Annotated in this window: 52 protein-coding genes, 3 tRNA genes and 1 pseudogene (1 of these 56 running past the window's edge); 20 read left to right on the forward strand and 36 right to left on the reverse strand. The window is 61.4% G+C overall.

The genetic code is table 11. From position 1 onward, the window contains the following. Positions 1-398: 398 nt before the first annotated feature. The 8 genes from F753_RS44335 to F753_RS44370 all read left to right on the forward strand — a co-directional run bounded on the left by F753_RS44335 (position 399) and on the right by F753_RS44370 (position 8,343). Positions 399-995 (forward strand): DUF6088 family protein, encoded by a 597-nt coding sequence (locus F753_RS44335; RefSeq protein WP_031298263.1) that lies wholly within the window; start codon positions 399-401, stop codon positions 993-995. Positions 996-1,162: 167 nt separating this feature from the next. Then, a complete protein-coding gene (locus F753_RS44340) occupies positions 1,163-2,800 on the forward strand; it encodes a VRR-NUC domain-containing protein (protein ID WP_023446598.1) in 1,638 nt (545 codons plus the stop codon). Continuing rightward, positions 2,797-5,076, forward strand: a complete 2,280-nt coding sequence (locus tag F753_RS44345) for an ATP-dependent DNA helicase (protein WP_023446599.1) — start codon at positions 2,797-2,799, stop codon at positions 5,074-5,076. Before F753_RS44340 ends, F753_RS44345 begins: the two co-directional genes overlap by 4 nt. A gap of 97 nt (positions 5,077-5,173) precedes the next feature. Then, positions 5,174-5,260, forward strand: a tRNA-Leu gene (locus tag F753_RS44350). A gap of 273 nt (positions 5,261-5,533) precedes the next feature. Beyond that, positions 5,534-5,938, forward strand: a complete 405-nt coding sequence (locus F753_RS44355) for a hypothetical protein (protein ID WP_023446600.1) — start codon at positions 5,534-5,536, stop codon at positions 5,936-5,938. Next, complete coding sequence (locus F753_RS44360; RefSeq protein ID WP_023446601.1) at positions 5,938-6,624, forward strand: RES family NAD+ phosphorylase; 687 nt, start codon at positions 5,938-5,940, stop codon at positions 6,622-6,624. Before F753_RS44355 ends, F753_RS44360 begins: the two co-directional genes overlap by 1 nt. Positions 6,625-6,776: 152 nt before the next feature. Then, complete coding sequence (locus F753_RS44365; protein ID WP_014820245.1) at positions 6,777-6,956, forward strand: hypothetical protein; 180 nt, start codon at positions 6,777-6,779, stop codon at positions 6,954-6,956. A 133-nt stretch (positions 6,957-7,089) separates the two neighbouring features. Beyond that, the gene (locus F753_RS44370) at positions 7,090-8,343 is read left to right on the forward strand and encodes an alginate export family protein (protein ID WP_023446602.1); all 1,254 of its coding nucleotides are present in this window, start codon (positions 7,090-7,092) and stop codon (positions 8,341-8,343) included. 42 nt (positions 8,344-8,385) lie between these two features. Here the strand turns inward: F753_RS44370 and arsJ are convergent, their stop codons facing one another. From arsJ to F753_RS44410, 8 genes are all read right to left on the reverse strand, one after another. Continuing rightward, positions 8,386-9,600, reverse strand: a complete 1,215-nt coding sequence (arsJ, locus tag F753_RS44375; protein WP_023446603.1) for an organoarsenical effux MFS transporter ArsJ — start codon at positions 9,598-9,600, stop codon at positions 8,386-8,388. 180 nt (positions 9,601-9,780) lie between these two features. Further along, a complete protein-coding gene (locus F753_RS44380) occupies positions 9,781-10,785 on the reverse strand; it encodes an ArsJ-associated glyceraldehyde-3-phosphate dehydrogenase (RefSeq protein ID WP_023446604.1) in 1,005 nt (334 codons plus the stop codon). Between the two features lie 25 nt (positions 10,786-10,810). After that, positions 10,811-11,137 carry a YnfA family protein gene (locus F753_RS44385; protein WP_003284967.1) on the reverse strand — a complete coding sequence of 109 codons (327 nt, stop codon included), beginning with the start codon at positions 11,135-11,137 and terminating at the stop codon, positions 10,811-10,813. 10 nt (positions 11,138-11,147) lie between these two features. Beyond that, positions 11,148-11,642: a cyclin-dependent kinase inhibitor 3 family protein gene (locus F753_RS44390; RefSeq protein WP_023446605.1), complete on the reverse strand. Its 495-nt coding sequence runs from the start codon at positions 11,640-11,642 to the stop codon at positions 11,148-11,150. A gap of 18 nt (positions 11,643-11,660) precedes the next feature. Further along, the gene (gene arsH, locus F753_RS44395; RefSeq protein WP_014820250.1) at positions 11,661-12,374 is read right to left on the reverse strand and encodes an arsenical resistance protein ArsH; all 714 of its coding nucleotides are present in this window, start codon (positions 12,372-12,374) and stop codon (positions 11,661-11,663) included. A gap of 19 nt (positions 12,375-12,393) precedes the next feature. Further along, positions 12,394-12,864 (reverse strand): arsenate reductase ArsC, encoded by a 471-nt coding sequence (locus F753_RS44400; protein WP_023446606.1) that lies wholly within the window; start codon positions 12,862-12,864, stop codon positions 12,394-12,396. Positions 12,865-12,877: 13 nt separating this feature from the next. Further along, complete coding sequence (locus F753_RS44405; protein ID WP_014820252.1) at positions 12,878-13,234, reverse strand: metalloregulator ArsR/SmtB family transcription factor; 357 nt, start codon at positions 13,232-13,234, stop codon at positions 12,878-12,880. A gap of 10 nt (positions 13,235-13,244) precedes the next feature. Beyond that, on the reverse strand, positions 13,245-13,658 hold the full coding sequence (locus tag F753_RS44410; protein WP_014820253.1) for an arsenate reductase ArsC: 414 nt from the start codon (positions 13,656-13,658) through the stop codon (positions 13,245-13,247). Between the two features lie 192 nt (positions 13,659-13,850). Between F753_RS44410 and F753_RS44415 the strand changes: the two genes are divergently transcribed. The 5 genes from F753_RS44415 (at position 13,851) to F753_RS44435 (ending at position 18,062) form a co-directional block, all read left to right on the forward strand. After that, positions 13,851-14,933 carry an ArsO family NAD(P)H-dependent flavin-containing monooxygenase gene (locus tag F753_RS44415; protein ID WP_023446608.1) on the forward strand — a complete coding sequence of 361 codons (1,083 nt, stop codon included), beginning with the start codon at positions 13,851-13,853 and terminating at the stop codon, positions 14,931-14,933. 48 nt (positions 14,934-14,981) lie between these two features. Next, entirely contained in the window at positions 14,982-16,061 is a 1,080-nt protein-coding gene (arsB, locus tag F753_RS44420; RefSeq protein WP_014820255.1) for an ACR3 family arsenite efflux transporter, read from the forward strand. Between the two features lie 157 nt (positions 16,062-16,218). Beyond that, positions 16,219-17,529, forward strand: coding sequence for a permease (locus tag F753_RS44425; protein ID WP_023446609.1), 1,311 nt, complete (start codon positions 16,219-16,221; stop codon positions 17,527-17,529). An 8-nt stretch (positions 17,530-17,537) separates the two neighbouring features. Continuing rightward, positions 17,538-17,768 (forward strand): thioredoxin family protein, encoded by a 231-nt coding sequence (locus F753_RS44430; RefSeq protein WP_023446610.1) that lies wholly within the window; start codon positions 17,538-17,540, stop codon positions 17,766-17,768. Between the two features lie 111 nt (positions 17,769-17,879). Beyond that, positions 17,880-18,062, forward strand: a complete 183-nt coding sequence (locus F753_RS44435) for a PLDc N-terminal domain-containing protein (protein ID WP_023446611.1) — start codon at positions 17,880-17,882, stop codon at positions 18,060-18,062. Here the strand turns inward: F753_RS44435 and F753_RS44440 are convergent, their stop codons facing one another. The 6 genes from F753_RS44440 to gacA form a co-directional block, all read right to left on the reverse strand. Next, a complete protein-coding gene (locus tag F753_RS44440; RefSeq protein ID WP_014820259.1) occupies positions 18,063-18,308 on the reverse strand; it encodes a hypothetical protein in 246 nt (81 codons plus the stop codon). Positions 18,309-18,460: 152 nt separating this feature from the next. Then, positions 18,461-18,534, reverse strand: a tRNA-Cys gene (locus F753_RS44445). 46 nt (positions 18,535-18,580) lie between these two features. Next, positions 18,581-18,656 (reverse strand) — tRNA-Gly (locus tag F753_RS44450). 69 nt (positions 18,657-18,725) lie between these two features. Next, positions 18,726-19,283 carry a CDP-diacylglycerol--glycerol-3-phosphate 3-phosphatidyltransferase gene (gene pgsA, locus F753_RS44455; RefSeq protein ID WP_003300236.1) on the reverse strand — a complete coding sequence of 186 codons (558 nt, stop codon included), beginning with the start codon at positions 19,281-19,283 and terminating at the stop codon, positions 18,726-18,728. Between the two features lie 33 nt (positions 19,284-19,316). Further along, positions 19,317-21,140 (reverse strand): excinuclease ABC subunit UvrC, encoded by a 1,824-nt coding sequence (gene uvrC / locus F753_RS44460; RefSeq protein WP_014820261.1) that lies wholly within the window; start codon positions 21,138-21,140, stop codon positions 19,317-19,319. Continuing rightward, complete coding sequence (gacA, locus tag F753_RS44465; protein WP_003284948.1) at positions 21,140-21,784, reverse strand: response regulator transcription factor GacA; 645 nt, start codon at positions 21,782-21,784, stop codon at positions 21,140-21,142. The genes uvrC and gacA overlap by 1 nt, the downstream gene beginning before the upstream one ends. Positions 21,785-21,991: 207 nt before the next feature. Between gacA and F753_RS44470 the strand changes: the two genes are divergently transcribed. Further along, positions 21,992-22,708: a membrane protein gene (locus F753_RS44470; protein WP_023446612.1), complete on the forward strand. Its 717-nt coding sequence runs from the start codon at positions 21,992-21,994 to the stop codon at positions 22,706-22,708. Between the two features lie 6 nt (positions 22,709-22,714). Here F753_RS44470 and F753_RS44475 read toward each other — a convergent pair whose 3' ends face one another. The 14 genes and pseudogenes from F753_RS44475 to exaC form a co-directional block, all read right to left on the reverse strand. Beyond that, positions 22,715-25,852 carry an efflux RND transporter permease subunit gene (locus tag F753_RS44475; protein WP_023446613.1) on the reverse strand — a complete coding sequence of 1,046 codons (3,138 nt, stop codon included), beginning with the start codon at positions 25,850-25,852 and terminating at the stop codon, positions 22,715-22,717. Then, positions 25,849-27,342, reverse strand: coding sequence for an efflux RND transporter periplasmic adaptor subunit (locus tag F753_RS44480; protein ID WP_023446614.1), 1,494 nt, complete (start codon positions 27,340-27,342; stop codon positions 25,849-25,851). The genes F753_RS44475 and F753_RS44480 overlap by 4 nt, the downstream gene beginning before the upstream one ends. Then, positions 27,339-28,592, reverse strand: a complete 1,254-nt coding sequence (locus tag F753_RS44485; RefSeq protein WP_023446615.1) for a TolC family protein — start codon at positions 28,590-28,592, stop codon at positions 27,339-27,341. Before F753_RS44485 ends, F753_RS44480 begins: the two co-directional genes overlap by 4 nt. Positions 28,593-28,683: 91 nt before the next feature. Then, the gene (locus tag F753_RS44490) at positions 28,684-29,028 is read right to left on the reverse strand and encodes a hypothetical protein (RefSeq protein ID WP_014820266.1); all 345 of its coding nucleotides are present in this window, start codon (positions 29,026-29,028) and stop codon (positions 28,684-28,686) included. Between the two features lie 1,536 nt (positions 29,029-30,564). Continuing rightward, a pseudogene (locus tag F753_RS0125240) lies at positions 30,565-32,250 on the reverse strand (hybrid sensor histidine kinase/response regulator); the annotation flags it as partial. Further along, on the reverse strand, positions 32,234-33,397 hold the full coding sequence (gene ercA, locus F753_RS44495) for an alcohol dehydrogenase-like regulatory protein ErcA (protein WP_023446617.1): 1,164 nt from the start codon (positions 33,395-33,397) through the stop codon (positions 32,234-32,236). The pseudogene F753_RS0125240 and the gene ercA, both read right to left, overlap by 17 nt. Positions 33,398-33,506: 109 nt before the next feature. Next, positions 33,507-35,444, reverse strand: a complete 1,938-nt coding sequence (locus F753_RS44500) for an alpha/beta hydrolase family protein (RefSeq protein ID WP_023446618.1) — start codon at positions 35,442-35,444, stop codon at positions 33,507-33,509. Continuing rightward, positions 35,441-36,595: a pyrroloquinoline quinone biosynthesis protein PqqE gene (gene pqqE, locus F753_RS44505; RefSeq protein ID WP_023446619.1), complete on the reverse strand. Its 1,155-nt coding sequence runs from the start codon at positions 36,593-36,595 to the stop codon at positions 35,441-35,443. The genes F753_RS44500 and pqqE (F753_RS44505) overlap by 4 nt, the downstream gene beginning before the upstream one ends. Further along, positions 36,567-36,845 carry a pyrroloquinoline quinone biosynthesis peptide chaperone PqqD gene (gene pqqD, locus F753_RS44510; RefSeq protein ID WP_031298274.1) on the reverse strand — a complete coding sequence of 93 codons (279 nt, stop codon included), beginning with the start codon at positions 36,843-36,845 and terminating at the stop codon, positions 36,567-36,569. The genes pqqE (F753_RS44505) and pqqD (F753_RS44510) overlap by 29 nt, the downstream gene beginning before the upstream one ends. Before the next feature lie 117 nt (positions 36,846-36,962). After that, positions 36,963-37,715: a pyrroloquinoline-quinone synthase PqqC gene (pqqC, locus tag F753_RS44515; protein WP_014820272.1), complete on the reverse strand. Its 753-nt coding sequence runs from the start codon at positions 37,713-37,715 to the stop codon at positions 36,963-36,965. A gap of 76 nt (positions 37,716-37,791) precedes the next feature. Continuing rightward, entirely contained in the window at positions 37,792-38,703 is a 912-nt protein-coding gene (gene pqqB, locus F753_RS44520; RefSeq protein ID WP_023446621.1) for a pyrroloquinoline quinone biosynthesis protein PqqB, read from the reverse strand. 47 nt (positions 38,704-38,750) lie between these two features. Further along, on the reverse strand, positions 38,751-38,822 hold the full coding sequence (gene pqqA / locus F753_RS49305) for a pyrroloquinoline quinone precursor peptide PqqA (protein WP_003284930.1): 72 nt from the start codon (positions 38,820-38,822) through the stop codon (positions 38,751-38,753). Positions 38,823-38,998: 176 nt separating this feature from the next. Then, the gene (locus tag F753_RS44525; protein ID WP_023446622.1) at positions 38,999-40,117 is read right to left on the reverse strand and encodes an oxidoreductase; all 1,119 of its coding nucleotides are present in this window, start codon (positions 40,115-40,117) and stop codon (positions 38,999-39,001) included. A gap of 240 nt (positions 40,118-40,357) precedes the next feature. Further along, complete coding sequence (exaC, locus tag F753_RS44530; protein ID WP_014820275.1) at positions 40,358-41,878, reverse strand: acetaldehyde dehydrogenase ExaC; 1,521 nt, start codon at positions 41,876-41,878, stop codon at positions 40,358-40,360. Positions 41,879-42,274: 396 nt separating this feature from the next. Here exaC and pqqA (F753_RS49310) point away from each other — a divergent pair, with 396 nt between their 5' ends. From pqqA (F753_RS49310) to F753_RS44555, 6 genes are all read left to right on the forward strand, one after another. Then, complete coding sequence (gene pqqA / locus F753_RS49310) at positions 42,275-42,364, forward strand: pyrroloquinoline quinone precursor peptide PqqA (RefSeq protein WP_194291615.1); 90 nt, start codon at positions 42,275-42,277, stop codon at positions 42,362-42,364. A 57-nt stretch (positions 42,365-42,421) separates the two neighbouring features. Next, on the forward strand, positions 42,422-42,715 hold the full coding sequence (pqqD, locus tag F753_RS44535; RefSeq protein ID WP_031298283.1) for a pyrroloquinoline quinone biosynthesis peptide chaperone PqqD: 294 nt from the start codon (positions 42,422-42,424) through the stop codon (positions 42,713-42,715). Continuing rightward, positions 42,684-43,829, forward strand: coding sequence for a pyrroloquinoline quinone biosynthesis protein PqqE (pqqE, locus tag F753_RS44540; protein ID WP_031298275.1), 1,146 nt, complete (start codon positions 42,684-42,686; stop codon positions 43,827-43,829). The genes pqqD (F753_RS44535) and pqqE (F753_RS44540) overlap by 32 nt, the downstream gene beginning before the upstream one ends. Positions 43,830-43,913: 84 nt before the next feature. Continuing rightward, on the forward strand, positions 43,914-44,417 hold the full coding sequence (locus F753_RS44545) for a urate hydroxylase PuuD (protein WP_023446626.1): 504 nt from the start codon (positions 43,914-43,916) through the stop codon (positions 44,415-44,417). Next, positions 44,398-45,498: a 3-phosphoserine/phosphohydroxythreonine transaminase gene (gene serC, locus F753_RS44550; protein ID WP_023446627.1), complete on the forward strand. Its 1,101-nt coding sequence runs from the start codon at positions 44,398-44,400 to the stop codon at positions 45,496-45,498. The genes F753_RS44545 and serC overlap by 20 nt, the downstream gene beginning before the upstream one ends. Before the next feature lie 4 nt (positions 45,499-45,502). Further along, a complete protein-coding gene (locus F753_RS44555; RefSeq protein WP_041207313.1) occupies positions 45,503-46,321 on the forward strand; it encodes a beta/alpha barrel domain-containing protein in 819 nt (272 codons plus the stop codon). A 95-nt stretch (positions 46,322-46,416) separates the two neighbouring features. On the opposite strand, the gene F753_RS44560 is transcribed toward F753_RS44555, so the two are convergent. The 8 genes from F753_RS44560 to F753_RS44595 all read right to left on the reverse strand — a co-directional run. Further along, positions 46,417-48,276, reverse strand: a complete 1,860-nt coding sequence (locus F753_RS44560; protein WP_023446629.1) for a SurA N-terminal domain-containing protein — start codon at positions 48,274-48,276, stop codon at positions 46,417-46,419. Positions 48,277-48,481: 205 nt separating this feature from the next. Continuing rightward, the gene (gene hupB / locus F753_RS44565) at positions 48,482-48,754 is read right to left on the reverse strand and encodes a nucleoid-associated protein HU-beta (RefSeq protein ID WP_003282502.1); all 273 of its coding nucleotides are present in this window, start codon (positions 48,752-48,754) and stop codon (positions 48,482-48,484) included. Between the two features lie 130 nt (positions 48,755-48,884). Next, positions 48,885-51,281, reverse strand: a complete 2,397-nt coding sequence (gene lon / locus F753_RS44570) for an endopeptidase La (protein ID WP_023446630.1) — start codon at positions 51,279-51,281, stop codon at positions 48,885-48,887. A 131-nt stretch (positions 51,282-51,412) separates the two neighbouring features. Then, positions 51,413-52,693 carry an ATP-dependent Clp protease ATP-binding subunit ClpX gene (clpX, locus tag F753_RS44575; protein ID WP_014820283.1) on the reverse strand — a complete coding sequence of 427 codons (1,281 nt, stop codon included), beginning with the start codon at positions 52,691-52,693 and terminating at the stop codon, positions 51,413-51,415. Between the two features lie 97 nt (positions 52,694-52,790). Beyond that, a complete protein-coding gene (clpP, locus tag F753_RS44580) occupies positions 52,791-53,429 on the reverse strand; it encodes an ATP-dependent Clp endopeptidase proteolytic subunit ClpP (RefSeq protein WP_031298278.1) in 639 nt (212 codons plus the stop codon). Positions 53,430-53,518: 89 nt separating this feature from the next. After that, on the reverse strand, positions 53,519-54,829 hold the full coding sequence (tig, locus tag F753_RS44585; protein WP_031298279.1) for a trigger factor: 1,311 nt from the start codon (positions 54,827-54,829) through the stop codon (positions 53,519-53,521). 178 nt (positions 54,830-55,007) lie between these two features. Next, on the reverse strand, positions 55,008-57,026 hold the full coding sequence (locus tag F753_RS44590) for a nitric oxide reductase activation protein NorD (RefSeq protein ID WP_023446633.1): 2,019 nt from the start codon (positions 57,024-57,026) through the stop codon (positions 55,008-55,010). A gap of 3 nt (positions 57,027-57,029) precedes the next feature. Continuing rightward, positions 57,030-57,671 carry the 3' portion of a CbbQ/NirQ/NorQ/GpvN family protein gene (locus tag F753_RS44595; protein ID WP_031298281.1) on the reverse strand. Its footprint extends 174 nt past the window's final position, so the window shows 642 of its 816 coding nt (coding positions 175-816); its start codon lies beyond the right edge, outside the window; it ends in the stop codon at positions 57,030-57,032.

Genomic DNA, 57,671 nt, shown 5'->3' on the forward strand with positions numbered 1-57,671 from the left:
TGTCCTGTCTTCCCAACCCCGCCATTACGCCGCCACGCAGGGCGTGAAGACGGGCTATTCAGAGCCCGTGCCTGTCGGCTAGCTGACAGTCTCCGCAGGCCCTCTAACTCGCCTTTTTTCCCAATTTTTCGATCTCGAGCCGGCCACGGATTGCGGGAATTATCTGCAATTATCTCGACATAGATAATTGATCAATTATTAGCCGCCGCAGGCAGGTTGCGAATCGTGTTGAGGCTCTTCTGCGAGTGCAACCAAACGGCTGATCCATCCTTTCTCTCTAGATGGCTGTAGCGATTGGGCGCGAATCCTATTCCGACTGCCGATTGCCGCGCCGCAGTTCGTTGATCAGTGTCAGGATTGTTGCTAGGTTTCTGACATATTTCAAAAACTAGCCATCCATGAAATCCCTTCCCGCGGCAATCATCGAACACAGCAGGCTTCTTCCTGAAGGAGGCATTCTTGCACCAAACGAATTCCTTCATTTGGCTAGCCGTGCTGCGGTGGACAAAGCATTCTCTCGATTAGCCAAGGGCGGGGAGTTGATGCGGATTTCACGTGGCCTCTATGTCGCGCCGGTCACTGGGCGCTTCGGCAAACGCGCGCCGGCGACGGAGAAGGTCGTCAGTGCGATAGCTTCGAAAAGCCATCAGGTAATCGCGTTAAGCGGTGCCCGCGCAGCGAACCTTCTAGGGCTGACGCAGCAGGTGTCGATTAAGGAAGTATTTATCACCGGCGGACGGCCGAGAACCCTGCAATTTGGCAAAATTCAGGTGAGAATCGAACATGCGCCACAGTGGCAGGTCGCCCTCGGAGCGACCATTACTGGCGACGCTGTACGTGCACTTGCCTGGTTGGGCAAACCCCACGCCCAAGAGGCAGTCGCGAAGCTGCGCACGTGCCTGTCGAATAGCGATTGGCAGGTCTTGAAATCGCATAGATCCAAGCTTCCTGCGTGGATGGCTGAAGCGATTGAGCACGAAGCAGCTTTTGCTTGAGCAAGGCTTCTAATCTATTCGTTTAAATACAGTAGGTTAGAGAACGAATGTCCTAATTTTTGCCTTATCTCGGCATGACTCAGTTGCGCCCTGAAAAAGTCTATATAAAACATGCGGATAGGAGGGAAGTGAGTGAATTTTCCCTTTATCTCGGCATGACCCCTGCAATGCGTCAGGCCCTGGAAAATCCCTTCTACTACCTCGAAAACTTCCGACAGGTTCTGGCCTGGGTGAGCCGTCACCACAGTGATCTGCTGGATGAAACCGAGCTGGCATTTATCGAGCGTTTCGCCCTGTTGCCGCAGCCTTCCCAGGCGCTGCTGGTGCGCATGGTGATGCGCAAGGGCATGCTGTTTCGAGCAAGCAAGCTGCGTTATCCGGAGATTGGCTGCTCACGTCGCGCGCTAGAGCCATTGATCGATCAGGGGTGGGTCGATGCGTCTTCGGCCCTGACGCTCGAGCAGCTGTTCGCTTTGCTGACCAAAGGCGAGCTGCTGCAGGTGTTCGGGTCGTCTGCATCAGCCAGCCTGCGCAAGGCCGAGCTGCTGGATAAGCTGCGCGCCGACCACCAGATGGCCAAGCCGTTTCAGGCGTGGTGCAGCCAGATCGAAGACGCGGTATTTGCGTTATGCATCGACGAGCTCTGTGAGCGCCTGCGTTTGCTGTTCTTCGGCAACATCCATCAGGACTGGTCCGAGTTCGTTCTGGCCGACCTCGGCATCTACCGTTACGAGCAGGTCGTCTTCTCGCCCAGCTCCCGCGCCTTCAACTGCCGCGCCGAGCTGGATGCCTATCTGCATCTGCATCGTTGCCGCGAGCGTTTCGATACCGGCGAGCCATTGAGCGACGTGCTGGCCGACGTTCCCGATGAGTCCTATGCCAACGCCTGGCTGGAAAGCCGCCGCGGCAAGCTGCTGCTGAGCATCGGCCAGCAGTTCGAACGCATCGGTGACCTGCCGGAAGCCCTGCGCCTGCATGCCTCCAATAGCTATCCCGGTGCCCGCGAGCGCGCGATTCGCGTGCTCGAACGCTGTGGCCAGCCTGCAGCAGCGCTGGAGCTGCTGGATCAGGCGCAGGCTGCGTCGCAGAGTGAGCACGAACTGCAGCAACTGCAGCGAATCAAGCCGCGCCTGCAGCGCAGCCTGGGTATTCCTGCGCTGCGCTCACTCAACCGCAAGCCGGAGCAGCTCGACCTGATCCTGCCCCGGGCCGGCTGTAGCGTCGAGCATGCGGTGCGCGAGCACCTGTCGATACCAGACGCGCCGGTCTACTACGTCGAGAATGCCCTGGTCGGCTCGTTGTTCGGCTTGCTTTGCTGGGACGCGATCTTCGCACCGTTGCCCGGTGCGTTCTTCCACCCTTTCCACTGGGCGCCGGCCGATCTGAATCGTGCGGATTTTCATCAACGGCGTGCCGACCTGTTTGCCGCATGCCTGGCCTGTCTCGACAGTGACGACTACCGCGACTGCATCTGGCGCACCTTCCAGGCAAAGCTCGGCATTCATAACGCGTTCGTTGCCTGGGGGCTGCTCGACGAGGAGCTGTTGACCCATGCCCTGACGTGCATTCCCGCCGCGCATCTGAAGCTGATGTTCCAGCGCATCCTCGCCGATGTTTGCGGCAATCGCACTGGCCTACCGGACCTCATCCAGCTGTGGCCCGAAGAACGCCGCTACCGGATGATCGAGGTGAAAGGCCCGGGCGACCGCCTGCAGGACAACCAGAAGCGCTGGATCGATTACGCCCATCAGCACGGTCTGCCGATTGCGGTCTGCCATGTGCAATGGGCTGAGGTCATGGCGTGAGCTATCGGGTCGCGGTGCGCGCGCTCTGCGAATTCACCGCCAAGGTCGGCGATCTGGACCTGCGCTTCACACCCTCGCCCACCGCGCTGGAAGGCATCGCCGGCCACGCCCAGGTCAGCGCCAGGCGCGGCGAGGGCTACGAACGTGAAGTGGCTCTGGAGGGCCAATACGGAAAACTCATGGTGCGCGGCCGCGCCGATGGCTACGACCCGGCGCGGAACCGCCTGGAAGAAATCAAAACCTTCCGCGGGGATCTGGAACGTCAGCCGGCCAACCATCGGCAATTGCACTGGGCGCAGGCGAAGATCTACGGCTGGCTGATGTGTCAGACGCGCCAGCTCGACGAGGTCGAGCTGGCACTGGTCTATTTCGACGTCGCCAGCCACAAGGAAACCCTCTTCGTCGAACGCCACGGAGCACGGAGCCTGCGCCTTTTTTTCGAAACCCAGTGTCAGGCGTTTCTCGACTGGGCCGAACAGGAACTGGCCCATCGCGACGCGCGCAATCAGGCGCTCACCGCGCTGGGTTTTCCTCATGCCGATTTCCGCACCGGCCAGCGGCAACTCGCCGAGGCGGTGTACAAGGCAGCCTGTACCGGCACCACGCTCATGGCGCAAGCGCCGACCGGTATCGGCAAGACCCTGGGCACGCTGTTTCCGCAGCTCAAGGCGTTTCCCGGCCAGCAGCTCGACAAGCTGTTCTTTCTCGCTGCCAAGACCTCCGGCCGCCGCCTGGCGCTGGATGCACTGCAAACGCTACAGCGCAACGGCGCGGGTGAATTGCGTGTGCTCGAGTTGATCGCACGTGACAAGGCCTGCGAGCACCCGGACAAGGCCTGTCACGGCGAATCCTGCCCGTTGGCGAAGGGTTTCTATGATCGTTTGCCCGCGGCCCGAGCAGCGGCATTGCAGCACAGCATGCTCGACCAAGCGGCCCTGCGAGAGGTCGCCCTCGCCCATCAGGTCTGCCCCTATTACCTCAGCCAGGAGCTGGCGCGCTGGGCGGACGCCGTGGTCGGCGACTACAACTACTATTTCGACATCAGCGCCCAGCTCTACGGCCTGACGCTCAACAATGACTGGCGTATCAGCGTGCTGGTGGACGAAGCGCACAACCTGCTCGAACGCGCGCGCGGCATGTACAGCGCCGAGCTCGATCAGCGGGTCTTTGCCGGTCTCGGCGGCAAGGCGCCGGCGCCCTTGAAACGCCCGCTGGGTCGGGTACAGCGCTGCTGGAACGACCTGCATCGCGAGCAGCTGGCGAATTATCAGGTGCAGCCCGAGCTGCCGCTCAAGCTGCTCGGCGCGCTGCAACAGGCCGTCAGCGCCGTCACCGATTACCTTGGCGAACAGCCCGGCGGGCTGGATGCAGAGCTGCAACGGGCCTATTTCGATGCCATGCATTTCTGCCGGATCGCCGAACTGTTCGGCGAGCATTCGTTGTTCGATATCAGCCTGTTACCCGCAACTGGCCGCGGCAAGACCAAGCGTTCGATGCTGTGCCTGCGCAATGTGGTTCCAGCGCCCTTCCTCGCGCCACGGTTAGAACAGGCTCGTTCGACGGTGCTGTTCTCGGCCACGCTGAACCCGCGCCGGTTCCATGCCGATATGTTGGGCCTGCCCACGGGTAGCGCCTGGATCGAGGTCGAATCGCCATTCCAGGCCGATCAGCTGCGGGTATGCCTGGCCGAGCATGTCTCGACCCGCTATCAGCACCGCCAGGCCTCGCTGGGTGCCGTGGTCGCGCTCATCGCCCAGCAATATCGCGAGCGCGCCGGCAACTACCTGGCGTTCTTCAGCAGCTTTGATTACCTGCAACAGGTGACCGCCCTGCTGCGCGAGCAGTATCCGGACGTGCCCTTCTGGGAGCAGACTCGCGGCATGCAGGAAGCGGCCCGCAGTGCATTTCTCGACCGATTCACCGAACACAGCAAGGGCGTCGGTTTTGCGGTGCTCGGCGGCGCATTCGCCGAAGGCATCGACCTGCCAGGCAACCGCTTGATTGGCGCTTTTATCGCCACCCTCGGCCTGCCACAGGTCAATCCGGTCAACGAGCAGTTCAAGGCACGCCTTGAGCAGCTATTCGGCCGCGGCCTGGGTTACGACTACACCTACCTCTACCCCGGGCTGCAGAAAGTCGTGCAGGCTGCGGGGCGGGTTATCCGCACACAGAGCGATGAAGGAGTCGTGCACCTGATCGACGACCGTTTCGGCCGGTCGCAGATACGCCGCCTGCTGCCGAGCTGGTGGCAGCTTTCGCCAGTTTCCAGCGACTGAGGCCACGCAACGGCGCCGTTCGGGTTGCGTGGTGTCCGGAGGCTCGCTATAGTCCTGCGCCGCCGATTCCCCATCGGCGCACTGCTACGCAGCCTCCGCCCGGATGGCGAAATTGGTATACGCAAGAGACTTAAAATCTCTCATCCGAAAGGGTATGCGGGTTCGACCCCCGCTCCGGGCACCAGTCTTTACGCGGCTTTCAGCCTTCCAGCTTTCGCCCTGTCATTTGCGCATTGCTGTGCAATTGACCCGAGCACTCCCGTCACCACTGTAACGCCTGGCAAACTCCTTACCCACCGAACGCAATGACCAGCCTGGTTGTTGGCTAAGTTCATATCGAACTTACCGGCACTCACTGTTGCCGTTATCAATGTCCAGAAAGATAGCGTGTGCGTAATTGTGTCTACAGACACATAAGATGCTATCCTGAGTCCATGGAATTAATCGAGCAATTGCCATGACTGCGACTCTTCAGGCACCCGCGTTTACCAAAGACCAGTGCGCCGCCGGCCTTCGAACCGCGGTGAACGTTCTCGAAAAATGGCAGGCGTCTACCGAACAGGCCTGTCGGATACTGCGTATCTCCCGCAGTACTCACGCACGGGCCAAACTCCGCAATGCAGATTGGTCGGTCAGTCTGGACCCCGACCAGATGCAGCGCGTCAGTTTTATTCTCAACATCCACGCAGCACTGCGGCTGATCTTCGATAACCCGGAAAACACTTGCGGCTTTGCGGCAATGCCCAATCACAACGAATTCTTCAACGGGCGATCGCCACTGGAGGTAATGGCTCAGGGGGACATGATTTCCCTGTACGAGTCGTTCCGCCGTATCGACAGCCTGCGAGGCGCGCAGTGGTAGTGCCGAAAGGGCTTCCCGTGCGGGCCGATGCCCGTTGTCAGGCCTATCGGCTGGTGAACTCCAAGTATCCCCCCATCGACCTGTTCGATGACGTAGCCGACGCCGAGGAATTTGAAATCCTCTATCAGTTACAGGCGCTGACAAACCCGAGATTGCACAACGAAACTGGCCGCCTTGAGCTGATTCCTCGGTCAGAAATACCATTCGGCATTCCGGGCTGCTCCTACGCTACGGCGCCGTTCACCCACGTGAATCCAGCCGGCTCTCGTTTCAGCGATGGCAGCTACGGCGTGTTGTATCTGGCCGACAGCATGGAAACGGCACTGGCCGAGGTGCGGTATCACCAGGAGCACTACTGGTCGAATGTCGTAGGCTTGAACTTCGAGCGGTTCGTTTTCCGCGGGTTGTCATGTCAGTTCAACGAGGCCGGGCTGCTGGATGCCACGAGCGTGTCGATGTCGGATCCGATCTACGACGCGGATGATTACTTCCAGTCCCGCCAGTTCGGTCGCCTCGCCAGGCAAGAGGGATTCCCCGGGTTGCGGTATCACTCGGTACGTAGCCCAGGCCGGCACTGCTGGGCACTCATGACGCCGCGGCGCGTACTGTCCATCGTTCAGACCGCACACTACGAGATGATCTGGAACGCTGGCATCACCAGCGTCAGCGCGATCACCGAAGTCTGATGCTGGCGCGTTAGCCGTCTTCTCCTCCCTGCACCGGCCATCCGATTGCGCCGTGCTGCCAAACCGCTGTAACAATCATCGCGCATCGTCTGCTCATGGACTCCCCATGGCGCAAGGACGCTCCACCGAACTCACGACGTGAGGACGCGAACATGAGCAAGCGATCACTCGAAGAACTGGTTACCCGATCGGATATCAGTGCACTCCAGCCCATGGTGCATTGGCGCCGCGGGCGTCGTAACGGTCATGACAAGGCCGGGCCGAACGCTGCCGCACTGATTCAGCGCGCCGCACATGATATCGGCATGCTGAGAACCGCTGTACACAGCTGAGCTCGACTCCTGTCAGGCCTCGCGAACGGGTCGCAAGGCCTGTTCCAGAGCTTTTCTGTGGCCTTGACGGCTGTCAATGGCAAAAATAGTAAGCAGCCTATCTTTCGCTCCGATGTCAACCAAGGAGCGGCACATGAAGAACCTGCATCCCCATCATCTGACCCCCTACCTGCTGAGCGCTGGGCTGTTATGCAGTCCGGCGGTTTTCGCTCAGGAAACCTTCAGCAGCTTGTTCACCGACGCGAAACCGATTCTGGATGTGCGCTATCGCTACGAGCACGTCGATCAGGACAACGCACTTGAGCACGCCAACGCCCAGACGCTGCGCACCCGCGTCGGCTTTCAGACCGGCAAGTGGTACGGCCTGTCGGCTCTGGTCGAGGCAGACAACGTAAGCCGCCTGGGTGATGCGGCCTACAACAGCACACGCAACGGCCAGACCGATTACTCCGTGGTAGCCGACCCCGAGGGCAGCGAAATCAACCAGGCGCTGTTGCGCTACGACCACGAACTCGGCAGCGCCATTGTCGGCCGTCAGCGCATCAATCTGGACAACCAGCGCTTCGTCGGTGGCGTCGGTTGGCGGCAGAACGAACAAACCTACGACGGCGTGCTGGGCCAGCTGCAACCGCTCGACAAGCTGACCCTGACTTACGCCTACATCAACAACATCAACACGATCTTCGGCCCGGGCGACAACCGTTTCGACAATCGCGCCAACCCGGCCAATATCGAAGGCCACAGCCATCTGTTCAACGCCCGCTACGCTCACTCACCGGCGCTGACGGCCACCGCCTACAGCTATCTGCTGGGACTGGACAACATCGCCGCTGCCCCCGCCGCTGCGCTCGGCACCCTGTCCAGCAAGACCACAGGTCTGCGTCTGAACGGTGCCCTCCACGGCATCAGCTATGCGCTTGAATATGCACGCCAGCAGGACTACGCCGACAATCCACAGGAGCTGAGCAGCGAGTACTACCTGGCCGAACTTGGCTACGCCCTCAAGGGTGCGACTCTTAAAGCGGGCGTGGAAGTACTGGGCGGCGACTCGGGGCCGGGCAATCGCGCCTTCCAGACGCCGTTGGCCACCAAGCACGCCTTTCAGGGCTGGGCCGATACCTTCCTCTTGACGCCGGCGGACGGTGTGCAGGACGTTTACCTGGGGGGCACACTATCGCTCTTCGGCGGCACGCTGCAGGCCTGGTACCACGATTTCCGCGCCGAACGCGGCGGCGAGCAGTACGGGGAAGAGATCAACATCGGTTACAGCCGCGCCATCCCGCTGGTCAAAGGGCTGGTCGCAACGGTCAAGTACGCCGGCTATGACGCGGACGACTATTCGGTGGACACCGAGAAACTCTGGGCACAACTGCAGTACACCTACTAAGCGATACGGGTCGGGCGTGCGCGCCCGACCTTCCCTAATCAGCTATTGCGTGTGACGAGGCAGACGCAGCGAGATAATCGCGGCGAGCAGCACGAAGAGTGACGAAACCCACAGGCAAGCCTGCAACCCATAGGCCTGGAACACCCAGCCGGAGAGCAGGGTACCGATCAACCGCCCCATGGCGTTGGACATGTAGTAGAAGCCCACGTCCAGCGAAACGCCGTCTTCCTTGGCATAGCTGACAATCAGGTAGCTATGCAACGAGGAGTTCACCGCGAACAGCGCACCGAATAGCAGCAGCCCACCGATCAGCACCCATTGGGGCGATGCATCAGTTGTCAGGCCCACAGCGATTGCCGCGGGTAGCGCCGCCAGCAGCGCGGCCCAGATGAAGGCCGCACGCCCATCCGGTACCTTGCCGCTGCGCTTGCCGGTAATGGCCGGCGCCATCGACTGGACGATGCCGTAGCCGATGATCCAGCAGGCCAGAAAGCCACCGACCATCCAGAAATTCCAGCCGAAGACGGTGCTCAGGTACACCGGTAGCGCGATGACGAACCAGACATCACGAGCCCCGAAGAGAAATAGCCGCGCGGCCGACAGCACGTTGATTGCCTGGCTTTTGGAGAGGATGTCCTTGAACTTCGGTTTGGCCTTCGCCTTGCCAAGATCCTTTTTCAACAGCACCAGGCTGCCGATCCAGATCACGGCTAGCACCGCAGCCATCGCCAGGACCGCGCCGCCGAATCCCAGCAGCGTCAGCAGTGCGCCACCGAGGAAAAACCCCACGCCCTTGAGGGCGTTCTTCGAGCCGGTGAGGATGGCCACCCACTTGTACAGCGTGCCCTGCTGGCTGTCGGGTACCAGGAGCTTGATCGAGCTCTTGGCCGACATCTTGTTCAGGTCCTTGGCGATACCGGACAACGCCTGCGCACCCATCACCCAAGGCACCGTCAGCCACGCCGCTGGCACGGTGAGCATCAGCAGCGCCACCACCTGCATCGCCAGGCCAAGGTTCATCGTCCGGTTCAGGCCGAGTCGAGCGCCGAGATAGCCGCCAACCAGATTGGTGACAACACCAAACACCTCGTAGAACAGGAACAGCGCCGCGATCTGCAGTGGCGTGTAGCCCAACGAATGGAAATGCAGCACCACCAGCATGCGCAGCGCGCCGTCGGTGAGCGTGAACGCCCAGTAGTTACCTGTGACGATCAGGTACTGGCGCACCTCGGGGGACAATCTGGCAAAGGCTTGCATGGTCGGTTCCGGATTGATTGAGCAGGTGTACTGCGCAGCTAGATTGGCGATGGCGTGGCATGCCGAGAAAAGAGTCGGGGATTCGAGTCACGGATTTGCCGTAGGGTGGGCTCCAGCCCACCCTACCTGCCCTTCTTCCATAGCCCGCACCGCTCTCAGCGAACGCCTCTCAGCGGCATCTCACCCTGCCAGCCCCACCATGCGCGCCAGCTCCACGGTGCGGTTGGCGTAGCCCCATTCGTTGTCGTACCAGGCGTAGATCTTCACCTGAGTGCCGTTGACCACCATGGTCGACAGCGCATCGATGATCGACGAGCGCGGGTCGGTGCGGTAGTCGATGGAAACCAGCGGCCGCTCCTCATATCCGAGGATGCCCTTCAGCTCGCCCTCTGCCGCGGCCTTGAGCAGCTGGTTCACCTCAGCGGCATCGGTAGCGCGCTCCACTTCGAACACGCAATCGGTCAGCGAGGCATTGGCCAGCGGCACGCGCACGGCATGGCCGTTCAGCTTGCCGCGCAGCTCCGGGAAGATTTCAGCGATCGCCGTGGCCGAGCCGGTAGTCGTGGGAATCAGGCTCATGCCCGAGGCCCGAGCGCGGCGCAGGTCCTTGTGCGGCTGATCGAGAATGCTCTGGGTATTGGTCAGGTCATGGATGGTGGTGATCGACCCGTGGCGGATGCCGAGCTGCTCATGGATCACCTTGACCACCGGCGCCAGGCAGTTGGTGGTGCAGGATGCCGCGGTGACGATGCGATGCTGCGCCGGATCGAACAGACTATCGTTGACGCCCATGACGATGTTCAGTGCACCCGGCTCCTTCACCGGCGCGCTGACCACGACGCGTTTGACGCCCTGCTCCAGATATTGCTGCAGCACGGCAACGGTCTTCATCTTGCCGCTGGCCTCGATGACCAGATCGCAGCCCGACCAGTCGGTTTCGCTGATCGCCTTGTTGGCGCTGACCTTTACCCGCTGACCGTCGATCACCAGACAGTCGCCATCGGATCCCGCTTCGTGTTGCCAGCGACCGTGAATGGAGTCGAAGTTCAGCAGGTGCGCATGGGTCGCCGCGTCCCCTGCCGGATCGTTGATCTGCACGAAGTCCAGCTCCGGCCAGTCCCACGCTGCGCGCAGTGCCAGACGTCCGATGCGGCCGAAGCCGTTGATGCCAACTTTGATGCTCATGGATGACTCGCTTTTGAAAGGTGAATCAGGAAGTTCGTGGCGCAAACATGATGATCGCCATGCCCAGCATCGCAACGGCGCAGCCAAGCAGGTCCCACCAGGTCGGGCGAACACCATCGACCAGCCACAGCCAGACCAGCGCCACGCCGACATACACGCCGCCGTACGCCGCATACACGCGCCCGGCGGCGGTGGGATGCAGCGACAGCAGCCAGGCGAACAGCGCGAGGGAAAGCGCAGCTGGCAGCAGCAACCAGATACTCTTGCCCTGTTTCAGCCAGAGGTATGGCAGATAGCAGCCGACGATCTCCGCTATCGCGGTAATGACGAACAGGCCAAGCGTATTCAGCATGCGAAGCCCGTCATGCGCCGAAGCGTTCGATCCAGCCGACATGGGCCGGATGCTGGATAGCCTTGGGGCGCAACGCCTGGACGCTGGCGATGGCGGTTGCGCGCGGCACGTCGCGGTCTATCAGGATGCGCGCTGCGATCAGGCCCGTACGACCGGAGCCGCCCTTGCAGTGAATGGCGATGCGCTTGCCGGCATCCAGCAGCTCATTGATCCGATCCGCCGACTGTTCCCAGGCCTGGTCGAAGTCCGCCAGCGGCACCTGTTCGTCAGCCACCGGCAGGTGAAACCACTCGAGGCCGCGCTCGGCACAGAGCTGCGTCAGCTGCGTCGCTTCGTTGCGCGCCAGCTCTTCAGCAGGCATCAGGGTGATCAGCGCGTCAGCGCCGGCCGCTTGCAGGGTAGCCAGCGCCTCGTCGACGCTGGTGCCCTTGCTGCCGGGGCACGGTGTGAAGATCAGCTGACCGGCGCTGCCGGGTACATCGAGGATGTCGTAGGGATGGGACACGCGGGCGATTCCTGAAAGTCAGATGGAGCGTTGATTGACGCGACGGGACAGCGCTTCGGCCGACTCCTTGCGTTCCGAATAACGATCGACCAGGTAGTCGGCCCGACCGCGTACCAGCAGGGTGAACTTGATCAGCTCCTCCATCACATCCACCACGCGGTCGTAGTAGGCCGAGGGCTTCATCCGGCCGGCGTCGTCGAATTCGAGAAAGGCCTTGGCCACCGAGGACTGGTTCGGGATGGTGATCATGCGCATCCAGCGGCCCAGCACGCGCATCTGGTTCAGTGCGTTGAACGACTGAGAGCCGCCACTGACCTGCATGATCGCCAACGTCTTGCCCTGTGTCGGCCGCACCGCGCCCATGGCCAGCGGCACCCAGTCGATCTGCGCCTTGAACACCGCACTCATCGAGCCGTGACGCTCCGGCGAACACCACACCTGACCTTCCGACCACTGCATCAGCTCGCGCAGCTCCTGCACCTTCGGATGGCTGTCCGGTGCATCGTCCGGCAGCGGCAATCCGGACGGATTGAATATGCGCGTCTCGGCACCGAAACGCTCGAGCAGGCGCGCAGCTTCCTGTACCAGCAGGCGACTGTAGGAGCGCTCCCGGTTAGAGCCATAGAGCAGCAGGATGCGTGGCCTGTGTTCTGGACCTGCCGGCAGAGCAAGCTTGTCCAGATCAGGCATATCCAGCAGATCTGGGTCGATATTGGGCAGATCGTCGTTCATTAGGCATGTCCTGCTAGGTTCAAAGTGTGCCGATGCGTGCCAGCTCGGTTCTCAGCGTAGCGGCATCCAGTTGAGCGAGCGGTAGCGCGAGAAACGCGGTGAAACGTAGCTTGAGTCTGAACAGCGTGGCATCGAACGCCGCTTTTATTTCCTCGGGACCACCGACGCTCTCGGAAGGATCGGCAAGCCCCCAGTGCGCCTTGGTGGCTGGGCCGAAATGCACCGGGCACGATTCGCCAGCGGCCTTGTCGCAGACGGTAATGACGAAGTCGGGATTCAGCGCCTGATGCGCGTCGCTGCTCTTGCTATACAAGCCATCAGCCGCAATGCCGGCCCGCGCCAGCGCCTCAAGCGTCAGTGGATTGATTTCGCCTCTTGGCTCGCTGCCGGCGCTGAACGCGCGCATGCCGGCCGGCGCGAGATGGTTAAACAGCGCCTCGGCCAGAATGCTGCGGCAGCTGTTGGCGGTGCAGAGAAAGAGAATCTTCATGGTCGTTCTTGATTCAGGCGCATGAGCTGGCGCGTTCTGGGCGGTTGCGCATACTTTCGAGGCGCTGCACGTTATCGCCCAGCCAATTCTTGTTGGCGGCCAGGATCGGCTGCAGCATGTCGGTCACCCAGTCAGGCAGGTGCGGGTGGAGTCGGTAGTAAACCCATTGGCCCTGACGGCGGTCTTCCAGAATTCCGCATCCGCGCAGCAGCGCCAGATGCCGCGAGATCTTTGGCTGGCTTTCATCCAGAGCACAGGTCAGCTCGCAGACACACAATTCGCCTTCACGGGCGACGAGCAACGCGATCCGCACGCGAGTCTCGTCTGCCAGGCATTTGAATACAGTGGTAGGTGTCAGGTGCTCGACCATTGATATCTTCTCAGCGCTTGTTCTTGACCAACACGAACATCTTGATCCGCTCATGTATCTCGTGAAGCGTGTGCCGGTAGGCATCCGGTTGGTCGCTGGTGGCAGGGTCTTCGAAGTTCCAGGCGATGTACTCGCCCGCACCAGGCAGTGCAAGGCATTCCAACGATGACTTATCACACAGCGTGATCACGAAATCGAACGGTTGCCCTTCCACTTCCTCCAGCGATTTGCTGTGCAATCCCACTGTCGCAACGCCAAGCTGCTCGAGCGCTGCCAACGCTCGTAGATCGACCTGGGTGGGAGCGGTGCCTGCACTGAACGCCTCGAAGTGCTCCGAATCGGTATGCCGCAGCAACGCCTCGGCGAGCTGGGAGCGTGCCGAGTTGGCGACGCAGACGAACAGGACACGCGATTTGTAGGCCATGAAGTCGTTTCCCATAACATATGCTTGGCCGAATATATTGCTTAGCGCATAAGCAAGTAAAGCTCTCTCGAGCTAGGCCAGCTATTTACTGCGCGCTGTCAAAGGCGAGTTTGTTGCGCCGGAACAAGAGGCGTATATTCCGCATCGCATATATTTATTCGAACGAATGTCCGCCTTTACGGAAGCCGCTTGATGACAGCACCCAATGTTCTCGATGTCATCATCATTGGCGCAGGACAGTCCGCCCTGACGACTGCGTACTTTCTGCGCCGCACGTCGCTGTCCTATCTGCTGTTGGATGAACAGCCCAGTCCCGGCGGCGCATGGCTGCACGCCTGGGAGTCGCTGAGACTGTTCTCACCCGCCGCCTGGAGCTCGATTGCCGGCTGGCCGATGCCTGCTCCGGTCGAGCCGGGCAATCCCACGCGCAGCGATGTTATCGATTATTTGCGACGCTACGAAGATCGCTACCGGTTTCCCATTCAGCGATCGGTTCGAGTCGATACGATCAGCCGCCTCGACGATCTCTGGCTTGTGCGAGCAGGCGATCAGCATTGGCTGGCTCGCGCAGTCATCAGTGCGACGGGCACCTGGAGCAAGCCTTTCATTCCGCCTTATGAAGGGCGCGAGCTTTTTCAGGGTGCGCAGATTCACTCGGCTCACTACCGTGACCCTGGTCCCTTCGCAGGTAAACGGGTGATGGTGGTAGGCGGTGGAAACTCCGGCGCGCAGGTCCTCGCCGAGCTATCCAGAGTCAGCGAGACACGCTGGGTCACTCAGGAGCCACCTGCGTTTCTGCCCGACGATGTCGACGGCCGCGTGCTGTTCGAGCGCGCCACCGCGCGCTGGAAGGCGCAGCAGGAGGGACACAGCATCGACGAGCCGGCCGGCGGCTTCGGTGACATCGTCATGGTGCCGCCGGTGCGCGAAGCTCGCGAGCGCGGCGTTCTGGTGGCCGAGCGCCCCTTCGCGCGCTTCACCGAAACGGGAGTCGAGTGGGCGGATGGGCGTCGTGAGGACCTGGACGCGGTGATCTGGTGCACAGGTTTCCGCCCGGCACTGGATCATCTTCGTGAACTCGGCATCATCGAGGCCGATGGCAAAGTACAGGTAGAAGGAACCCGTGTCGTGAAGCAACCCAATCTCTGGCTGGTGGGCTACGGCGACTGGACCGGCATGGCATCTGCCACGCTGATCGGCGTCACTCGCACGGCGCGAAGTACCGTCGATGAGGTAGTTCAGGCACTTGCCGCAACGTCCCCGCAGCGCCCCTAGCAACCACCGATGCAATCCCGATCATCATGCGAAAAGGTGTAATTAGCGATGTCCAGTCAATGTGAAGTGGCCGGGAAGAAAGCGGCCGGCGTCCCGCTCGGATTCTTCGAGCGTTATCTGACGCTCTGGGTCTTTCTCTGCATCGTTGCCGGCACCCTCCTCGGTCTGGGACTGCCCGCTGCCGCACAAGCGGTCGGCGCGCTGGAAATCGCCCATGTGAACATTCCGGTCGGCCTGCTGATCTGGGTGATGATCATCCCGATGCTAATGAAAATCGATTTCTCGGCGCTGCGGGAGGTTTATGCACAACGGGCGAGCATGGGCATCACGCTGTTCGTCAACTGGGCGGTCAAGCCATTCACCATGGCCCTGCTCGGCTGGGTATTCATAAAACATGTCTTCGCGCCGTGGCTCCCGGCTTCCGAGCTCGATAGCTACATGGCTGGCCTGATCCTCCTGGGCGCCGCACCCTGCACGGCGATGGTTTTCGTCTGGAGCAATCTCTGCAACGGCAACGCCAATTTCACCCTGACCCAGGTGGCGCTGAACGACGTGGTAATGGTGTTTGCCTTTGCGCCAATCGTCGCCCTGCTGCTCGGCGTGTCGTCGATTCCAGTGCCCTGGGATACCCTGTTGCTCTCGGTAGTGATGTACATCGTCATTCCGCTGGCCATCGCCCAGTTCATTCGCGGCCGGCTGATGAAGCGCGGTGAGCCGGCCTTTCAGGCGGCACTGGCGAAGGTGCAGCCATTTTCCATCGTGGCGTTGCTGGCGACCCTCGTCCTGCTGTTCTCCTTCCAGGGCGAAGCGATCGTGGCCCAGCCGTTGATCATCGCCATGCTCGCGGTACCGATCCTGCTGCAAACACTATTCATCGCCGGGCTCGGCTACTGGCTCAACCGTCGCTTCCTGGTTCGCCATGATGTTGCCGGCCCATCTGCAATGATCGGTGCTTCGAATTTCTTCGAACTAGCGGTTGCCGTTGCAATCGTGCTCTATGGTTTCAATTCCGGTGCGGCCCTTGCGACTGTTGTGGGCGTGTTGATCGAGGTGCCGGTTATGCTCTGGCTGGTGCGCAGCATCAACCGCAGCCGTGACTGGTACAACCGGGCGTTGCCGGCTGATTGAGCTGGAACCACTCACCTTCGCTTGACCCTGATCAGCAGGGCGGCGCGCAGGCTGACTACCATCGATGCAGACGCCTGAGAGGACCACAGACATGGACAGCCCCGCACAAGAGCAGCCTGCCTCGACCAGTGACACACCAATTTCGCTGAGAGCGCACTTGGGTAATTTCTGGCGGCGCCATCCCACCGAAGCCAAAGTGCTGCTCGGAATGTGCGCGGCGTTCCTGCTGATCTTCTTCCTGCCGATGGGCCAGCCCCGTTTCGAAAACGCAGTACTGGAAGGCCTGCGCCTGACGCAGTGGTACGCCCGTGAACATGTGATCCTCTGCCTGCTGCCAGCCTTCGTCATCGCGGGCGCAATGGCCGTCTACATCAGCCAGGGCGCAGTGATGAAGCACCTGGGCCCGGCTTCGCCGAAGCCCGTGGCGTTCGGTGTGGCATCCATCGCCGGCACGCTGCTGGCGGTGTGCTCCTGCACCGTATTGCCGCTGTTTGGCGGCATCTACAGGCGCGGTGCCGGCTTGGGTGCAGCAATCGCCTTTCTCTATTCGGGGCCGGCGATCAACGTCATGGCCATCGTGGTCACCGCCAAGGTGCTTGGCGCCGAGCTCGGGATCGCTCGAGCCGTTGGTGCCATCGTGTTCGCCTTGGTAATCGGCGCCATCATGCACCTGCTCTACCGCCGCGAGGAGGCTGCACGTGCGGCCAAAAGTGCCCGCGGTTTCGCCGGTGACGACGACGGGCACCCGCTCGGCGACATCGTCGCCTTGTTCAGCTTGATGATCGGCATTCTGGTATTCGCCAACTGGGCCAGCGCGGAGAACTCGGCCTGGATGGCCGTGCATGCCTGGAAGTGGCCGATCACCGCAACCCTCGCCATCTTGCTGGCGTCATTGCTGGTGCGTCGCTGGAACTGGTCGGTACGACCGTTGTTCATGATTGGCGCGCTGGTCGCTGCGAGCGCTCTGCTTGCGCCTCAATGGCCAGAGCTTGCCATGGTCATAGGCATCGCGGGGTTGATGCTACAGGCCAGTCGCCAGAACGCAGCAAGCCAGGAATGGGTCGGTCAGAGCTGGGACTTCACCAAACAGATCATGCCGTTACTGCTTGGCGGGGTGCTGATCGCCGGCATGCTGCTCGGCCGCCCCGGCCACGAAGGGCTGATTCCCAGCGAGTGGGTCGTCTGGGCTGTGGGCGACAACAGCTTCACGTCCACCCTCCTCGCCTCGGTCCTCGGCGCCTTCATGTATTTTTCTACCCTGACCGAAGTGCCCATCGTGGAAGGTCTGTTGGGCGCAGGAATGGGCAAGGGCCCGGCACTGGCAATCCTGTTGGCGGGGCCTGCATTGTCGCTACCGAACATGCTGGTGATTCGTACCGTGCTCGGCACGCAGAAAACGATCGTGTACTGCTCGCTGGTAGTGGTCATGGCCACGCTCAGCGGCTATCTCTATGGCCAACTGATGTGAGGACGACAATGAAACTGACTGTTTATGGGTCTGGCTGCGCCAAGTGCCAACAGCTTTGCGCCAACGCCGAAGCTGCCGCGCGGCGACTCGGCCTGGAGTTCGAGGTCGAGAAAGTCACCGACGTAAACGCCATCATCGACGCGGGCGTCATGCGCACCCCTGCGCTCGCAGTTGATGAGGAGATTGTCGTGGAGGGCAAGGTGCCGAGCAGCGATGAGCTTGAGCAGCTGCTGGGCTGAGTGATCCCATCGCAATGCTGCAAATGCGGCACGACTGTCGAACGGAACCGTCCTGTGCAGTTCACGACCTCATAGTTGAACTGTCAGGAGGAGCGAGAAGTGTCCGATTCGATGACGTACCTGGCCATAGCGGCCGCGGGAGCGCTGATAGCCGCGAATCTGCTTGCGATCATCAGCGTCTTCAAAAGTGAGCGAACCGTAGGCGCAAAGGCGCTTTGGGCAATCGGTATTGCCGTCTTCCCGATACTGGGACTGCTGTTCTGGTTGCTGGTCGGCTTGCGCCGGGCGCGCTGATCAGGGCTTCAGCCCCAACAGATACAGCGCTTTGCCAAGCACCCTTACCGAATCGGCATGTTTGCCAGCCTGATGCAGCTGCTCGCCCTCAGCACGCAACTCACGAACTTGCTGCAGCGTAGCGGCATCCTTGGGCGGATTGGTTTCGAGCTGCTCATCAATCTTGGCCATGTCCATGGGACAGTGCATCGCCAGCAGCGGCGTGCTGAACAGGACGGCAAGGGTAAAAGCTGTGAGGCGTCGCATGGCTGTTCTCCTCGCGCGAAAGGCGCTCTCGAAGTATAGATAGCCTTTACGGAGTCGCTCGTTGCCAAACTAATTGGCGTATCAAGATGCTTGGCTTTTAGCCGCGCAAAAGAAAAAGCCCCAAGCAACTAGTTGCTTGGGGCTTTTCAATATGGAGGCCGATGTCGGAATCGAACCGGCGTACACGGATTTGCAATCCGCTGCATAACCACTCTGCCAACCGGCCTCAAAACGAAGGCGCCGCATTATTACTGCGGCGCGATCTTACAAACTGGAGCGGGAAACGAGACTCGAACTCGCGACCCCGACCTTGGCAAGGTCGTGCTCTACCAACTGAGCTATTCCCGCGTTGTCTTGGTGACGGACGCCATTCTATACAATCGAATGCTGCCGTCAACCCCTTGATTAAAAAAGTTTTTATTTCTTTTCTGAGGTGCTCAGGTGCGGCCAGGCAGCCATCAGGTAATTGATCATCGACCAAAGCGTCAGCCCCGCCGCCACGATCAACAGCGCATAACCCAGCCCGACCCAGATTGTTGGCTGCGGCGGATTGGCCAGCAGGATCACCAGCGCGACCATCTGCGCAGCGGTCTTCCACTTGCCCAGGTTCGACACCGCCACCTGCGCGCGAGCGCCCAGCTCGGCCATCCATTCGCGCAAGGCCGAGACGACGATCTCCCGACCGATGATGATTGCTGCCGGCAATGTCAGCCAGAGGTTCGAATGCTCTTCGACCAGCAACACCAGCGCTACAGCGACCATCAGCTTGTCGGCCACCGGATCGAGAAAGGCACCGAACGGCGTGCTTTGCTCGAGACGGCGCGCCAGGTAGCCATCGAGCCAGTCGGTCAGCGCCGCAACGGTGAATACTGCACTCGCGGCCAGGTAGCTCCAGTAGAACGGGAGATAGAACAGCAGAATGAAGATGGGTATCAGCAGCACGCGTAGAACGGTGAGCAAGTTCGGGATATTCATCGGTACCACTGATCGGCGGAATTCGGGGACAGTTTACTCACTGTGCAGGGCGGCATAAATCGACTCGGCAAGCTTTTTACTGATGCCGGGAGCCTTGGCGATCTCGTCGAGGCTGGCTCTGCACAGTTCCTGAAGACCGCCGAAATGCGTAAGCAGTTCGCGACGGCGCTTCGGTCCGATGCCAGGGACACCTTCGAGCGTCGAGGTTCGCCGCGCTTTTCCGCGTCTGGCACGGTGGCCGGTAATGGCGAAACGGTGCGCCTCGTCGCGCACCTGCTGGATCAGGTGCAGCGCCGGCGAGTCTGCGGGAAGCGTGAACTCGTGAGCCGCATCGTTGAGGTAAAGGGTTTCCAGCCCCGGCTTGCGCGTCACACCCTTGGCCACGCCGAGCAGGATCAGATCCGGCACGGCCAGTTCTTCGAGCACTTCACGCGCCATGTTCAGCTGGCCCTTGCCGCCATCGACCAGCAGGATGTCCGGTAGCTTGCCCTCGCCCTCCGCTGCCTTGCGGAAACGCCGGGACAGCGCCTGGTGCATCGCCGCATAGTCATCACCCGCGGTAACACCCTCGATGTTGTAGCGTCGATAGTCCGACTTCAGCGGTCCCTCCGGCCCGAAGACCACGCAGGACGCCACCGTCGCCTCGCCGCTGGAATGGCTGATGTCGAAGCATTCCAGGCGCATCGGCGGTTCGTCGAGTTCCAGCGCTTCGGCCAGCGCGTCGAACCGAGCGGACAGATGCTGACGATTGGCCAGGCGTGCAGCCATCGCCTGTTCCGCGTTGGTCAGCGCCAGCTGCTGCCAGCGCGCACGCGTGCCACGTACGCGATGGGTAATGGTCAGATCGAAGCTGCGCAGCTCGGCGATGGCACTGATCAGCGTCGGAAAGTCCTCGTGCACGGCGTTGACGATCAGCTCTCCCGGCAGATCGCGTTCGGCGGCTCCCAGGTAGTACTGCTCGAGAAACGCCTGCAGCACCTCGGCGACACTTTCCTCGATAGCCACCTGCGGGAAGAAATTCTTGCTCCCCAGCACCCGGCCGCCACGCACGGTGATCAGGTGAACGCAGGCGCCGCCCGGGCTGACCACCGCGGCGACGATATCCACGTCGCCAGTACCGCCCTCCATGCTCTGCTGATCCTGCACGCGACGCAGGATGCCGATCTGATCGCGAATCTCGGCGGCACGCTCGAAATCGAGGTTCATCGCCGCCTTTTCCATATTGCGTGACAGCTCTTCGGCCAGCGCATTGCTACGGCCTTCGAGGAACATGACCGAATGTCGTACGTCCTCGGCGTATTCCTCCGGCTCGACCAGATTTACGCACGGCGCCTTGCAGCGCTTGATCTGGTACTGCAGGCAGGGACGTGTGCGGTTGCGGTAGTAGCTGTCTTCGCATTGGCGTACGAAGAAAGCCTTCTGCAGCAGGCTCAGGCTTTCGCGGATCGCGCCGGCGCTCGGATAGGGGCCGAAGTAGCGTCCCGGCTCCTTCTTCGCGCCCCGGTGAATACTCAGTCGTGGAAACTCACCGGCCGAGAGGAACACATAGGGATAGGACTTATCGTCCCGCAGCAGGATGTTGTAAGGCGGTCGCCATTGTTTGATCAGGGTCTGCTCGAGCAGCAGCGCCTCGGTCTCGTTGGCGGTGATGGTGGTTTCGACCTGAGCGATCTTGGCCACCAGTGCGGCGGTCTTCGGCGCCTGGCCCGTCTTGCGGAAATAGCTGGCCAGACGCTTCTTGAGATTCTTGGCCTTGCCGACGTAGAGCAGTTTGGCCTGTGCGTCGAACATGCGGTAGACGCCCGGCCGGCCGCTGCAGGCGGCCAGGAACGCCGATGGGTCGAAGGTTTCGCTCATCAGTTGACGGTGTCGACCATCCCGTGGCGAACCGCCAGCAGGGCAAGCTCGACATCACTGGTAATCGACAGCTTTTCGAAGATGCGATAACGATAGGTGTTGACTGTTTTCGGCGAGAGACAGAGCTTGTCGGAGATGCTCTGCACCTTCTGGCAGTTGGCGATCATCAATGCGATCTGGATTTCCCGCTCCGAGAGCAGATCGAATGGCGATTCGCTGAGCTGCGGCTGGAAGGATTTGAGCGCCAGTTGCTGGGCGATCTGCGGGCTGATGTAGCGCTGACCACCGAATACCATGCGAATGGCCTGCACCATTTCTTCCAGCGCCGCACCTTTGGTCAGATAACCCGCCGCGCCAGCCTGCAGGAGGCGCGTCGGGAAAGGGTCTTCTTCACATATGGTCACAGCGATGACCTTCAGATCGGGGTAGCTGCGCAGCAGCTTGCGGGTCGCCTCGAGGCCACCGATGCCCGGCATCTTGACGTCCATCAGCACCACATCAGGCTTCAGTTCCCGCGCCTTGCGGATGGCGTCTTCGCCGGAATCCGCCTGGCCTATCACCTGAAGACCGGAGATGTCCGCCAGCATGCGACTGATGCCCGTGCGAACCAGATCGTGGTCATCGACCACCAGCACCCTAATCAAGCAGACACCTCATTGACCGTACTAAAAGCTGGCTGGCTGCTCGCTTTTTCAGGAGCGAACTCTATCAAAAAAATCATCGGCCTGGCCGATCACGACGCAGGTAACTGATCGAGATCATAACTCCATCGCCTCTGCCGACGAATTGCATGCTGAACGCCGATGAACGGCCAAAGTCACAAACCAGATGGCCACTTCCCTGGATTTCCCATGCTTACCCTGATCGCCGCACTGGTGCTGACGGCCACTCACATGCTGGCTGGTAGACTGAGCAAACTCCACCAGTTACCGCGTAGCCGCTGGCTATCCGCGGCCGGCGGCGTCGCCGTTGCTTACGTCTTCGTCCACCTGCTCCCCGAGCTGGCCGACGGGCAGAGGGTGATGGAGGATAGCGGGTTCCACCCGCTGCGCTACCTGGAACACCATGCCTATCTGCTGGCACTGGTCGGCCTGGTCTGCTTCTACGGGCTCGAGCGGCTGATCAAGCAGCACCGCGACGAGCGGCCTGAAGGCGCACCTTCCCACGCGGGCGTGTTCTGGCTGCACATAGGTGCGTTTGCCGGTTACAACGCACTGATCGGCCATATCCTCGCCAACCGTGATTCCGGCCAGGCGCTGGAACTGGTTTGGTACACCGTGGCCATGTCGCTGCACTTCATGGTCAACGATGTGGCCCTTCAGCATGATCACCAAGACCTGTTTGCCCGACGCGGCCGCTGGATCCTGGCGGGGTCAACCCTGATCGGCTGGGCGTTCGGCTCGGTCATCGAGCTCTCGGAGCTGGGTGTGTCGGCCGTAACCGCCTTCATCGCCGGCGCGATCATCCTCAACGTCCTGAAGGAGGAGCTGCCGACGGAAAGGAACAGCCGATTCGGTGCATTCCTGCTCGGGTCGCTCGGCTACTCCTTCCTCCTATTGTTGATGTAGCCGAGCCTACCGCGCCTGTGTTCCTCTCCTGGGCCTGCGCATCAAACGATAGGCGGCCGGGATCACGAACAGCGACAGCAGCGGCGCACTCAGCATGCCGCCGACCATCGGCGCTGCGATGCGGCTCATGATTTCGCTGCCGGTGCCCGCCCCCAGCAGGATCGGCAACAGGCCGGCGACAATCACCGCCACGGTCATCGCCTTCGGGCGTACCCGCTGCACCGCGCCTTCGCGGATTGCATCGCACAGCGCGGCCTCGCCGCTCAGCCCGTCGCGCTGCTGTTCGGCCCAGGCGTTTTTCAGATACAGCAGCATGATCACACCGAACTCCGCAGCGACCCCCGCCAGCGCGATGAAACCGACACCGGTGGCCACCGACAGGTTGTAGCCCATCAGATAGAGGAACCAGACGCCGCCAGTCAGCGCGAACGGCAGGGTCAGCATGATCAGCACGGCCTCGTCCAGCCGGCCGAACGTCAGGTAGAGGAGGAAGAAAATGATCAGCAACGTCGCGGGCACCACCAGCTTGAGGCGCTCGTTGGCGCGCTCGAGAAACTCGAACTGGCCCGAGTAAGCCAGGCTCATGCCGGGCAGCAGGCTGACTTCGGTGCTGACCGCATCGCGCAGATCGGCAACGACCGAAGCGATATCCCGGCCGCGCACGTCGACGTATACCCATCCCGCCAGCCGCGCATTCTCGCTGCGCAGCATCGGCGGGCCGTCGCTTATGCGCACTCGCGCCACGCTGCCGAGGGTGATCTGGCTGCCCTGCGGCGTGAGGATCGGCAGCTGCTCCACCCGCTGGGGAGTATCGCGCCATTCGCGGGGATAGCGAACGCTGATCGGGTAGCGCGCCAGGCCCTCGATGGTCTCACCTACGGTCTCGCCCCCGATGGCGCTGGAGACGATTGACTGCACGTCGGCGATGTTCAGCCCGTAGCGGGCGGCGTCCCGACGATCGATATCGATATCGACGTAGCGCCCGCCGACCAGGCGCTCGGCCAGCGCCGAACTGACACCCGGCACCTTTCTGGCAACGGCCTCCACTTGCTGGCTGACACGGTCGATCTCCTCCAGGTTGGCGCCGGCGATCTTCACCCCGATCGGGCTCTTGATGCCGGTGGCGAGCATGTCGATGCGATTGCGTATCGGCGGAATCCAGATATTGGTCAGGCCTGGCACCTGCACTGCCCGGTCCAGCTCGTCGATCAGCTTCTCAGGGGTCATGCCGGCGCGCCACTGCTCTCGCGGCTTGAAGCGGATGGTGGTCTCGAACATCTCCAGCGGCGCCGGATCGGTCGCCGACTCGGCGCGGCCGGCCTTGCCGAACACGGTTTCGACTTCCGGAACCGTGCGGATCATGCGGTCAGTCTGTTGCAACAGCTGCGCGGCTTTCTGCGCTGACAGCCCCGGCAGCGCCGAAGGCATATAGAGCAGATCACCCTCGTCCATCGGTGGCAGGAACTCCCCGCCCAAGCGTGACATCGGCCACAGCGTGGTAGCCAGGATCAACACGGCTACGCCAATGGTCATTTTCGGGTGATCCAGCACCGCATCCAGCGCAGGGCGGTAGACCCGTATCAACCCGCGGTTGAGCGGATTGCGCGACTCGTCCGGCAGCTTGCCGCGAATCCAGTAGCCCATCAGCACCGGCACAAGGGTCACCGAAAGCCCCGCCGCTGCGGCCATGGCATAGGTCTTGGTAAAGGCCAGCGGGCCGAACAAACGGCCTTCCTGCGCTTCGAGGGTGAACACCGGAATGAACGACAGGGTGATGATCAGCAGGCAGAAGAACAGCGCCGGGCCGACCTCCTGCGCTGCGCTGGTCATGACCTGCCAGTGCTCCTCACCCTCCAGTGTCTTGCCGGGATTGGCGTGGCGCCAGGCCTCGGCCTTCTTGTGCGCTTTCTCGATCATCACCACCGCCGCGTCGACCATCGCACCGATGGCGATGGCAATACCGCCCAGCGACATGATGTTGGCGTTGATGCCCTGATAACGCATCACGGCGAAGGCGATCAATATGCCGATGGGCAGCGAGACGATCGCCACCAGCGAAGAGCGCAGGTGCCAGAGGAAGATGCCGCACACCAGTGCGACGACGACGAATTCCTCCAGCAGCTTGAAGCTGAGGTTCTCCACCGCGCGGTCGATCAGCTCGCTGCGGTCGTAGGTGGTGACGATTTCGACACCCTCGGGCAGGCTGCTTTTCAGCTCTTCGAGCTTGGCGTGCACGGCGGCCAGGGTTTCCCGCGCGTTCTTGCCGCTGCGCAGGATCACCACCCCGCCGACCGTTTCCCCATCCCCGTCGAGCTCTGCGATGCCCCGACGCATTTCCGGGCCGAGCTGGATATGCGCCACATCGCCCAGCGTGACCGGCACGCCCCTGGCGCTCAGCTGCAGTGGAATCTGGCGAAAATCCTCGAGCGTCTGCAGGTAGCCGGAGGCGCGGACCATGTATTCGGTTTCGGCCAATTCGAGTACTGCGCCGCCAGTTTCCTGGTTGGCCATGCCGATGGCCTCGATGACCTCGGCCTGAGTGACGGCAAGGCTGGCCATCTTCAGTGGATCGAGCACGACCTGATACTGCTTGACCATGCCACCGATGGTCGCCACCTCGGCCACGTTGGGCAGCGTGATGAGTTCGTATTTGAGGAACCAGTCCTGCAGACTGCGTAGTTGCGCGAGATCGTGCGTGCCGCTGCGGTCGACCAACGCGTACTGATAGATCCAGCCGACCCCGGTAGCGTCCGGCCCGAGAGATGGCTTGGCGCTGGCGGGCAGCCGGATCTGCACCTGACTCAGGTACTCCAGCACCCGCGAACGCGCCCAGTAGAGATCGGTACCGTCCTCGAACAGCACATAGACGAAGCTGTCGCCGAAGAACGAATAGCCGCGCACCGTCTTTGCTCCAGGCACCGAAAGCATGGTGGTGGTCAGTGGATAGGTCACCTGGTTCTCGACGATCTGCGGCGCCTGCCCCGGATAGGGCGTGCGGATGATCACCTGCACGTCCGACAGGTCAGGCAGCGCGTCGATCGGCGTGGTACGCACTGCCCAGATGCCCACGGCAGTCATCAGCAATGTCGCCATCAGCACAACGAACCGATTGAGGACGGACCAGCGAATCAGCGCGGCGATCATGGCTGCTTCTCCAGCGGCTGAATTCGCTCGACCAGCAGGCCTGCATCGGTTTCCCGAACGGCGAAACGGACCCGGTCTTCGACCTCGATATCCTGCAGCAATGCCGCATCGGCGACCGCGAACGCCATGGTCATGCCGGGCATGCCAAGCGTGTGGAACGGGCCGTGTGCGATCTTCACGCGGGCATCGGCGAGTGCCATGACGCGGCCTTCGGATTCATGCAGCGTCGGTGCCGGCTGTGCATGGCCATGGTCGTGGTCGTGCTGCACATCACTGGTCGCGGGCGTCGCGACGATGCCGCGCAGGCTGGCTTCGGAGTCCAGCAGGAACTGGCCGGACGCAACCACCTGCTGACCTTCCTCCAGGCCGCGGAGGATGACAGTCTGGCTGCCGCTCTCCCGCCCGGTCTCGACTTCCACCGGGCGATAGCGGCCGCCGGGCTCGGCCAGCATCACCAGGCTGCGACGCCCGGTTCGAATGACCGCCTCGCCGGGAATCAGCAGAACCGACGCATCGTCGCCACCGGCCAGGCTGGCCTGAGCCGTCAGCCCCGGCCGCAGCAGTCCGTCCGGATTGGGCAGCTCTACCCGCACACGCAGGGTACGGCTTGCAGCATTGGCTTCCGGCAGCACCGCGGTGATCTCACCCTCGATGAGCTGGCCCGGCAGCGCCGGCAGCCGCGCAGTGGCGCGCTGGCCGACGCGGATACCCTGGCTCTGCGCCTCTGGCACCGCCACTTCCAGCCAGACGCTGTCCAGCCCATTGATCCGCGCGAGCGGCGCACCGGCCGCAAGCGTCATCCCTTCGCGAACATCCAGCTCCTGCAGTACGCCGCCGATCGGGGTGGAAATGGTAATGGACGCGTTGACCTTGCCACTGCGCTCGAGCTGGCTGATGGTCGATGCCGGCATGCCGGCCAGACGCAGGCGCTGCCGTGCGGCCGCCAGCAGCGCTGGTTCGCCGATTCGCCGCAGGGCCAGGTATTCCTCCTGAGCGGCCGACCACTCGGGAATCAGCAGGTCGGCCAGCGCTGCGCCCTTGTCCAGCACATCGCCTGGCGCATGCCGATAGACGCGCTCGACGAACCCGCCGGCTCGAGCCTGAACCAGCGCGACATCACGCGCGTTGTATTCGAGCAAGCCGACCGCTTCGGTCACATTCACCAGCTGTCCGCGGCTGACGGTTGCCAGGCGAATACCAAGGTTCTGCGTGATACCGGCATCAATACTGATGGTGGCGGCATCGCCGCCCTCATTGACGTAGCGCGGCACCAGGTCCATATCCATGAACGGTGACTTGCCGGGCTTTTCGAAACGGTGCTGCGGCACCATCGGGTCGTACCAGTACAGCACCTGGGCGTCACTCTCGACCGCGGATGCGACTGGTTCGGACACCTGGTCATCAGAGCTGGCCAGCCAGTAGCCGGCACCCGCGCCGATCAGCGCCGTCACCCCGGCCAGGGTGACGCTTGCGAGAACATTCCGGCTCATTTGGCTTCTCCGTAAGCGAAGTGCAGGCGCGCAGCCGCGATGGCTACCAGACCCTGCAGGTCGATGTGTTCAAGGCGGGTCTCGATCAGCTCGTTGCGCGCTGTCAGCACCGCTTTCAATTCGCTGGTCCCGGCGCGATAGCCGGCCATCGCCAGCGCCACCTTTTCCTCTCCCAGCGGCAGCAGCACCTCTGCGTTGCGTTCAAGTGCGCGCTGCAAGCGATCCAGCTCGGCCAGCTCGACGTCCATCCGCTCAACGAACTCGCGCGTGATGGCTTCGCGCTCGGCTTCCAGTTGTTCAAGCTCGGCGTAGCGGGCGGCGATCCGCGGGTTCTGCCGCGAGCGCTGGAACACCGGCAGGTCGAAACTGAATTGCAGATTGACCATGTCGCCATACTCGCGACCGCGCTTGAGGTAGCTGACCTCCCAGCTCCAGTCGACCTGTTTCTCGGCGGTCGCCTCACGGATGCGTGCCTGCGCCACTTGGGTCAGCGGCGCATAGGCGGTCAGTTGCGGGTGCTGGCCGACCCGCTGCGCCAGTTGTTCATGGGCAATGGCCCAGCGCGGCGGTTCGCCGAGCAGCGGTTGATTGCCATCGCTGCCGACCCAACGCACCAGCGCCGCGCGTGCCTGGCGGCGCTGCTGCTCCAGTTCGTCCTGGCGATCAGCCAATAACGCTGCCTGTTGCTTCGCCGCGACGCTGTCGGTCAACTGCCCTCGCCCGCCGGCGATACGCGCCCGAATTGCTTCGGCGAGCAGGCGGTTCTCCTCGAACAACTGGTTGAACAGCTGGATCTTGCGTTCCACCGCGTGGGTGGCGATCCACGCCTGGGCAGTCGCCAGACGCACCCTGAGGGTTTCCACCTCGCGCGAGGCACCTGCGCGCTGGACAGACGCCTGTGCCGCATCGCGGCGTGCCTTGCGCTTGTCGCGGTTCGGAACTTCCTGCATCAGGCCGACCATGCGCATGGTCATGCCGTCTTCATCGAGGCTCCAGCGCTCGGCACCCTCAATCGGCACGTTCTGCAGGCCCAGCAGCAGTTTCGGGTCGGGCAGCTCGCCCGCAGCGATGGCTTCGCTACGCGCGGCTTGCAGCCTGAAAGCCTCGGCACGTAGCGACGGCGCCTGCTGTTGCGCAAGGCTCAGGGCATCGTCGAATGTCAGCCCGGTGGCTGCGCCGGGCAGGCCGAACGCGGCGACAAACACCACGCCCGCGAACGGCCGGTATTTCCCTATCAATCGGGAGATCATGGATTGGATTCCTCGGTTTCCTGCATACCGCAACGGCATGCCTACAGCGCCTCAACGCATGAGCGTGGGGCGAGTCAGGTCAGCGATGGAATCAGTAGCGCGGAGGACGCCAGACGTCGGCGTTGGAGCGGGCGGGAAAGAACTCGGGGTAATGAACTGCGAGTTGCGGCAGCGAGGCGGTCAGATGCGGCTGCGCTATGCCCGCCTGCAACATGCTGCCGGTCTTGCACTGGTGGCCGCTTTCACACAGTGGATTGCCCTCGTGCGAATGCGCATCCTCGTCCTGACCTTCAGCCTGGTGTGCGAGATGCCCCGAGCTCTCCATGTCGCTTTGCATCTGGCACGGTTCTGCGCTCTGTTCGAGCGCAGCCATGCTGCTCACGGGGAGCGCGAGGCTGATCAACAGGACGAGTAGCAGACGCAGATGGGTTTTCATGGCAAGGAGTCTAGCCGAGCCGGCGCCCGGTAAAACTTGATCCAGATCGTGTCAGCCCGAATCCTGTCCGCCGCCATTGCCATTGCCATTGCCATTGCCATTGCCATTGCCATTGCCATTGCCATTGCCATTGCCATTGCCATTGCCATTGCCATTGCCATTGCCATTGCCATTGCCATTGCCATTGCCATTGCCATTGCCATTGCCATTGCCATTGCCATTGCCATTGCCATTGCCATTGCCATTGCCATTGCCATTGCCATTGCCATTGCCATTGCCATTGCCATTGCCATTGCCATTGCCATTGCCATTGCCATTGCCATTGCCATTGCCATTGCCATTGCCATTGCCATTGCCATTGCCATTGCCATTGCCATTGCCATTGCCATTGCCATTGCCATTGCCATTGCCATTGCCATTGCCATTGCCATTGCCATTGCCATTGCCATTGCCATTGCCATTGCCATTGCCATTGCCATTGCCATTGCCATTGCCATTGCCATTGCCATTGCCATTGCCATTGCCATTGCCATTGCCATTGCCATTGCCATTGCCATTGCCATTGCCATTGCCATTGCCATTGCCATTGCCATTGCCATTGCCATTGCCATTGCCATTGCCATTGCCATTGCCATTGCCATTGCCATTGCCATTGCCATTGCCATTGCCATTGCCATTGCCATTGCCATTGCCATTGCCATTGCCATTGCCATTGCCATTGCCATTGCCATTGCCATTGCCATTGCCATTGCCATTGCCATTGCCATTGCCATTGCCATTGCCATTGCCATTGCCATTGCCATTGCCATTGCCATTGCCATTGCCATTGCCATTGCCATTGCCATTGCCATTGCCATTGCCATTGCCATTGCCATTGCCATTGCCATTGCCATTGCCATTGCCATTGCCATTGCCATTGCCATTGCCATTGCCATTGCCATTGCCATTGCCATTGCCATTGCCATTGCCATTGCCATTGCCATTGCCATTGCCATTGCCATTGCCATTGCCATTGCCATTGCCATTGCCATTGCCATTGCCATTGCCATTGCCATTGCCATTGCCATTGCCATTGCCATTGCCATTGCCATTGCCATTGCCATTGCCATTGCCATTGCCATTGCCATTGCCATTGCCATTGCCATTGCCATTGCCATTGCCATTGCCATTGCCATTGCCATTGCCATTGCCATTGCCATTGCCATTGCCATTGCCATTGCCATTGCCATTGCCATTGCCATTGCCATTGCCATTGCCATTGCCATTGCCATTGCCATTGCCATTGCCATTGCCATTGCCATTGCCATTGCCATTGCCATTGCCATTGCCATTGCCATTGCCATTGCCATTGCCATTGCCATTGCCATTGCCATTGCCATTGCCATTGCCATTGCCATTGCCATTGCCATTGCCATTGCCATTGCCATTGCCATTGCCATTGCCATTGCCATTGCCATTGCCATTGCCATTGCCATTGCCATTGCCATTGCCATTGCCATTGCCATTGCCATTGCCATTGCCATTGCCATTGCCATTGCCATTGCCATTGCCATTGCCGGCGAGCAGATGGCTGAGCACCGAACGCATCTTGCCGGGCTTGACCGGTTTGTTCAGCACCGGTACGCCGCAGCCCTGCAGCTGCTGGCGGCACTGGTCGCTGCGATCGGCAGTGATCATTACCACCGGCAGCGCCTGGTTGAAGCGTCCGCGCACCGCGAGCACGACGTCCCAGCCGGTCAGCCCGTGATCCAGGTGGTAATCGGCGAGGATCGCGTCCGGCGCGACTCCATCCAGCGCCGTCAATGCGCTTTGCTCGTCGGTGGCAGTCACCACCGTGCAGCCCCACTGTTCGAGCAAGGCAGCCATGCTCAGCAGGATGCTCTCCTCATTGTCGATTACCAGCAGGCGCCGCCCAGGCAACGGATCGCCCAGCTGCGGCACGACTGCCGGAGCCGCAATCCGCTCGCGGGGCATCGCTTCGGCCAGCGGGACGTCGATGCTGAACACCGAACCACGCCCCGGTTTCGAGCGCACCAGCACCTGGTAGCCGAGCATGCTGGCGATACGGTCGACGATGGCCAGTCCCAGCCCTACCCCACTACGTTTTGCGGATCGACCGATCCCAAGCTGGTTGAATTCGAGAAAGATCGACTGTAGCTCCTCCTCAGGAATGCCCCGCCCGGTGTCCCAGACCTCGATACGCAGCGCCCCGGCGCGCATGCGCGCCCCCACCAGCACACAGCCCTGATCGGTATAACGGCAGGCATTGCTGAGGAAATTTCGCAAAATTCGCGTCAACAGGCGGAAATCGGTCTTGATAGCAACGCGCGGGATGTAGTGCTTCAACTGCAACCCTGCGGCAGCAGCGACCGACTGGAACTCCGACACCAGCGGCAGCAGGACATCGTCCAGCGAATAGATATCGATATCCGGTTTGATCGCGGCCTGATCGAGCTTGGAGATGTCGAGCAGATCGGTCAGCAGGTCTTCGGCGCCTTCCAGGGCCTGGTGGGCCCGCTCGACCAGATGCAACTCGTTCTGCGGCAGTTTGCGTTCGCGCAAGGTCGAGATCAGCAGGCGCGCGGCGTTGAGCGGCTGCAGCAGGTCGTGGCTGGCTGCGGCGAGGTACTTGTCCTTGCTCAGGTTGGCAGCTTCCGCCGCATCGCGGGCTTCACGCAGTTCACAGGTGCGCTCGGCGACGCGCTGCTCGAGCTCTTCGTTGAGCTGCAACAGGCGCAACTGCGCCAGTTTGCGCTCGGTCACGTCGGCGACGAAGCCTTCCACCAGTCCGTCTTCGTCCGGCTTGAGCAGCAGGTTCATGATCACGTAGATGGCGCTGCCGTCCTTGCGGCGCAGGCGCGTCTCGTAGCCGAACAAGCCATGCTGCTGGCTCAGGATATGGCGGATCTGCCGAAGCTCCTCCTCACCGCCGATGAATAGATGATGGGACAGATCGGTCAGCGCCCACAGCGCCTCTTCTGGGGTGTCGTAATTGAGCATGCGCGCCAAGGCGGGGTTGGCGGCCCGAATACCTTCGTGGATGCTGGCCTGGAAGATGCCGTGCACGGCATGCTCGAACAGCCATTTGTAGCGATTGCGCTCCCCTTCCAGCTCTTCCAGGCGCGCCACCAGTTCAGGGTAGTGACTCTTGCGTGCGGAATGGCTGCCGAAGCCGAGCAGTTGCGCCAGGGCCTGATGCTGGTCATCAGAGGGCTTCGGCATAGACGACCTCGACGTCCCGCTGCGTCGACGAGCGTGGATTGGTCAGGATGCAGGGGTCCTGCATCGCATGTTGCGACAGGAACGGAATATCGGAAAGGTTCACCCCGTGCAGGCTGAGCGTTTCGCGGAAGCCGATCTGCTGCTTGAGATCAATCAGGTGCTGCACCAAGCGCTCGCGAACCTGACGGTGATTCAGCCCGCGCGAATCGATGCCCAACGTTTCAGCGACCTTGCGGTAGCGGTCCGGCGAGGCGTCGTAATTGAATGCGACGACATGTTCGACCAGCACGGCGTTGCAAACGCCATGGGGCAGATCGAGATAGCCGCCGAGGCTGTGGGACATGGCATGCACCGCACCGAGGATCGCGTTGGAAAACGCCAGCCCGGCCTGCATGCTGCCGAGCATGATCTGCTCGCGCAGCGCGATATCCGCCGGATTGGCGATCATCTGAGCAAGATTGCCGTTGATCAGTCGCATGGCTTCCAGCGCGTGCGGGTCGGTGAGCGGCCCATGACCAGTCGACACGAATGCCTCGATGGCATGCACCAGCGCGTCAATGCCGGTACAGGCGGAAAGGAACGGGTCCATGCTCAGCGTGGTTTCCGGGTCGATCAGCGAGACATCCGGCACGGCTGCCTTGCTGACGATGGAGAACTTCATCCGCTCTTCCTGGTTGGAAATGATCACGAACTGCGAGACATCCGCCGAGGTACCGGCAGTCGTTGGAATCAGGATCAGCGGTGGGCTGGGCACGCGCAGCGTATCCACCCCTTCGAATTCATAGATATGGCGCCCATGCGCCGCGACGATGCCGATACCCTTCGCGCAGTCCATCGGGCTGCCACCGCCTACCGCGACGATCACGTTGCAGCCTTCGCTGCGATACAGCTCGGCGCCGAGCATCACCTCTTCGCAACGGGGATTGGGTGAAACACCGGTGAACAAGCAGTGTTCGATGTTCTGCCGGTCGAGACTGGCCTGCACGTCAGCCACCCAGCCCGCCTTCACGACGCCGGGGTCGGATACCACCAGCACCTTTCGCGCGCCGAAGTTGGCCGCACAGGTTCCGACACTGTGGCGACATCCGGCACCGAAGATGATTTCTGGAGAGACGAACTTGCGCTGGAGGCTGATATTCGGGCTCATGACTACGGCCTTTTTTATTTTTTGTAACTAACGGGCGCAAGCCTACTGCATTGATCAGGTAAAGCAATGCGCCAAATGGCTGGCCGCGCCACCCGTCCGGCGGAACGCGTCAGAGCAGCTGTTGGTAGAAGCGCAATTCCCCTTGCAGCGCATCCGCAAGGTTGGCTGCCTGTCGAAACCCGTGGCGCTCATCGGGATACAGGCGGTATTCCACCTCGATGCCACGATCACGCAAGGCCGCGACCATCGATTCGGTCTGCTCAGGTAGCACCACCGCGTCCTGCCCGCCCTGCAGGAAGATGACCGGCGCACCGATTCGGTCGGCACTGTGCAGAGGGGCGCGCTCCCGAAAGCGCTCCGGCACCTGCTGCGGATCGCCAATCAGCCAGTCGAGGTAATCGCCTTCGAACTTGTGCGTTCCCCGCCGCAGCGCCAGCGGATCGCTAACGCCGTACAGACTGGCGCCGCCGCGAAACAGCGCTGTCGCAGCCAGCGCACTCAAGGCCGTGAAGCCACCGGCACTGGAGCCACGGATGAACAAGCGCTGCGGATCGACCGCGCCCTGCTCCACCAATGCCCGTGCGGCCTGGCAGGTGTCTTCCACGTCGACAATGCCCCACTGCTCGCGCAATCGCTGTCGATAGGCCCGCCCGAAGCCGCCGCTGCCGCGATAGTTCACGTCGACCACGGCGAAGCCGCGCTGGGTCCAATACTGAATGCGCGGATCGAATACCGGATAGCTCGCCGAAGTCGGCCCGCCATGTGCGAATACCACCAGCGGTGGCAAGGCCCCCGGCTCGCCGCGGTAGTTCGCATTGGCGGGAGGGTAAAAGAAAGCATGTGCGACCTCGCCATCGCCGGTCGGAAAGCGCATGGGCTGCGGGCGCGACAGTTGATCGCCGGCCAGCGGCTGCGCTCCGCCGGCGAGGATCCGCACCGCTCCACTGGCCGTTTCGATGGCGAGTACCGCGGGTGCTCGCTCCGGAGCGCCAGCGATACAGAACACGTGGGTCTGGTTGGCGGCCAATTGGCGGCACCGGGTGAAGTCCTCGGCCAGTTGGCGCCGGCTGCCATCGGCAGCGTGCTCGAACAGCCAGCCATAACCATCGACCATATGCGTCAACAACAGGCCGCCACCAGCCAGTGGCAGGTAGCTGGTGGTGCCCAGTTGCCAGGGTGCCGGGGCACAATCGAAGTCCTGTGCCTCGTCCGCCTCGCCGCATGCCGTCAGCGAATACCGACGCAGCTGGCCGTCTGCCTCATAGAAAGGCTGCCAGAAACCCAAACGGTCGCTGAGGCAGAACAGCCGGCCGTCGGAGGCAAAGCGTGGCTGTTGCAAGGACTCGCCTCCATCCGTGCCTGCCAAGCATTGCCTGTTGCCCCAACGCTCGTTAGGCAGGCGTTCAGCTGCGCACAGGCGCGACGAGGTCCAGGGCTGCTCGGGACGATCCCATTCGATCCAAGCCAGCCGTGCACCGTCCGGACTGAGCACCGCAGCGGCATAGAAGTCGGCGCCCTCCACAACAACGCGGCGCGCGCCATCGACCATGGAGATACTCACCAGACGATGCACGACGCCAACGGCCTCATGGGATTCCTCCAGCGCCAGAATCGCATCACTGACGGGATCATGTTGCAGATCGCCATACCGGCGTTCAAGCGCCGCGGTCAGCGCGATTGGCGGCGCGGTCTCGGCGTCATCGGTCAGCTGCAGGTAGATCTGCTGATCTGCCTCGTTGACGAAGGCGATGCCCTGACCGGTCAGACAGAACGCGCCGCCGCCGTATTCATAGACGCGACTGCGTACCGAGAAGCCGTCCGGAGTCAGGCAGCGTGCGCTGCCAGCCTGCCAGAACCACAGCGTGCAGCGCCCTTGAACGGGGTCGTACTCGACCCAGAACAGCCCCCCGTGACCGGCCCGCAGCTCGGCATAGTCCTGGCTGGCGGCCGCGGCGGCCTCGGCGCTCCAGGCGCTGGGCCAGAAGCCATAGGGCAGCACCTCGGCGGGTGGATGAAGCATGGACGAATCGTTGCGGGGCGATTTCATACCTTGAGGATGAGATTGGAAGCCTTCTCGTTACGATGCTGCAGCTGATCGAGCCCCAGCGCGCCGTGGTCTGCCTGATCGCGAGCCGCAAGTATCTTGCCGTGGTGCGCCGATTTGCTGCACACGGGATCGGCATTGGCGGCATCGCCGGTGAGCATGAAGGCCTGGCAACGGCAGCCGCCGAAGTCGCGTTCCTTCTCGTCGCAACTGCGGCAGGGTTCAGGCATCCAGTCGTAGCCGCGGAACTTGTTGAAGCCGAAGGAGTGTCGCCAGATGTGCTCGATGCTGTGCTCGCGTACGTTGGGGAATTCAACAGGCAGTTGGCGCGCACTGTGACAAGGCAAGGCCGTGCCGTCCGGCGTGATATCGAGAAACAGGTTGCCCCAGCCGTTCATGCAGGCCTTCGGGCGTTCTTCGTAGTAATCGGGCGTCACGAAGATCAGCTTGCACGGATGGTTTTGGGCGGCGAGCTTGTCGCGCCACTCGTTGGTGATGCGCTCGGCACGTACCAGCTGTTCCTTGCTCGGCAGCAACCCTGCACGGTTCAGCTCCGCCCAGCCGTAGAACTGGCAGGTGGCGAGTTCGACAAAATCGGCTTCGAGCTCGATGCACAGCCGAATGATCTGGTCGATGTTGTCGATGTTGTGCCGGTGGGTGACGAAGTTGAGCACCATCGGGTAGCCGTGCTTCTTCACCGCTCTGGCCATTTCCAGTTTGTGAGCAAAGGCCTTCTTCGAGCCGGCGAGCAGGTTGTTCACTTCCTCGTCGGCAGCCTGGAAACTGATCTGGATATGGTCCAGGCCGGCCTCGGCGAAGCTGGCGATCTTCTCTTCGGTGAGGCCGATGCCGGAGGTGATCAGGTTCGTGTAATAGCCGAGTCCCCGTGCCGCCTCGATCAACTCGGCCAGGTCCTGACGCACCAATGGTTCGCCGCCGGAAAAACCCAGCTGGGCCGCGCCCATCTCGCGTGCCTGGCGGAACACCTCGATCCACTCGGCGGTGCTCAGTTCTTCATGACTACGGGCGAAGTCCAGCGGATTGGAGCAGTACGGGCACTGCAACGGGCAACGATAGGTCAGCTCCGCCAGCAGCCAGAGCGGCGGGCCGGGCTCGTAGCCGGGTTTAGCGAAGCTCGATCCAGAACCGTTCAACGGCAACCTCCAGGAACGCAACGATATCTTCTTGAATCCCTTCGGCCTCGGGATAGCGAGCCTGCAGATCGGCAACGATCGCACCGACGCTACGCGTCCCGTCCACTTCGGTCAGCACCGCCGCAGCGCTCTCGTTGAGCTTGATCATGCCTTCCGGGTAGAGCAGCACATGGCAGTTCTGCGCGGGCTCCCACTGGAAGCGGAAACCACGGCGCAACGCTGGAATCTGGGTCAGTTGAATATCGCTCATCATCATTGTCTCGCCAGTGGGCAGGTTGCTGCCTGGCCACGTGGTCATGGTCGTCAGGCGGTCCACTCTACAGGGGCCGGATGCCTCATGGGCAGGATCTGCCCACGGAACGCGTGCCTACAGGCTGATGCCCTTGTGCCAGATACGCTCGCGGGTCACGGTGTGGTACGGCGGGCGATCCAGTTCGTAGGCCATGCTCATGGCATCGAGCATGCTCCAGAGCACGTCGAGCTTGAACTGCAGGATCTCCAGCATACGCTCCTGCGCCTCGCGGGTGCGGTAGTGCTCCAAGGTGATCCGCAGACCGTGCTCGACATCGCGACGGGCCTCCTTCAGGCGCTTGCGGAAGTAGTCGTAGCCGGAGGCATCGATCCAAGGATAGTGCTGCGGCCAGCTATCGAGGCGCGATTGGTGGATCGTCGGGGCGAAGAGCTCGGTCAGCGAGCTGCTGGCGGCCTCCTGCCAGCTGGCGCGACGGGCGAAGTTGACGTAGGCATCCACGGCGAACCTCACACCGGGCAGCACCAGCTCCTGCGACAGCACCTGCTCGCGATCCAGGCCGACGGATTCGGCAAGTCGCAACCAGGCTTCGATACCACCCTCTTCCCCCGGCGCGCCGTCGTGATCGATGATGCGCTGGATCCACTCCCGACGGGTGTCGCGATCCGGGCAGTTGGCCATGATCGCCGCATCCTTCACCGGAATGCAGACCTGATAGTAGAAACGGTTGGCGACCCAGCCCTGAATCTGCTCGCGTGTCGCCTGCCCGGCGTACATGGCCCGGTGGAACGGGTGATGGATATGGTAGTACTCGCCCTTGGCGCGCAGCGCCTGTTCGAATTCCGCGGGGCTCATGGCTGGCAGGATCATGGCAGTGTCTTTCCTTTTCTTATCGTTCCGATATTCGTATCGCAGCACCAGGCGGCTGAAGGCCGCGATTCGGGTGCTATAGCTCGATGTTCATGCCATCGAAGGACACTTCGATTCCATGCTCGCCGAGGATTTCGCGTTCGACGGAATCTTCATCGAGGATCGGATTGGTGTTGTTGATGTGGATGAGGATCTTGCGAACCGCGGGCATGCCGTCGAGCACCTCGATCATGCCCCCCGGGCCGCTCTGCTGCAGGTGTCCCATCTCGCTGCCGAGCTTGGTGCCGACCTCGCGCACGAGCATTTCGTCATCACGCCACAGAGTGCCGTCGACCAGCAGGCAATCGGCCTGGCGCATGGTTTCCAGCAGTTCGTCGCTGACCTTGCCCAGCCCCGGCGCATAGAACAGCGTGCCACCGGTTTTGCGGTCCTCGATCAGCAGGCCGATGTTGTCACCGGGATGCGGGTCATTGCGGTGCGGCGAATATGGCGGCGCAGAGCTGCGCAACGGAATCGGCGTGATGTGCAGGTTCGGGCAACAGGGAATGATGAAGCTGCCGGTCAGGGCGATGGGGTTCCATTTCAAGCCGCCGTTCCAGTGTTCGAGCATGTTGAACAGCGGGAACCCGGTGGTCAGATCCTGATGGACCATCTCGGTGCACCAGACCTCATGCGGGCAGCCCTCACGCAGGGTCAGCAGGCCGGTGGTGTGATCGATCTGGCTGTCCAGCAGAACGATGGCACCGATGGCGGTATCGCGTGGCGCACGGGCCGGCTGCAGCGTCGGGAACGATTCCAGCTGGGCGCGGATGTCCGGCGAGGCATTACACAGAATCCAGTCGACACCGTTATCACTGATGGCGATCGACGACTGGGTACGCGCCTTCGCATTGAGCGTGCCGGCGCGCAGGCCGGCGCAGTTGGCGCAATTGCAGTTCCACTGCGGAAAACCGCCGCCCGCAGCGGAACCAAGAATACGGATGAACATGGACAGCCCCCAAAAGCGAAGCCCCGGCCGGAGCCGGGGCTGATCGATCAACGATTTGCGAAGTACATGGTGACTTCGAAACCAATACGCATGTCGGTGAAGGCGGGTTTAGTCCACATAGGTCGGTCCTCTTTTTATGGTGCCGGAAGATTCCGACAGCCCAATTAAGCCCCCTGTTCTGCCTCGAGCAGAATGGTACTTTGGAAGGAGACAGCGCCGTGCCTTGGTAGTGCCCGACAGACGGCTGTCATTGCTGCGTTTCGTTTACCAGCTAACGCCCGGCCCTGGTGCGCTGTCAACTTGAACCCAGCGCCGACCGACCATTGGCATTACGCCAGGCCAGTTCATTGGTGATGGTCGCCATGGGTACGAACATCGTGCCATCGAATTCGTTGAGCGGCAGTCCCTGTGCGATTCGCTGCGGCCAGTCGTTGTTCGCCAGCGCGGCCTTGCCGACCGCGACCAGGTCCATGTCTCCCTGAGTCAGCAACTTTTCTGCTTGCTCGCCCGTGACGATGCCGCCGTTGCCGATAACCGGGATCGACACGCTGCCCTTTGCGATCGCAGCGAAGCTCGGCCCGTCGCCAAACGCCGGCGCAGCGGCGTCCGGCTCGGTAACGTGCAGATAATCAAGGCCAGCATCAGCCAGTGCGCGGAATCGCTGCCGGGCTTCGTCCACCCCACCCTCCCATTTCAGCTGGCTGTCGCTCACCATGCTCTGCGACAGGCGCATGCCAACCACGAAGTCATTGCCGACCGCTGCCCGCACCGCAGCGATGACGGCCAGCGGCAAGCGCAGTCGACCTAGGTAATCGCCTCCCCAGTGATCATCGCGCCGGTTGAACTCGGCGCTGATGAACTCGTGCAGCAGGTAGCCGTTCGCGCCGTGCAGTTCGACACCGTCGAAGCCGGCCTCACGGGCATGGCGCGCGGCCTGGGCAAACCCGGCGATGGCTTCCTGAATCTCGTCTTCGCTGATCTGCGCGGGCGTTGCATAGGGTCCTTCGCCACCGTAGAAGGTCAGCTGCGACCCGCCGGGCTGCACCGCCGATGGCGCAACGTGACGGGCATGATGGATGTTGCCCTGGGTCTGCGCGCCGCCATGCATGAGCTGGGCAACGAAAGCGGCGCCAGCGTCGTGCACGGCGTCGACTATCAGCCGCCAGCTGTCCCGGTGCGCTTCCGTAGCAAGTCCCGGCTGGTTGAAGTAACCCTGGCTGTAGGCCGTATCGGTATAGATGCCTTCGCTGATGACCATGCCGAAGCCACCCTTGGCGAACGAGGCGTAGTAGTCGCGCATCAATTCATTGGCAGCACCCTCGGCTTCGGCGCTGACGCGGGTCATCGGCGCAACGGCCGCGCGATTGCGCAGCTTCAGGTGTTTTAGCGAACAAGGTTCGAGCAGTTGCGACATGGGGTTCTCCTCATCTTCGGCACAGGGCATGTTGATGGGAGGCGTATCGGCGGCGGGGAGTTCGATGCACGCGATGGCTGGTTCGCCACCGGGCAAAAAAAAACGCGGCCGGAGCCGCGTTGCGATAGGAACCTTGCGCTCGGTTCGAGGGGGATTACAGCAGAAGCGGCGCAGGTCCCTGCACATGACGTGCGTAGCAAAATAAACCGGCGCGCTGGAGCTCACACGCCGGGGCCCTCATCAGAAGAATCCGAGTGGATTGATGTCGTAGCTGATCAGCAGGTTCTTGGTCTGCTGATAGTGGTCGAGCATCATCTTGTGAGTTTCACGGCCGACGCCGGACTTCTTGTAGCCACCGAAGGCGGCATGCGCCGGGTACAGGTGGTAGCAGTTGGTCCACACGCGACCGGCCTTGATGCCACGACCCATGCGGTAGGCGCGGTTGATGTCGCGCGTCCAGACGCCGGCACCCAGGCCGAATTCGGTGTCGTTGGCGATCGCCAGGGCTTCGGCTTCGTCCTTGAAGGTCGCCACACCGACCACGGGTCCGAAGATTTCTTCCTGGAACACACGCATCTTGTTGTGACCCTTGATCAGGGTCGGCTGCACGTAGTAACCGGAGGCCAGGCCGCCTTCAAGCTTCTCGGCTGCGCCGCCGGTGAGGATCTGCGCGCCTTCCTGCTGAGCGACTTCCATGTAGGAGAGGATCTTGTCGAACTGCTGCTCGGACGCCTGGGCGCCAACCATGGTGTCGGTATCCAGCGGGTTGCCACGCTTGATCGCCTTGATCTTCTTCATCACCACTTCCATGAAGGGCTCGAAGATCGATTCCTGAATCAGTGCACGCGATGGGCAGGTGCAGACCTCACCCTGGTTGAAGAACGCCAGTACCAGACCTTCAGCGGCTTTCTCGATGAACGCAGGCTCTGCATTCATGATGTCTTCGAAGAAGATGTTCGGGCTCTTGCCACCCAGCTCCACGGTGCTCGGAATGATGTTCTCGGCGGCGCAGCGCATGATGTGCGAGCCGACCGGGGTCGAGCCGGTGAAGGCGATTTTGGCGATGCGGGTGCTGGTGGCCAGCGCCTGACCAGCTTCGCGACCGAAGCCCTGGACGATGTTCAGTACGCCCGGCGGCAGGAGGTCACCGACGACTTCGATGAATACCATGATCGACAGGGGGGTCTGCTCGGCCGGCTTGAGCACGATGCAGTTACCGGCAGCCAGGGCCGGAGCCAGTTTCCAGGCGGCCATCAGCAGCGGGAAGTTCCACGGGATGATCTGGCCGACAACACCCAGCGGCTCATGGAAGTGATAGGCCGCGGTGTGCTCGTTGATCTCGGCGGCGCTGCCTTCCTGGGCGCGAATGCAGCCAGCGAAGTAGCGGAAGTGGTCGGCAGCTAGCGGCACGTCGGCGTTCAGGGTTTCACGGACGGCCTTGCCGTTGTCCCAGGTTTCAGCGACAGCAAGCTTTTCCAGGTTGGCTTCAATGCGATCGGCGATCTTCAGCAGAATCAGCGCGCGGTCCTGCACCGAGGTCTTGCCCCAGGCATCGGCAGCAGCGTGAGCGGCGTCCAGCGCTTTCTCGACGTCTTCGGCGCCCGAACGCGGGAACTCGGCAATGACTTCACCATTTACCGGCGAGGTGTTGACGAAGTACTCGCCTTTGACCGGCGGGACGAATTCACCACCGATGTAATTGCCGTAGCGCGGCTTGAAGGATACGACGGCGCCTGCGGTACCGGGCTGGGCGTAGATCATGATGGGCCTCTCTTCTTCTGCTTGTCGGAGCCTGTGCCGGAAGGTGCACAGGACATGGACCGATCTTAGGCAGTGGGGTCTTCGCTCCGGTATGCACCCATGGCAGCGGAGGGCTCCTCATTTGGTAGTAGATGGCAAGGCGCAGAGGCAGCGTTGATGGCGGTTTGCGATTGGTTCGGGCAGGCCGAAGCGGGAGAAAAAAGCCGAGCAGAATAGGCCTTGAATAGCACCTTAAAAATGACGCCGAACAAGGACACCGACCCACAGCGCAAATTCTCCGGCAACGCAAGAAAAGCGCGACCAAAAGGCGGCAAAACCAACCCCAAAGTCTTATTAGTCGCCGTGGCAAAGCGCCTTAGCTTCGGGGTGCGACATTGCTTTTCCTGACACCAACCAATGAGGAGATACGCCATGCAGTGGATCAATCCGGACTTCTGCGACCTGCGTCTGGGCTTCGAAGTCACTGCGTACGTCTACGTACGCTGAGCCCCTGACCGGCGTGATCGCACATGGCTTCACGCCGGTCGAGCGAGGATGGACATGATGACAACGACAAAAATTTTGCCCGCCAGCTGTTACGAGATCCGCCCGCCCTTCCTCTTTCGCTGGGAAGACTCACAGCATGCCCACGTGCTGCTGTACCCCGAAGGCATCGTCAAGCTGAACGCCACCGGCGGCGAGATTCTGCAGCGCTGCGACGGCAAGACCAGCGTCGCCGAGCTGATCGACCAGCTGGCCCTCAGCTACAACGCATCCGACGCCGACACGATTCGCAACGGCGTCCTGAACTTCCTGGAGGTGTCCCATGGCAAGGGCTGGATCCGAGTTAAGGCTTGACGGCAGCGGCAACCCGGTCTGGCTGCTACTGGAGCTGACCTACCAATGCCCGTTGCAGTGCGTGTTCTGCAGTAATCCACGCAACTTTGCCGATTACCGTCAGGATGAGTTGAGCACCGCCGAGTGGATCGACGTGATGGCCCAGGCCCGCGCCATGGGTGCGATGCAGATCGGCTTCTCCGGCGGCGAGCCCACGCTGCGCAAGGACCTCGAAACGCTGGTCGCCGAGGCTGACCGCATGGGTTACTACACCAACCTGATCACTTCCGGCATTGGACTGACCGAGGCGCGCCTGCGCGCCCTGAAGGATGCCGGACTGCGCCACATCCAGCTCGGTTTCCAGTCCACCGACCGTGACGTGGCGCGTCAGCTGGCCGGCGTCGATGCCCTGGAGCGCAAGCTCGGCATGGCACGCCTGATCAAGTCAATGGACTTCCCCATGGTGCTCAACGTACCGATCACCCGGCAGAACATCGCTCAGGTGCCGGACATCATCGAGTTCGCCGTCGAACTGGGAGTCGAGTACCTCGAGCTGGCGAACGTGCAGTACTACAACTGGGCACTGCTCAACCGCGATGCGCTGATGCCGACCCATGCCGAGTTGCAGAGAGCCGAAGACGAGGTGCACAAGGCGCGTGAGCGTTTTGGTGATCGCCTGACCATCTTCTTTGTCATCCCCGACTATTACGAAGGTCGCCCCAAGGCCTGCATGAATGGCTGGGGCGCCATTCACGTCACTATCGCGCCGAACGGCAACGTGCTGCCCTGCTCCCAGGCCAGCAACTTCAAGAACCTCACCTTCCCCAACGTGCGGCAGCAACGACTGGAGCAGATCTGGCACGACTCGCCGGTATTCAACCTCTACCGTGGCGACACTTGGATGCCCGAACCCTGCCGCAGCTGTGATGACAAGGAGAAGGATTTCGGCGGCTGCCGTTGTCAGGCGCTGCTGTTGACCGGCAACGGCGCCAACACCGATCCGGCCTGCAGTAAATCCCCACATCACCAGCTGATTCGCCAGGCCGTTGAACTGGCGCAGGATGCCACGCGTCCGCAAGGCACGCTGATCGCCCGACAGGCCAGTCAGGGGGTGGAACTTGAAACTGCCCCATGACTCGTTCGGCGGCACCGTCAGCGCCGGACTCGCGCTGACGCTCGGCTGCTACCTGTTACTGCGTTACTGGCTGGTGACGTGAGCATGCAGCTGCCGATCCTCGATCTGCTGGCCCGCTATGCGCACCTACTGTTCGCACTGGTCTGGGTCGGGCACAACTACGCCAACTTCATCCAGAACCCGCGCTTCGTGCCACTGCAGAACGGCATCGACACCGCTACGCTGAACTGCGATCTGGAAGCGCGGATGAAACGTGAGCACGGCATCTTCCGCTACGCCTCCGTGGTGGTCTGGGTGTCCGGCATGTTCATGCTCTGGCAACGCGGCTGGCTGGTCGAGGCGCTGCTGCTGCAGGGCCCGCTGGCGGTGATCGGTCTTGGTGCCTGGATTGGCACGCTGATGCTGCTCAACCTTTGGCTGGTGCTCTGGCCGCATCAGAAGAAGCTGCTCGGCTTCGTCCCAGCGACATTGGAGGAGCGTGTGCGCTGCTCGCGGATCACCTTCCTTTCGTCGCGCAGCAACACCATCCTGTCCTTTCCTCTGCTGTTCCTCATGGCGAGTGGTAGTCATGGCCTGCATCTATTCTGAGCAGTCCGGGCTCTACAATTTCGCTGCCGGCCCGGCGATGCTGCCTACCGACGTGCTGGCGCAGATCCGCGAGGAAATACAGGACTGGCGTGGCAGCGGACTCTCCATACTGGAGCAGCCCTTCACCAGCAGCGCCTTCAAACAGCTGATGGCTGAAACCGATGCCGACCTGCGCGCACTACTGGAGATTCCGAGCAACTATCGCGTGCTTTTCATGCAAGGTGGCGCATCGGCGCAGTTCGGCCTGTTGCCGCTCAATCTGCTGCGCCCGGGACAAGGCGCGGACTACCTGGAAAGCGGCCACTGGGCTCGCAAGGCAATTGCCGAGGGGCGCCGTCACGCACCAGTGAACGTCATCGCCAGTGGGGCGGATCAGGACTTCACCGCCCTGCCCTCACCAGCGCACTGGCGGCTCGATCCACTCGCTGGCTACTGCCATATCACCAGCAACGAAACCGCCAATGGACTGCAACTGCAGGAGTTTCCCGCGCTCCCGGTGCCCCTGGTGGTGGACATGACGTCGGATTTCCTCACTCGCCCCGTTCCAGTCGAGCGCTTCGGAGTGATCTACGCCAGCACGCAGAAGAACCTGGGTGCAGCCGGGCTGTGCGTCGTCATCGTGCGCGACGATCTTCTGCAAGCACCGCCAGCTGGCCTCCCAGCCGCATTCAGCTATGCGGTCCAAGCCGAGCAACAGAGCCGTTTCAATACACCACCGACGTTCACCCTGTATGTCGCTGCATTGATGCTGCGCTGGATCAAGCAACGAGGCGGCGCAGAGACGATGGCAACGGCTGCTCGACAAAAAAGCGCGCTGCTGTACCGCTACATCGACGGCAGCGATCTCTACCACTGCCCGCAGAAAATCCAGGATCGCTCGTCGATCAATGTCTGCTTTCAACTGACCGACGCAGGGCTGACCGAGATCTTTCTTGACCAGGCCGAGCTATGCGGCCTGACCCATTTGCGCGGGCATGCTGCCTTTGGCGGCGTGCGGGCCAGCCTATACAACGCGATGCCAGTATCGGGTGTGCAACAGCTCGTGGATTTCATGGCGGACTTCGAGCAACGCCATGGATAAGCTGATGGATTGGCAAGCGCTGCGCAATCGTATCGATCTCAATCTCACCAGCGTCGCGTGCCGCCTGAGCGCGGTGCCGCGCCACCCGGTCACGGTAATGGGGCTGGAATTCCCGACGCCGTTGGGTATTGCGGCGGGCTTCGACCGCCACGGTGCACTGGGACGGCGTGTCGCGTCGCTGGGATTCGGCTTCAACGAGATCGGCAGCCTGACAGCGGCTGCGCTGCTCCAGCTGCAGCCAATCCCGCCAGGCGATGCACGCCTAGGCGTGAATCTGACCCTGGACGCCAGATGCTCCACCGCCGAGACCTGCGCGTTGCTACGCGGTGCCTGGCGGCATGCCGACTATCTCGTGTTGAACCTGATCGGTCCGTCTAGCGCCCCGCTGCTTCATCAGGGCGCGCGGTTGCACAACCTGCTGACCGCGCTTCGTGAAGAACAGCATCATCTGAATCAGAAAGGTGAACGTCGGGTACCGCTGATAGCCAAGCTGCGCTGCCTGCCTGAGCAGATTCCCTTCTCGCTTGCCGGCCTGCTACTTGAGCTTGGATTCGACGGACTGCTCGCTGCCCATGACCCTGGGCCACCGGCGACGCGCGAGCGCTATCTGGCATGGCAAGACCCGCAACGACAGGCGCAAGCCTGCGAACAGATCGAGCACCTGCGTCGTTTCTGCGGAAATGACATTGCTTTGCTTTCGGTTGGCGGCATCCAGACCGCAAGCCAGCTGCAGGCACGCATGCGTGCAGGCGCGGAACTGGTGCAAGTTCACGCGGCATTGCTACGCCAAGGGCCTTGGCTGGGGCGCAAACTGCTCCGCTGACACTCAACTGCTTCAAACGAAAACGCCCCGAACCAGTCGGGGCGTCCTCTCTGTTTGACAGACGAAACCGAGTGGTTTTGTCTGTCAGTTGGCGGTTAGAATTTTTCGATTTCCGCCTCAGCCTGCAGCTTCTGCCGAAACGCTGCGAAGTCCTGCTGGCCGACGCGAGATGCAAGGAAGCGTCGATAATTCAGCTTCTCTTCATCGGTCAGCGCCGCTTCCGGCTCATTGACGCCGTTCAGGCGTACAACCGCGTAATCACCGTTGCTCAGTGCCACTCCGGAATAGCTCGGCTTATCCTGCTGTTCTGGACGCGGCATGCGGAATACCGCCTGCAACAGGGCTGGCGCAACGCCTTCCTGACTGCGCGTGGCTGCCTCTACGGCTTGCCATTGGCCGTCATCAGGCTGCTGCCCTTTACGCAGGTCCGCCAACAACTGCTCACCCTTGGCGCGTGCCGCTTCGGCAGCCAGGCTGCGCTGAAGCTGCTGAACGATATCCTCACGCACATCCGCAAGTGGGATAGCCGCAGGCTTCAGGTGTTCCTTCACGCGCAGTGCAATGGAGGTATCGGGATCGAGCTCGATGACGCTGCTGTTGGCGCCATCCACCAGTACTTCGTCGCTGAAAGCAGCCTGGATCACCTGACGATTGGCCGTGATGCCTTCGCCACCGTCACGCCCGAAGGCTTCCGTGGTCTGCACCATCAAGCCGAGCTCCTGAGCGGGCTGGGCCAGGTCGGATGCTTCGAATGCCGAATCTTCCAGCTGCTTGCTGGTCTCGACGAAGCGCTGCTCGACCTGCTGCGCCTTGAGCTCGCGTACCAGCTGGGGCTTCAAGCTCTCGAAGGCAGGAACCTCCGGCGACTGAACACCCAGCAGCTTGATGATGTGCCAGCCGAATTCGGATTTGACCGGTGCCGAGACCTCGCCCTCATTCAAGGCATAGAGTGCATCTTCGAATGCCGGGTCATATACACCCGGTCCGGCGAATCCAAGGTCACCACCCTCGCTCGCAGAACCTGGATCCTGAGAGGCTTCCTTGGCGACTGCAGCGAAGTCGTCACCGTTCTTCACCCGGGTAGCAATTTCATCGATCTTGGCTTTGGCTTCGTCGTCGCTCAGCTCACCGCCGGTCTCGATGAGGATATGCGCAGCGCGACGCTGCTCGGCCAGATTGGCGATCTGCTTCTGATAAAGCTCCTGCAGCTCCTCGTCAGACACTTCGACCTGATCGAAGAATGACTCTTTCTTCAACTCGACATACTCGACGATGACCTGCTCAGGTGTACGGAAACGGTCAGCGTTTGCCTCGTAGTATTCCTTGATCTGTTCGTCACCGACCTCAATTGCCTCCTGCTGAGCAGGCAGGGTGAGAGTGGCGAAGTCGCGGGTCTGCATTTCGAGACGCGCGAAGTTATCAACCTGCTGATCGGTAACGAACCCGGTTCCGGAGATGCCGGCCCGCAGCTGTCCGATGAGCATTTCCTGCTCGAGCAGCTGGCGGAACTGGAGACGGGAATAGCCCATCTGCTGGATGACCTGATCGAAACGTGCAGCGCTGAAAGCGCCGTCAACCTGAAATTCGGGGGTTTGCAGAATCAGCTGGTCGAGTGCTTCGCTGGAGAAGGCGAAATTGGCGCTCTTGGCACTCTGCAACAGCAACATGCGATCAATCAGCGAACCGAGCGCGGAATCACGAAGCAGACGATCATCCAGCAACGAAGCATCGAAATCCTGGCCAAGCTGTTGCGCCAGCTGGCGCCGCTGCATGTTCATTGCCTGGTCAAGGTCGTAACGGGAAATCTCCTCGCCGTTGACCTCCGCGGCATTCTGGTTGTTGCTCGCGGCATTGAAGATAGCCTCGAAGCCAGTCAACGCCAGCAGCATTACGATGATGCCGATGATCGTTTTGGCTATCCAGCCTTGCGAATTGTCCCTGATGTTCTGAAGCATGCGACCCCCAGGAGTCTGCGGCGCGATCGGATGCGCAACGCGGGTGGAAACCGGATAAAAGAAAGGCGCATCCAGGGATGCGCCTTCTCGGAGCTTTTGGAGCGGTTGGGCTTATTCCCCCAAGCCAGATTGCAGCAGGCAAGGCCTGCTCGACAACCGCCCCGTGCCAGTGCAGCGCGAGCTGACTGGCCGGGTAGAAAGACGCTTAGTTGACAGCGTCTTTCAGAGCCTTGCCAGCTTTGAAGCCCGGGATCTTGGCAGCAGCGATGTTGATCGGCTTGCCAGTCTGCGGGTTGCGACCAGTGCGCGCAGCGCGCTCCTTGACAGCGAAAGTACCGAAACCAACCAGTACCACGGAGTCACCAGCCTTCAGGGCACCGGTGACGGATTCGATCACTGCATCCAGCGCGCGGCCAGCAACAGCTTTTGGGATATCAGCAGATGCAGCGATGGCATCGATCAGTTCCGACTTGTTCACTCTAAGTCCCCTTATTTCTGTTGAGTCGTATCTTTAATTTTCGGGTGTAAGCAAAGCGGTGCTAGATGGCTATGACACAAGAGGCCGATTAAACAAGGGCGCCTGAAGTGTGTCAACGTGGCCTTCCAGACTAATGCGTGCTGATTCGCTCCTTGGAATCAGGCTCGCGCTTGTCGTCCTTTGCAACAATCTCGGGAGCCGCATCGGGCAAGGGCTCCGGCGCGTATTGCAGCGCAATTTGCAGGACCTCGTCAATCCACTTCACCGGTTTAATCTGCAGGTCTTGCTTAATATTTTCAGGAATCTCTTTCAGATCACGCTGATTTTCTTCCGGAATGATCACCGTCTTGATCCCACCCCGATGAGCAGCCAGAAGTTTTTCCTTCAATCCGCCAATTGCAAGCACCTGCCCGCGCAATGTTATTTCGCCGGTCATTGCGACATCTGCGCGCACCGGAATTTGAGTCAGCGCGGAAACCAGTGCAGTGCACATGCCGATACCGGCGCTCGGGCCGTCTTTCGGAGTCGCACCTTCGGGCACGTGGATGTGAATGTCCTGCTTCTCGTGGAAATCAGCCGCCATGCCCAGGCTCGCGGCACGGCTGCGCACCACTGTAAGGGCCGCGGTGATTGATTCGCCCATGACCTCGCCCAGCGAACCGGTCTTGGTCAGGCGGCCCTTTCCGGGCACCACAGCAGCCTCAATGGTCAGCAGTTCGCCGCCAACCTGGGTCCAGGCAAGGCCAGTGACCTGCCCTACCTGATCCTGTTGTTCGGCAAGCCCGTAACGGAACTTGCGAACGCCCAGGAAATGCTCAAGGGATTCGGCGTCCACGACCACGTGGAAACGCTTCTCCGCGGCATGCTCCTTCACGACCTTGCGGCATACCTTGGCCAGCTGGCGCTCCAGGCTGCGCACACCAGCCTCGCGGGTGTAGTAGCGGATGATGTCGCGAATCGCCGCCTCCTGAAACTCCAACTCGGTTTTCTTCAGGCCGTTTGCCTCGATTTGCTTGGGCGCCAGGTAACGAATGGCGATGTTGACCTTCTCGTCCTCGGTGTAGCCCGGCAGCCGGATGACCTCCATGCGGTCGAGCAGCGGCCCAGGAATATTCATTGAGTTGGCGGTGCAGAGGAACATCACGTCCGACAGGTCGTAGTCCACCTCAAGGTAGTGATCGTTGAAATTGTGGTTCTGTTCGGGGTCGAGCACTTCCAGCAGAGCCGACGCCGGATCACCTCGCATGTCGCTGCCCATCTTGTCGATCTCGTCGAGCAGGAACAGGGGGTTGCGAACCCCTACCTTGGTCATCTTCTGAATCAAACGACCGGGCATGGAGCCGATGTAAGTACGGCGGTGACCTCGAATCTCGGCCTCGTCCCGTACGCCGCCCAGTGCCATGCGTACAAACTTGCGATTGGTCGAGCGTGCAATGGACTCGGCCAGCGAGGTCTTACCCACGCCCGGCGGGCCTACCAAGCACAGCACCGGCCCCTTGAGCTTCTTCACGCGCTTCTGGACGGCAAGATACTCGAGGATACGATCCTTGACCTCTTCTAGGCCGTAATGATCGGCATCCAGTACCTCTTCAGCCTTCGCCAGATCCAGGCGCACCTTGCTGGCAGCCTTCCACGGCACATTTACCAGCCAATCGATATAGGTACGAACCACTGTCGCCTCGGCCGACATCGGAGACATCTGCTTGAGCTTGTTGAGTTCGGCGTTGGCCTTGGTGTAGGCGTCTTTGCTGAGACCGGCGTTCTCGATGCGCTTCTTCAGCTCGTCGACTTCGTTGTGGCCCTCGTCGATATCGCCGAGCTCCTTCTGAATGGCCTTCATCTGCTCATTCAAGTAGTACTCGCGCTGGCTGCGCTCCATCTGCTTCTTCACGCGACCGCGAATGCGCTTTTCGACCTGCAGCAGGTCGATCTCGGCATCAAGCAGCGCAAGTACGTGTTCGACGCGCGCCGGGAGGTCGGTGATTTCGAGAATCTGCTGCTTCTGCTCGATCTTCAGCGCCATATGCGCAGCCATGGTATCGACCAGACGCGCGGGCTCATCGATGCTGCTCAGCGAGGAAAGAACCTCGGCGGGAACCTTCTTGCCCAGCTGCACATACTGTTCGAACTGGCTGAGCAGGCTGCGCGTGAATACTTCGGATTCGCGCGCGTCGACCTCAGCCTCTTCGATCAAGGAAACTTGGGCGCGGCAGTGGTCATCCACCTCGACGAAGCGCTCGATCACACCACGTTGCTCGCCCTCGACCAGTACCTTGACGGTTCCGTCTGGCAGCTTGAGAAGCTGCAGCACGGTCGCCACCGTGCCAACACGGTACAGCGCATCTTCACCTGGATCGTCATCAGCGGGGTTCTTCTGCGCCAGCAAGAGGATCTGCTTATCGCCGGCCATGGCGGATTCGAGTGCTTCGATGGATTTTTCACGGCCAACGAAAAGCGGGATCACCATGTGCGGGTAAACCACCACATCGCGCAGCGGCAAAAGGGGCAATTCGATGGTTGTCTTCATAATTCAGCTCTACGACGGCCATTCGGCGGTAAACGGATGGGCGATGCCCTTGCAACAAAGATGAGGGCACACACCGTAAAAAACAAGGCGGCGGACCAAATGCAAAGGGGCCCGCAGGCCCCTTTGTTCGATTACGCCTCAGGCGCCGCCTTGGCTGGCGGCTCGGTGTTCTCGTAAATCAGCAACGGCTGAGATGTGCCTTCGATCACGCTTTCATCGATGACAACCTTGCTGACCTCCTTCTGCGAAGGAATCTCGTACATCGTGTCGAGCAACACACCTTCAAGAATCGAACGCAGACCACGTGCGCCGGTCTTGCGCTCAAGAGCGCGCGAAGCGACTGCCTTGAGTGCATCCGGACGGAACTCCAGATCCACACCTTCGAGCTCGAAGAGCTTGGCGTACTGCTTGGTCAACGCATTCTTCGGCTCGGTCAGAATCTGGATCAACGCAGCCTCATCGAGTTCATCGAGCGTCGCGATCACCGGCAGACGGCCAACGAACTCAGGAATCAGGCCGAACTTAACCAGATCATCAGGCTCCACGGCGCGCAACGCCTCGCCGATCTTCTTGCCCGGGTCCTTACTGCGAACCTCGGCATTGAAGCCGATACCACCCTGAGTTGAACGACCCTGGATGACCTTCTCCAAACCGGCAAACGCACCACCGCAGATGAACAGGATGTTGCGCGTATCCACTTGCAGGAATTCCTGCTGCGGATGCTTGCGACCACCCTGTGGCGGGACGGACGCAACGGTGCCCTCGATCAGCTTCAGCAGTGCCTGCTGCACGCCTTCACCGGATACGTCCCGAGTAATCGACGGGTTATCGGATTTGCGGGATATCTTGTCGATTTCGTCGATGTAGACGATGCCCATCTGGGCCTTCTCAACGTCGTAATCGCACTTCTGCAAAAGCTTCTGGATAATGTTCTCGACATCCTCGCCCACATAGCCCGCCTCGGTGAGGGTAGTGGCATCGGCGATGGTGAAGGGCACATTGAGCAGGCGTGCCAGCGTTTCGGCCAGCAACGTCTTGCCCGAGCCGGTTGGACCGATCAGCAGAATGTTGCTCTTGCCCAACTCGACTTCTTCTTTCTTGTCGCGTTGGTTCAAGCGCTTGTAGTGGTTGTAAACGGCCACCGCCAGGATCTTCTTGGCGCGCTCCTGACCAATGACGTACTGGTCGAGAATGCCGCTGATCTCCTTCGGCGCAGGCAGTTTGTGCGCGTTGCTCTCGGTCTGCGCTTCCTGCACCTCCTCGCGGATGATGTCGTTGCACAGGTCGACGCACTCGTCGCAGATGAAAACGGAGGGCCCGGCGATCAACTTGCGTACTTCATGCTGGCTTTTGCCGCAAAAAGAGCAATAGAGCAGTTTGCCGGAGTCCTCGCCGTTGCGGGTGTCAGTCATTCGATCGATCCAATCGGGAAGGCTTGAAACACAAGATGAAGGCAATCGTGGGCTTTTTCAAGCCCACGGAGCAGCCACATATCGCAGGCTGCAGGGATCAGACCGCCAGTTGGCGCTGGGTAAGAACCTGGTCGATCAAGCCGTACTTGACGGCGTCTTCACCGCTCATGAAGTTATCGCGGTCGGTATCGCGGGCAATCACTTCCATCGGCTGACCGGTATGGTGAGCCAGTACTTTGTTCAGACGCTCGCGGATGGTCAGAATCTCACGTGCGTGGATCTCGATATCCGAAGCCTGACCCTGGAAGCCGCCCAGCGGCTGGTGGATCATCATCCGCGAATGCGGCAGGCAGTAACGCTTGCCCGCGGTGCCACCAGTCAACAACAGAGCCCCCATGGAACAGGCCTGGCCGATGCAGATGGTCGACACATCCGGCTTGATGAACTGCATGGTGTCGTAAATCGACATGCCTGCAGTCACCGAGCCGCCCGGGGAGTTGATGTACAGGTGAATGTCTTTCTCGGGATTTTCGGCCTCGAGGAACAGCATCTGCGCGACGATCAGGTTGGCCATGTAGTCTTCGACCTGGCCGACCATGAAAATCACCCGCTCCTTGAGGAGTCGGGAATAAATGTCATAGGCGCGCTCGCCGCGAGCGGACTGCTCGATCACCATCGGGACCAGGCCACCGGCGGCCTGAATGTCCGGAACTTGCATAAAAGGATTGCGGGACATGTTCCAACGATACTCCCTATGTCATGCCTCAAAAGACATAAGCCAGCACGAGGCTGGCTTATGTTTGTGCACTCGAATATATGAAGAAATCAGGCTGCTTGCGGGGCTTCCGCAGGCTTGACAGCTTCTTCGTAGGAGACCGACTTATCGGTCACTTTAGCCTGCTGCAGGACAGTATCTACAACTTGCTCTTCGAGCACAACCGAGCGAACTTCGTTCAACTGCTCGGCGTTCTTGTAGTACCAGGCGACGACCTGCTCCGGCTCCTGGTAGGCCGAGGCCATTTCCTCGATCAGCTCGCGAACGCGGGCCTCATCAGGCTTGAGCTCCTTCTGCTTGACCACCTCGGCCACGATCAGACCCAGAACAACGCGGCGCTTGGCCTGCTCCTGGAAAAGGTCGGCCGGCAGCTGCTCGGGCCTGATGTTGCCGCCAAACTGCTGAACGGCCTGCACGCGCAGACGGTTCACTTCATTGTCGATCAGCGCCTTGGGCACCTCGATCGGGTTGCCAGCGACCAGCCCTTCCATGACCTGATTCTTCACCTTGGTCTTGATGGCCTGACGCAGCTCGCGCTCCATGTTCTTTTTCACTTCAGCACGGAAGCCTTCGACGCCACCTTCCTGCACGCCGAACTGGGCGAAGAACTCGTCATTCAGCTCGGGCAGTTGCGGAGCGGCGACGGCATTCACGGTGACGGTGAACTCGGCAGTCTTGCCGGCCAGGTCGAGGTTCTGGTAGTCCTCGGGGAAGGTCGGGTTGATCACGCGCTCTTCGCCGGCCTTGGCGCCAACGAGCGCGTCTTCGAAACCAGGAATCATGCGACCGGAGCCCAGCACCAGCTGAGTGCCCTTGGCCGAACCGCCAGCGAAGGTCTCACCGTCAATCTTGCCGACGAAATCGATGGTCAGCTGGTCGCCGCTCTCGGCAGCGCGCTCGACGTTCTCGAAACGGGTGTTCTGCTTGCGCAGGATTTCCAGCATGTTGTCGACGTCGGCATCGGCGACTTCGGCCTGCAGACGCTCGATCTCGATGGCCTCGAAACCGGCCACTTCGAACTCGGGGAACACTTCGAAGGTGGCGACGTATTCCAGATCCTTGCCCTTTTCGAACACTTTAGGCTCGACGGACGGTGCGCCGGCCGGGTTCAGCTTCTCGGCAACGACGGCTTCATAGAATGTCGACTGGATCAGATCGCCCAGCGCTTCCTGACGGGCGGCTTCTTCGTAACGCTGACGGATCACGCTCATCGGCACTTTGCCGGGACGGAAACCAGGGATCTTGGCACGGCTGGCGGTCTGTTGCAGACGCTTGTTGACTTCGGTCTCGATGCGCTCGACCGGCACGCCGATGGTCATGCGGCGCTCAAGAGCGGAGGTGCTTTCAACAGAAACTTGCATGGATTTTCCTCGTTGCACAGACATAAGCCGGGCGTTCCGGCCCCAGAATGGGCAAGCATTCTAGTGGCTCGATTGACATAAGTCACCCTGCCCGTCGCGCCGAGCAAAAGCCGAGCCGCGCCCGGCGAATCACTACTTACGTCAGCCCAGCCGAAAATCGAGGACATATGCTGGCCAACTATCCCTGCACCAGACGCTTCATCCAGTCGAGTAGAACGGTAGGCAGGAGCTCAGGGCGTGGTAACAGTGCATAACGGGTTGCGCCAAATATGCGCGGCAGGTAGGCGCTGGCCTGCCGGTCGATGGTCAGGCAGAACGGCGATATACCTTGCAGCACGGCTTCCAGAACCGCCTGGCGGGTGTCCTCGACTCCGTATCGCCCTTCGTAGTCATCGTTGTCGCTAGGCTTTCCATCGGACAACACCAGCAGCAGTCGACGGGCCGCCGGCTGGCGCATGAGATTGGCGCTGGCGTGACGGATCGCCGCGCCGCAGCGGGTGTAATGCTCCGGCTCCAACGACGCTATGCGTAGCGCTACCTCCTGGCCATAAGCCTCCTCGAAGGTTTTGATATCGCGGACCACCACCGCCTCCCTGCCCTGCCCTGAGAATGCCTCAATCGCATAGGGCGCACCCAGGCTCTGCAGCGCGATGCTGACCAGCAACAAGGCTTCGCGCTCGACGTCTATCACGCGTCGCCCCTGGGATATCCAGCTGTCCGTCGATCCGCTGACATCGATGAGCAGCAGGATGGCCAGGTTCCGCTCCGCGCAACGCTGCCTGCGGTACAGACGATCGGTCAGCCCGCTGCCAGCCCGCAGATTCGCAACCGCATCCACATAGGCATCCAGGTCCAGCTCATCGCCATCGACCTGACCGCGCAACCAGGCCCGATGGGTGCGCAGCAATTCGAAGCGGCGGCGAATCCCCTCGAGCAATCCCTGATGGGACTCGAGCGTTTCCGCTACCCAGGCTGGATTACCCGGCGGGGCCGTGCGTACCTGCACGAGGGCGTTCTGCTCGCGGTAATGCTGCCTGCGGTAGTCCCATTCGGGATAGGCGATGCCTCGCTGCAGGGCCGAAACGACGGGCGCAAGCGCGATAGCAAAGGCATCCGGAGGATCATCAGCCAGCAACACCTCTTTGGGTTGCCCTGGTGACGCCACCAAACGCGCCTGAGGAAGATCGCCGAGCATTTCACCGAACAGCTCCGCATCCGCATCGTCCCGATCGATGGGCCGCTGCAAGCCCATCGGGTCCTCAGCGTGGGGATGTGGCTCGTCCAGCTGGATCATCAGCGGTCCGCTTTCCTCCGATTCATCCTCATCGGGGCTCGCCTGGCGAATGTCGGGGCGTCGCTCGAGGCGCACGCTCTGCGGCGCTGCCTGAGTGGGGTCGAACGGACTCTGAGCGCCGGCGGAGTGTTGATGGTGCGTCGAAGGTGCCAACAGCATGCCGGTCCACCAATCAGCGAAGAGCGGCTCCTGACCGATGCGTCCTCCAGAGGCAGGTTCCAGCCCCCATTCAGCCAACAATCGCACGGCCAGCTCGCACGACGCTTCAGGCGTAGGTGACTGCGGAACACAATCAGCTTCGCCAATCAGCAATGCACGCACGCGAGCCTCCAGGGGGCGTCGTGCCGAACCGAATGCACTCAGCGGTGGCCGACGTGCGTGTGCACAGGCCCGCAATGCCCGCACCGATTCAGCAAACCCTGGCATTTCCTCCAGCAGTTCACGCTCGGCCGCTTGGACTTCAAGTAGGTGGTACAGCGCCCCGGCAAGTGGCGGGAGGCTGCGCCAGAGACTCAGTGCACTACCGCGGCGGATGCGCATTGCCTGCTGCAAGGCCATCACTTTGTAGAGATTCGCCGCCAGTGCTCGATCAGGGATATCCAACGAGCGAGGAAGCCAGATGCTTGTGCCATCGGTTCCCGGTACTGCCGCCAATCGCTGCGGCCTGGGCGTGCGGCCGAACCAGTTGCCCAGCAAGGTCGGGCGCGCCGGCGGCTGGGCGATGCGCAGCCGATAGCTGTTGCCGAACACCGCCGACAGCAGCAGTTCCAAACGCTCCGCCACCTCGCTCAACGATAGACTTGCCGGTGCGTCCGGCGCAGGACTGTAGCGACGCCATAGGCGCTGGACGAAGACCGTGGCATGCCGCGCAGCGTCGGTAAGAACCTCCTCGGCTTCGGCCATGGTCTAGATGAAGGTTCCGTCGACCAGATCGCGCATCGCTCCGACCAGGGCCTCGTCGTCCGAAAGTGGCGAGACGATTGCCGCCAGGCACGCTTCCCGAACGGGTATGCCATCGACGCAGAGTGCACCCGCGGCGATCAGCAGACGAGTACTCGGCACCTCGGCCAGGCCGCGGTCCCGCAGCGCTCGCAGCCTGCGGGCCAGCGTGACCAGGGCACGCGAAGTCGGTGCGTCGACACCACTCTCGCGCTCGACGATCTTCGCCTCCGCATCTTCGCCCGGGAAATCCAGATCCATGGCCACGAAGCGCTGACGTGTGCTCGGTTTGAGATCCTTGAGCATGCGCTGGTAGCCCGGGTTGTAGGAGATCACCAACTGGAAGCCCGGCGCAGCCATCAGCAATTCACCGGTCTTGTCGATTGGCAGCAGGCGCCGGTGATCGGTCAAGGCATGCAAGACGACCACGGTATCCTGGCGCGCCTCGACGACTTCATCCAGATAGCAGATGGCCCCCTCACGCACGGCGCGGGTGAGAGGGCCATCCTGCCAGACGGTACCGTCATGGCGAATAAGGAAACGCCCGATCAGGTCGCTGGCCGACAGATCATCGTGGCAAGCCACCGTGATCAGTGGCCGGTCCAGTTT

It is taken from the genome of Stutzerimonas chloritidismutans AW-1, assembly GCF_000495915.1.
Taxonomy (GTDB): domain Bacteria; phylum Pseudomonadota; class Gammaproteobacteria; order Pseudomonadales; family Pseudomonadaceae; genus Stutzerimonas; species Stutzerimonas chloritidismutans.

Bases quoted from the DNA above. Each gene is read 5' to 3' on its own strand.
- F753_RS44335 (WP_031298263.1), top strand. From the start codon at position 399: ATGAAATCCCTTCCCGCGGCAATCATCGAACACAGCAGGCTTCTTCCT.
- F753_RS44340 (WP_023446598.1), top strand. From the start codon at position 1,163: ATGCGTCAGGCCCTGGAAAATCCCTTCTACTACCTCGAAAACTTCCGA.
- F753_RS44355 (WP_023446600.1), top strand. From the start codon at position 5,534: ATGACTGCGACTCTTCAGGCACCCGCGTTTACCAAAGACCAGTGCGCC.
- F753_RS44365 (WP_014820245.1), top strand. From the start codon at position 6,777: ATGAGCAAGCGATCACTCGAAGAACTGGTTACCCGATCGGATATCAGT.
- F753_RS44370 (WP_023446602.1), top strand. From the start codon at position 7,090: ATGAAGAACCTGCATCCCCATCATCTGACCCCCTACCTGCTGAGCGCT.
- arsJ (WP_023446603.1), bottom strand. From the start codon at position 9,600: ATGCAAGCCTTTGCCAGATTGTCCCCCGAGGTGCGCCAGTACCTGATC.
- F753_RS44380 (WP_023446604.1), bottom strand. From the start codon at position 10,785: ATGAGCATCAAAGTTGGCATCAACGGCTTCGGCCGCATCGGACGTCTG.
- F753_RS44385 (WP_003284967.1), bottom strand. From the start codon at position 11,137: ATGCTGAATACGCTTGGCCTGTTCGTCATTACCGCGATAGCGGAGATC.
- arsH (WP_014820250.1), bottom strand. From the start codon at position 12,374: ATGAACGACGATCTGCCCAATATCGACCCAGATCTGCTGGATATGCCT.
- F753_RS44400 (WP_023446606.1), bottom strand. From the start codon at position 12,864: ATGAAGATTCTCTTTCTCTGCACCGCCAACAGCTGCCGCAGCATTCTG.
- F753_RS44405 (WP_014820252.1), bottom strand. From the start codon at position 13,234: ATGGTCGAGCACCTGACACCTACCACTGTATTCAAATGCCTGGCAGAC.
- F753_RS44410 (WP_014820253.1), bottom strand. From the start codon at position 13,658: ATGGCCTACAAATCGCGTGTCCTGTTCGTCTGCGTCGCCAACTCGGCA.
- F753_RS44415 (WP_023446608.1), top strand. From the start codon at position 13,851: ATGACAGCACCCAATGTTCTCGATGTCATCATCATTGGCGCAGGACAG.
- arsB (WP_014820255.1), top strand. From the start codon at position 14,982: ATGTCCAGTCAATGTGAAGTGGCCGGGAAGAAAGCGGCCGGCGTCCCG.
- F753_RS44430 (WP_023446610.1), top strand. From the start codon at position 17,538: ATGAAACTGACTGTTTATGGGTCTGGCTGCGCCAAGTGCCAACAGCTT.
- F753_RS44435 (WP_023446611.1), top strand. From the start codon at position 17,880: ATGACGTACCTGGCCATAGCGGCCGCGGGAGCGCTGATAGCCGCGAAT.
- F753_RS44440 (WP_014820259.1), bottom strand. From the start codon at position 18,308: ATGCGACGCCTCACAGCTTTTACCCTTGCCGTCCTGTTCAGCACGCCG.
- pgsA (WP_003300236.1), bottom strand. From the start codon at position 19,283: ATGAATATCCCGAACTTGCTCACCGTTCTACGCGTGCTGCTGATACCC.
- uvrC (WP_014820261.1), bottom strand. From the start codon at position 21,140: ATGAGCGAAACCTTCGACCCATCGGCGTTCCTGGCCGCCTGCAGCGGC.
- F753_RS44470 (WP_023446612.1), top strand. From the start codon at position 21,992: ATGCTTACCCTGATCGCCGCACTGGTGCTGACGGCCACTCACATGCTG.
- F753_RS44475 (WP_023446613.1), bottom strand. From the start codon at position 25,852: ATGATCGCCGCGCTGATTCGCTGGTCCGTCCTCAATCGGTTCGTTGTG.
- F753_RS44480 (WP_023446614.1), bottom strand. From the start codon at position 27,342: ATGAGCCGGAATGTTCTCGCAAGCGTCACCCTGGCCGGGGTGACGGCG.
- F753_RS44485 (WP_023446615.1), bottom strand. From the start codon at position 28,592: ATGATCTCCCGATTGATAGGGAAATACCGGCCGTTCGCGGGCGTGGTG.
- F753_RS44490 (WP_014820266.1), bottom strand. From the start codon at position 29,028: ATGAAAACCCATCTGCGTCTGCTACTCGTCCTGTTGATCAGCCTCGCG.
- ercA (WP_023446617.1), bottom strand. From the start codon at position 33,397: ATGAGCCCGAATATCAGCCTCCAGCGCAAGTTCGTCTCTCCAGAAATC.
- F753_RS44500 (WP_023446618.1), bottom strand. From the start codon at position 35,444: ATGAAATCGCCCCGCAACGATTCGTCCATGCTTCATCCACCCGCCGAG.
- pqqD (WP_031298274.1), bottom strand. From the start codon at position 36,845: ATGAGCGATATTCAACTGACCCAGATTCCAGCGTTGCGCCGTGGTTTC.
- pqqC (WP_014820272.1), bottom strand. From the start codon at position 37,715: ATGATCCTGCCAGCCATGAGCCCCGCGGAATTCGAACAGGCGCTGCGC.
- pqqB (WP_023446621.1), bottom strand. From the start codon at position 38,703: ATGTTCATCCGTATTCTTGGTTCCGCTGCGGGCGGCGGTTTTCCGCAG.
- F753_RS44525 (WP_023446622.1), bottom strand. From the start codon at position 40,117: ATGTCGCAACTGCTCGAACCTTGTTCGCTAAAACACCTGAAGCTGCGC.
- exaC (WP_014820275.1), bottom strand. From the start codon at position 41,878: ATGATCTACGCCCAGCCCGGTACCGCAGGCGCCGTCGTATCCTTCAAG.
- pqqA (WP_194291615.1), top strand. From the start codon at position 42,275: ATGAGGAGATACGCCATGCAGTGGATCAATCCGGACTTCTGCGACCTG.
- pqqD (WP_031298283.1), top strand. From the start codon at position 42,422: ATGACAACGACAAAAATTTTGCCCGCCAGCTGTTACGAGATCCGCCCG.
- pqqE (WP_031298275.1), top strand. From the start codon at position 42,684: ATGGCAAGGGCTGGATCCGAGTTAAGGCTTGACGGCAGCGGCAACCCG.
- F753_RS44545 (WP_023446626.1), top strand. From the start codon at position 43,914: ATGCAGCTGCCGATCCTCGATCTGCTGGCCCGCTATGCGCACCTACTG.
- serC (WP_023446627.1), top strand. From the start codon at position 44,398: ATGGCCTGCATCTATTCTGAGCAGTCCGGGCTCTACAATTTCGCTGCC.
- F753_RS44555 (WP_041207313.1), top strand. From the start codon at position 45,503: ATGGATTGGCAAGCGCTGCGCAATCGTATCGATCTCAATCTCACCAGC.
- F753_RS44560 (WP_023446629.1), bottom strand. From the start codon at position 48,276: ATGCTTCAGAACATCAGGGACAATTCGCAAGGCTGGATAGCCAAAACG.
- lon (WP_023446630.1), bottom strand. From the start codon at position 51,281: ATGAAGACAACCATCGAATTGCCCCTTTTGCCGCTGCGCGATGTGGTG.
- clpX (WP_014820283.1), bottom strand. From the start codon at position 52,693: ATGACTGACACCCGCAACGGCGAGGACTCCGGCAAACTGCTCTATTGC.
- clpP (WP_031298278.1), bottom strand. From the start codon at position 53,429: ATGTCCCGCAATCCTTTTATGCAAGTTCCGGACATTCAGGCCGCCGGT.
- tig (WP_031298279.1), bottom strand. From the start codon at position 54,829: ATGCAAGTTTCTGTTGAAAGCACCTCCGCTCTTGAGCGCCGCATGACC.
- F753_RS44590 (WP_023446633.1), bottom strand. From the start codon at position 57,026: ATGGCCGAAGCCGAGGAGGTTCTTACCGACGCTGCGCGGCATGCCACG.